Source organism: Enterococcus sp. DIV1639a, assembly GCF_050530445.1.
GTDB classification, from domain to species: domain Bacteria; phylum Bacillota; class Bacilli; order Lactobacillales; family Enterococcaceae; genus Enterococcus_B; species Enterococcus_B hirae.
On record NZ_CP172886.1, the window covers coordinates 1,817,573 to 1,875,088 of the forward strand.

A 57,516-nucleotide genomic window follows, 5' to 3' on the forward strand; every position below is an offset into this window, starting at 1 on the left:
ATCATTGATCGATTTAAATCCTAATACTGTGGTTGGATTTACTTTTCCGAGCCATTGACCGTTGAACATACACCAATCTAATAATTTTACTTGGGCTTCAATACTTCGATAATCTTCTTGAATCCCTGCGGTGTTCATCAAACGCTGAACATACTCTCGTCCGTTCCAAGTTGGTGATCCGACTAACGGATAAGCAGAACCATCCCATTGAACAATCCCATAAGCTGGACCACCAAGTTGTTCTGTATCAGGGTTCATACTTGCTCCAACCTCCCCCTGAATATTTCCTAGAATACCTGCAGCTGCATATTCAGAATAACCACGAGCTTTCAATATTGTCCAAATTTTCCATGCTCTTTTTTCAGCTTCCGTCGTCAATTGAGGAGGGATAGTTCCAGGATCACTTCCTCCACTGTTGTTCCCTGTGATTTCTTTTCCGTTGACTGTGAGTTTGCCTTGTACATCTAAGTCTCCAAAATAAATTGCTTTACCATTTCCTAATAAAACTAATCCTTTACCAACTTTAGGAGAAATCAAAATATATTTGCCGTCTCCATTTGTACGAATAACTAAAGAATTATCTTCAATAGGTGTGGGAGTAGAAGCTCCAGGAAAAGGATTACCAGCAGAATCAGTTGTTCCAATCGTTCCAATTGAACTATTAGAATTCCAAAACTCCATTCCTTTTTTGGTTAACTCCATTATTTTCTTTTTGTTATTCCAAATTTGAAGTAGTCCATTAACTAATTTCAATACATCTCCAGTTTTATTAAAAGAGTTTTGAAAGATATCTGCCTTTATTAATCCTGTTTGAATAAAATTAGCATTGAATATACTATCCAATGTCCAAGCGGAATTAAAAGGACCATTCCAACCATTTTTAGAAAAGGCAATTCCATTTTTGTTCATTCTTAATACTTCTTTTGCCTTGTTTAAATCAGGACTATCCATTATAAAAATATTTGAAGGTTTTTCTTTTGGCCATAAAACTACATAACCGCCTGCATTTCCTTGACCTGCAATCATAGAGGACACATAATCATTAAAACTACTCATATAATTATTCGTAGCATAATCTTTTAATTTATCTTGAATAGTTACAGCTTGTTGTTGATAAAAAGCAACTTGAGTATCCCCAGCTTCCAATTTCAAAACCTTTTCAGATAATGAATCATATTGAACACCACTAACTTTCGATTCAAAATATAGTTTATATTTTCGATGATATATTTTAAACGTATCAAATAACCCATAATTTCTTATCTTAGCGAATTCTTTTCCTTCTTCTGTGTCCGTTAATTTATCGAACTCAACGGTAATAGAAATCTTCGGTTTATCACAGCCTGGATTAATTGTTTTGAAATAATTCTTAGCTATTTTATTTAAACTATTAACATCTTTAACTCCCTGTTCTTCTGTGAATTGAACGTGTTCTGTATATACATCAGAATAATTATTAATATATTCGCTATCTACTGGCGATCCATAAATTCGGCTAGTTGTACCTGTATCACTTTGAGGATCAGCATAAGGAATAATTCTTGTTTTCACGCCTGTCCAATCTAACTTAACTTTTAATCCAGATAAATCTTTTCCATATCGGATTGTTCCAATATTGTCACGGCCTCTTCGTTTTAATAAGGATAGCTTAAATGGCTCACGTTTAATTTCTCCGCCCCAATACTGAAGTAAAGAACCTTGTTCGCCAGCAATACAATTTAAAACATTTCTTGCTTCAAAAGTTGTACTTGATACAGTTGTAATATCAGAATATAGGCGTATATCTGATTTTTTATCCATATTGTTTTCAATAATTGCCATTGCTTCTCGACCAGTTTTAGAGTCTACTTCAGCAAAAGTAACTGCTCGTCTTCCAAGCCGATTTGTACGACTCTGGGCATAAATAGTTACAGTATCTAAAAAAGTATCGATATCTTTATCATCAATAAAAAAGATATGATACTCTTCTTGGTCATTTGGTTTTGCTTTTATTTGATAGTCATTTTCAAAATATTCATCAAATCGAGTGCCTAATGGATACTCCAACTCTAATTCATATTTTCCATTTGCTACTTCATATATTTCACATTTTGTAGTGTCCTTCAAAATCCCTAAACCATTCGTAGAAAAATCTGTCTCGGTAGGACTATATATTCTTGGTATCATACTTTTCTCCACCACCTTGGTATTATCTCAAACGAATGTATGTTATTCGTCCATTTGATTTCATTTTTTCCAGGATATAGAAATGGAAAATCTAAAAATAAAGTGACATGATCTTGATGTTCTAAATTGCCATCTAGCTTTCGATAAGACTCTTCTAGTTTAGAATCTATATATAATTCTCTATCTAATAGTTTCAAATCATATTTGTCATTATTAATATAAAAAGAAGCATCTCCAGAACCACTCAATTTAATAAGCGGTTTTGAAGCATACTTCTCTGGATTAAATAACTCGAAAGCTTTTATCTGTTCAATAGCAAAACGACCACTATAATTTTCTTTGAATGGTCGAAGACTAACTGTAAATTCAAATGGAACTATATTCCCTGTTTTTCTTGTTCCTTTAAATTCTGGTGCCTCGGTTACTATAGCTTGATAGATATATTGTTGATCGTAATAAAGAATAAAATCACTGTAAGAGTTCATATCTAACCATTCAGTAATTCGATCTTCCCATTCCTGCACTAGATCAATCGATGGTGCTTTGTAATAACATTCAATTTTTCTAGTAACGTTTTTGTAATAGGCTTTATCGATAATAATTGAGTCATTGCCTTCACGTTCTCTCAATTCAATTACACGACTAGCTGAAACAGAGGCAGGCCTATTTTGAATATATACGTTAAACTCAGAAGAATAATGTTGATTGATAATGAATTGTCCTCTTTTAAGTTGCATATAATGTTCCTCCTACTGCACCAGCATCTCGTTTCATTTGTCTTGTCAATTCTGTTTTAATTTTTGTGGTAATCTTCCGAACCATTGAATCAGGTAAATCTCCATAAACATTTAAGTGTAAATGAATTTCTTTTGTTTCACTAGCAGATATATTTTGCTTTGTTTGTGTAACTGGTAGGTGCCTTATTCCATTTACTACAGGTTGAACAGACGGTGTTTTTACTAAATTTGTCATGGTTTGATCTAGCTTACTTTGCTCTTTGTCAATACCAACAATAATACCTTGAACAATATTTTTACCAACCATATCACGCATCCATCTTGATGGAGAATGAATATCTAAAGCTCCTTTAATCCAATTTTTGATATTACCTGCAATACCTTTAATAGTCTTTTTCAATGCATTCCATTTTTCTACTACACCATTGATAAGTCCATCAATGATATTCTTACCGATTTCGAATAAATTGATTTCCCTTAATGAATCAAAAATTTCTTTCACCCGATTAATTGCTTTTGAAACACCATTTTTTAGATTAGTCCATGCATTTTCAGCGGAGTTAACAATTCCAGTAACAATATTCCAGAAAGATTCCTTGATGTTATTCCAAGTATTGATCATGGAATTCTTTATAGAAATCCATGTATTGTATGCTATATCTTTAATGTTCTGCCAAGTATCTTTGAAGAACTGTTTAATATTGTTCCAAGTAGTAATAGCATTATATTTTAAATCAATCCAAGTTTGAATAATCCCGAATTTTAATTCAATCCATTTTTGAATAGCAAAATACTTAATGTCAATCCAAAGATTAATAAAAAAGTATTTTACATTAATCCAAATTGATTTAGCTTGACTTACTACTTCATTCCAAATATTTATCAAAGTAAGTTTGAAACCTGTCCAAATATTAAACGCAGCAAAATAAATATTTGTAATGTAACTAACAAAAATATTTTTTATAGACTCCCAAATATTTAGAGCACTTTCTTTAATATTATTCCATACACCAATCATGTTGTTTTTTGTTTCTTCCCATCCACCAGAAATCATGGAGGTAATAAACAAAACTGGCGTAAGTATAACATTTTTTAAAATCTCAAAAACATTTTTACCAATCTCAACTAGATTATTCCATAAGGTCTCTAAATAAAAAGTGACATGCAAGAATGCGTTCTTTAAACCTGTAATCAATGGACCAGCAACTTCCATGATAGAACCTTTAATTTCATTCCATTTTTCAGTTGCTGAATCTTTTATGCTCTGCCAAATATCAGAAAACCATTGCTTTGTATTTGACCATGCGTTTTTTACACTATCAACCGCATTCATAGATGTTTCTACTGTTTTATCAAATAAACCTGTTGCTCCATTTTTAATGCCTTGCCAAGTATTTGAAAACCATTCCTTTATTCCAGACCAAGCATCCTTGACACTCTCAACAGCATTTGATGCCATTTCTTTAGCAGAATTCCAAGTATCAATTCCCCAATCTTTTATATTCTTTAATACACCAAGTACGGAATCTTTTACATCATTCCAAACGGATATAACTTTGTTTCTAACCTCTTCGTTGGTTGCCATAAAATAGCCAAATACAGCAATCGCTCCAACAACGGCTCCAACAATCAAAACAAACGGATTTGCGGCGGCTATAGCCCCCATAATTTTTATTGAATTTCCAACACCGATTATGGCATTCTTAAAATTATTGAAGCTTTTTATAATTGCTGGTATTCCTTTAAGTTGAAACATAAATGCCCCAAAAGCGGTAGCTGCTGGAACAAGAAATGGCAGCATAAATTTCAAAGCAGAACCAAATTTTTGAACTGCATTAAATAAATCACCTAAAAATGATACTGCTGTAGGAATATTTGCAGCAATTACTTTCAAAAAAGATTCCATGGAACTTCCAACTTTATCAATAATCCCCTTAAATCCACCTAAATCAGCATCCACTAGGGCTTTATTTAATCCTTCTATTACTTCGCCAACACCACGAGTAACAGCTGTTTTGGCATTCTGGATAGAGGTTTTAATCCCTTTAGTTGAATCTTTTGCAATTTGATTTAATGATTTAAGTCCTCCGCCACCTTTAGTATCCATTTCTATTAATTGATTTTGGAACTCTTCAACAGAAATCTTACCTTGAGACAACCCTTCTTTAAGCTCTCCCATTGTAATTCCCATCTTTTTAGCGATAGCAGATAGAGTAGGACCAAGTTGAGCATTAATCATTGAATTCCAAGTTTGTGCGTCTACTTTTCCATTTGAGAAACTTTGAGATAGCTGAATAACAGCTTCATTTACTTGATCAGTTGAACCACCAAACCCGAGAATCCCATCATTTAATGCTTTAAATATTTGAGTCGAACGAGTCAAGTTCCCAGTAGAAGAAGCAAGAAGTTGTACATGACTTATCGCATCATTCAAAGCGGTAGGAAGTCCTTGAATACCTTGAGATAAAAGCCCATTTTTTCCGATATTCTTCATAATTTCAGAGTTGCTGAATCCCATATTTTGGAAATTTCGTAGAGCATTATTCATCGTATCTACTCGATCAATTGCTCCACTTACGGAACCTTTAATTAGATCAAAACCAGCTCCAACAATTCTAGTCACTCCACTGGCTAGAAAGCTACCAGCAAATATTTTCCAAATACTACCTAATGAACTGCCACTTTTTCTACTCGTTCTTTCGATAGTTCCATCAAAAGAACCTAGCTTTTTGATAGCATTATTCATACCAGCAGTAAAACCTGATTCATCTAATATCATCTTCAGAATTAGGTCATCGTTATTCAAAGTATCACCTCCTAAAATTGGGTGAAGTTATCGTAGTACTCAACATCTTCATGCTCTTTTACTGCATCTCGAAAAGCAAAAAGACGCATTAACTCATCAAAGTCAGTACGTTCAATTTCTGGTAACGTCCAACCTGCTTCGAGTAATTGCGTCTTTAAATCTAATTCTCGATAAGTAATCGAATGTTTAAAAGAAGGATATTTGAGAGCTTCGCTTACTTTTTTTTCGTCTCCGTATAAGTTTCATCAAATCCTGCGGTAACAGATTTTAATAACTTTCCTGTCAATGGAGCAATTTCTCGAGCATCAATCCCTTGACGATAATCTTCACCAGTAAATTGTCCTTCAAACAAAGTATCTGCAATAAATGAATAAGCTTGACTTAAAGCTTCTGACACTGATTTTTTGTCTACAGCATTTTGCATTACTTCCATCACTTCTGCCGCTTCTTCTACAACTGGACCTGGTAGAAATTCAGCAGATTTGAATTGCACTTGTTTATATTTCCCATCTTCATTTTTTTTCATTAATTTAATTGTCGTTTGATATTTAGACATTATTTTGTACCTCCTGCTAGTTCTTCTTGTTCAGCTTCTTCAACTGGTATTGCTACTTTTGTAAACCAGTTTTCAATCATTGTTTGATCAACGTCTTCATCATCTTCATCAACTGAGTACATATATCCAAGTCCTGGTACATCTACAAATGAACCCTTCCAAGTTGGATGAGTAAAACTTACTTTACTTCCTTCAATAGTTGAAGTTTCATCTGAATCTAAAGCAAACTGACCTTTATAAAAGACTGTATAACGATATTTTCCATTCGACTTTTTACGCCGATATGCAAAAGCCCCATCTTGGGCAATATCTTCTCCAGAGCGCAACGCACCACCTTTGACAAGTTTTCCTCCAGTGATTGCTGTTAAAACTTTATGACTATACCCATTTGCTTCTAATTCAACTTCTGCACCACCAAACGCAGTGAATTGATCTTGAACAACTGAATCACCATAGTCTTGTGTTGTTTCGTAATTAGCTGTAGGTTTGATACTAACTGCTGTTCCCATCGTCATTGCAGTATCATATACTGGAAGTTCTCCTGTCTCATCTTTCAAAGGAAACCAAGTAGGTTTTTCAACAGAAATAATTCCAGTTTTACTTCTTTTTTCTCCCATTTATTTTTCACTCCATTCAATATATTGTGGAAATCCTAATGTAAAGCGAATGTGTTGAACACCATCTGTTTCATCAGGTAAATAGTTTTCTGGAAATAGTGTTTGACTATCAATTGTAATCGTATTAAAAAAAGCCCCACAGCGTGAGACTAATTCATTCACTAATTTTTTATCGGATTTATTATCAATCAATGCAATATTAATTAAGAAAGAAACATTTTGAACATCAATCCCTACATTTTCAGTCCCAGATTCCATTACTGATAAAACAAAGTAAAAATCTTTAGTTGACTGCATAACTGAATCAAGATATATTGCCCCATCTGGATATATTTCTTTTAATTTACTACTGATTTCAGCAATGACTTTATCTTTCATGTTATTTTCCTTTCTTAATGATTTTTATTGCCATTTGTTTAAATCTTCTAGGAATATAAGACATATTTGCAAGATTCGTTGCACGGGTCAACATAAACCGTCCTTTGACAAAGCCACCATTTTTAGTCCTGTGTCCTTCTTCCACATACTTAAAGTAATGTTCATTATTTATAACTGCTCCAACAATACGACCAGTTGAAAGCTTCCTAGCTTTTACTACTCGATAACCACGTCTTAAATCACCTGATTTTACAGGAGTTAAAGGTTTAGCTAGGCTAACAACTTTATTCATCGAATCGTTTACAAAAGATATTCCTTCTTTTTGAGCAATTACAGTCATATTTTTAAAATTTTCAATGATCTTTTCTGCATTAGATTCATATTTGAGATCACCCATTTTTTTCACTTCCTATCAAATTTACTTCACAATGACTAGGATAGTAAAAAGGCTTAGTAGCAAATAAAGAAAAAATTAAGCCACTAGCCTTTTGAGTTATTGTTATTCGATCTCCTTTTTTTAGTTTAATCTTAGGATGAACAAATAATTTATATGTGTCAGTCGAAACATTTACCATCTCTCCATCTTCTATGACTGCTAGTCCATCGATTTGACCTTGTGAAAGAGCGCAAGGGATAGGATTATCATATACTTTTTTGTAATCTTGAATAGTAATATTTGTATTAGAATCTTCAATGTCCGTTAGTCTTTCGATAATACAACTATCTTCATAAGTAGTTTCTAAAATATCTGCTTCATTCATTAAAAAAACTCCAATCCTCCACAACCAATAACTCTTCGTATCAAATCACCATATCCTAGAAGCAACTCACTAACAGCATTTGTTGTTGAAGCATAACTAATCGTTGTATCACCACGTCTAACTGAAGATACTGTTTTTTCTGATTCATTTTTTATTATTTTATACAACACTTCACTAATCACGCTTTTTAACTTTTCCCATGAAATATCATTTTTACAAGTGTTGTATGATTCAATTTCTAGCAAAATTATTTCTAATAAATTAGTTATGCGTTCTTCACTCAAATCTGGAAAATCTTCTTTTGTAGACTCAATGATTTCCGTTTTTAGCGATTCATCCATCAGATCACTTCCTAAATTTCATTAACATCAATTGCATCTTCCAAAATTGCAATTGCTTCTTTATCATCTATAGAAATGATAAATTCGTTATTTGAATCTGCTGTGATAAATCTACGAGTTTTAGGATGAACAAACCCAACAAAATTTTTAGTTTTACCTACTCTATATTTCACGACTTCATCTTTTTTAGTTTCATCTTTTTTTACCACTGTAATTCCTCCTATCAAAAAAGGGAGTACTAACTCCCATTTATTCAGACTTTAAATTTAAAATTGCCCCAGAGTTTGAAGCGTTGTATTCAAGAGAGTATTCACCTACAAGACCGATACGTCTTGAATCAGTTGTTTTTGCAAGTTCTTCTGCTCTCCATTCACGTAATGGACGTAGTTTCACATAATTAGTATCGATTGCGGCAATTGTTCCTTTTGGCAATGATGGTTCTAGTAAAGCAATACCTGTACCGTAATTAGACACGATATTTCCAATTTGCAATCCAAAAGTTACTCTTTCCCCGAACTGAACAATTTTTGTTGATTTTCCATCTAACTCATCAGTCATTAACTCCTGCATATCTGGAGAAATCAAGCATAATTTTTCTCCCATATAACCTTTTTCATACATCAATTTAAATAAACCATCGATATCTTTTCTTGTTACTGCACCCGCAGTAGCTGTTTCTGCCTTATTTGCTGAATTGATCAAGTTCAAAATTCCATTCATTCGACGACCTTTAGAACCATTTTCATCAGCTTTTACACCAGTAATCAATTTTCTGTTCAAGTCAATTTTCATTTCCATACCACGTAGTGCTACTTGATTAGTTAACTCGTTTCCGACACCATTCACATTAATAGCATCTAATGTACCAGATACAGAGGTTGATTTTCTAAAAATTTCTGTATAGTTGTTAAACCAATTTCGACCCGATTCAGCATCTTGATAATCTCCGCCCTCAAGCTTTTCAGAAGAATCATCGTTGTTGATGTCATATTCACGCCATTTAATTTCTGTTGAATTTGCTTGCTCTGTCTTTCCAGCACCAAGTAAATAGCTTAAAAAAGGTGTATTTGGTACTTGCATAGCATTAATCGCTGGTGAAATATCCAAATACTCTAAATTATTTAAAGATGTTTTTTTCATAATTGTCACTCTCCTAATTAAATTGTTGTAGCATTTCGCCTAACTTACCCATTGGATCATCAATATTTTCTTGTTTATTATTAGTTGTTTGTTGCTGTTTTTTCGTACCAAACGCTGTCTGCATTTCTAGACTTTTAATTTCTTCGGAATGTTTCTCTTTAATAGATTCCAAAACGTTAGTAAAACCTTCCACAGCTTTTTTAGTGAATTCTGTATCAGAACTAACAAGATTATTTAACATAAATTGAGAAATAGAATCTTTTAACTCTCCATCTAGTTCTAGCCCAGCAATTTGTTCAGCAACAAATGCTTTGTTGTCACTTGTCACACGTAAAGCCTTCTCAGCTTCGAATTCAGCTTGTAATTTCTCTAGTTGTATTTGTTCAGGTGACTTGTTTTTCTTGGATTCCTCATATTCCTTGATAGTATCCTGTTTAATTTTATCTAGGTTATTTTGTTTCCAAGCTTCCAATTGCTTGTCAGCAACACTTTGAGATTGTGACTGAAGAAATTTTTGAGCTTCTTCATTAGATTCCGCAAAAGTTTTGAAATCCTCAAAAGAAAACTGTGGATCGTCACCTTCGGCAAAGTATTGCAAATTCATTGGTATTAATGATTTGTTTTTCACGCTTATTCTCCTTTCGCCCCACGATTCGTTTTCACGCCCCGCATTGCTTTGAGTTTTAATAGTTGCGCCCCACCATTCAACCAAGCCCAGTATTGCGCTAGTTTAAGGTGATTTCGCACCAAGAAAAAGATAACTTATTAATTAAGTTATCTCAGACTGTAGACAAAAAGGAGTGGCTTAATTGCCAACTCCTTTTTGTTAGTATTTGTAGAAATTTGAAATAAAAAGCCTATTTACTAGACTTTCCTTCTTTGTAGTCAGTTCTAACAACAATACATCCCGTCTTTTCATACCAATTAACTGTTTCTTTTAAATTTGGTAATGTATGAGATAATAATTGAATCGTTAAATTAACGGTATTCTTATTAACTGGAGTATTCTCTTGATAATTAACAGTTTGATCGCCAATAACCACGTAGGCATAATTACCATTCCACTGATCTCTCAAGCCATTAGGATGATTCTCAGACTCAATAGCTGTTTTGTAGGCTTCTGCAATATCAGCTTTTACATTAATTGTTAGTACTGCTTCATGAAAATCTTTCATTCTACTTCCTCCGTTTCAAATTAATTCCAAAAGAATCATGTGCAAACTCATCTAATAAATCGCCAAATAATCGGTCATATTCTTCATCAATATCCTTTCCTAATTTTGGTAAATTAGGAACATCCGTACATCTGCAACGACTGTGAAAAGGTGCTCGATTCTCACCTATGACAGTATCTTTCAGTTTATAGGGATTCTTACTTGCCTTTCCTCCACAAATTCGGCAAACTCTCTCATCCTTTGCAGTTAAAACGTTGTATTCCTCAATACCTGTTTCTAAATATGATTTTTCAATACCATCTTGAGCAAATTTTGCATACTCCGTTCGAACAAGATTTTCTATCGCTTTGTTATACTTTGATTCTTCTAACTTAAACATGTCACAAATTTCTGAGTCTGTTCGCATGGTATTTAGTGCGTGTATAACACCTTCTCCACTAGCAACACTTTTTACAATAGCATTGGAGAGTTTCTGTTCGAGCGATGAAATATTTCCCCAAAGCCTCCTAGAAAAGGTTTTACCCGACCAAGGATAGTTTAGATAACTCTCTAATTCCACTTGGGATAAATAATTCGGCAAATCAACATTCAGCAATTGCGATAACACATTTGCATTTGAAGCATATGAACGTTGCAATATCTCTTCCAATCGATCTGAAAAATACTTGTTCACGTCTACATCTATTGCATGGTATGCAAGGATTTTAAAGATATCAGAACGTATCTGTAGCAAACGATTAACCTTTGCATAATCAAAAGATGGAAAAAATTCATCGATAAACTCTTTGTATTTTGAATCGTACATTTTGAGAGATTTGTAATTTTTTTCCACATATTCACGATATTTTTTTTGATCACTTTTGCTGTAAAACTCCATCATTTCAGCATAAGTAATATCATGTAAGTCTGCTTGAGATAATAGTTCTGCTTGTATCTCTTTCAGCGCTTCAGGAAATACACTAGCTAATTTTTTAAGTGTCTGATTTTCTTGTTTGAGCCTTGCTTGATCCTCCAGTTCTCGACGTTTGGTCCAATACTTCGTTTCTATCGTCATTATTGCCACCTCCGCCAAAATTGTATTCACTATCTGGATAAGCATTTCCACTTTCCAACTCCATTATTTCATTTTCATAATCAACATCTGTCACAAAGGGAATTTGTCTTTGAATGGTTCGTTTGGATACATAAGGTGCAAGCTTAGGTAAAGCTTCAGCTAAATAACTTAGATCAGTTGGCAAAGATCTAGAGAAAGTAAAAATAATTTTTTCTGGCTCAATTTCTACTTTGTCATGAAACTTAAGAAAAGCAGCAATTGTTTCTGCGCATTCTTTCAGTCCTTCTCTAAAATATTGTTCTTTAGTATTTGTTTTTGCTTCTAGGCTAATGATTTGCCACTTACGAGCTTCTCCAGAACTGTTTGATTTAAACACCTCATCGTTAAAATCGATTGCTTTACAAATGGTGTAAAATTGTTTTTTCAATAGATCCATATGATATTCATTGAAATCTTTCGCTAAATCTTTGGTGACATATTCTGCTTTTGCTGTAGGGTCTTTTAAGTTAATAATCCCTAGCTGATTCATCATTTCTTTAGCAGTGTCTTTGCTCATTGTCGTACCAGTAACAAGCATGTACGCAAGCTTAAATTGTTCGATTTCGTTTTGTTGATCAGACAAAGCACGATCAATCGCATCTCCAATTTCCTCAGCTACTTCAAAATCACAATAACGATTTGTATTGTTTTTAAATTCGGACAAATTAATCACTTCTAAAGGATTTTTTGTTTCATCGATTTTTTTGAATGTTCCGTTAGTAATAAAATCTAAATCACCATAACAAGCATATGTCGTAATTTCATTTCTAGTTATAACTTTCATTTCTTGGAAAAACTTTTTCTGATAAGAGTCATACTTTTCTTTAATATAGATTCCAGCATTTCCATATCTTTCAGCTCTCCAAGGCTCAATATTGCTTGCTCTTAACTCCCAACCATCATCTCCTTCCACAGGCTCTAACAATCGGAAAGCTACTCCACATGCACCTTGGAAAGTGGCTGTCTCAGGGTCAAGCATTGCAAATCTCATGGAATCAAGATTGCTTGTTAATTTGTTAAAAGCTTCTGGAACTGTTGGAAGCTCTGTATCATTTTTTAAGAATTTATCTTTTAATCTTTGAATGAGTGTTCTTTTTTGTTCCGATACATCGTAATCCCATTTAATAGGTATACCAGTAAAATGATTGACTGCTTGATCTACGACAATCGAATACATACCAGCATGAAGTTTATTATTAACCTTTACAATATCAGTGTTAGGCTTTGGTCTATTGTCTATTTCATTCTTTTCGCTAGTATAAGCTAGATATTTTCTTTCGCGATCAGCAAAAAATGGTTTCATATCTTCTATAAAACCATTCGGATCAAACATTCCATCTTCAATTTGTGTTGCATATTTAACACGTAGCTTCTTATATCTCTCTAAAGATAATACTGTACTAATCAAAAACTCACCTCCTAAAATTGAATAAATTGATAGTGATTTGGTGACTCATAAAACGCTAAAGCCAGTGCGTCAGCAATATCGGGACTACCAATATTTCGCTTTTTCATATCATCTTTACTTTCTAAACGAATACGACTTCTACTCGTCATTTTGAATTTACGTGTACTCAGTTCTTTAATCAACGATCCATCATCAGGCAATTCAATAATCGGTTGTTCACCGTTAAGATTTGCTGTCATATTTTCTTCTAACATTTCCTTGATATTTCCCCATAGTTGAGTACCTAAATTATCGTAAAAATCGTCTTCTGATGTTGCACCATTATTCACTCCAAACACCTCAAAAGGATAATGATTATCTTCTATCAGTTCTTCTAGGCGATCGGTTACACCACCTCCGACACCCGTGTCATCGACTTTAATCATCACTTTATCAATACTTGGATACTGACTCATTAGATTCTTGGCCATATTGATGACATATCCTGTTGTTTCCATGGTGCTTCGTTTTGAATACTTCTCATACTCCAATGCCCTGGTAGCAATTCTAGGGAAAAGAATCGTAGAATCATCACCATATCGAGCTACATCGACACCAATATGTGCAACCGTTGTTTTATTGACTAAAGAATCACTAATTTGTTTTTCTGTAGCCAATTCAACCGTTTCAAGACTGATAAATGAATCCAACGCACCTTTGGGAAATTCTCCAAAAATACGGACACGAGCAACATCACTTTCTTTTCCATATTTTTTAAGAATCATTTCTATGTTGTCTTTGTTTGTGCGTTTACTATCGTAACTAGATACTTTATGGACTCTGTACTTATCACGGTCTGAATTGTGAGAATCGTAAAAGACACCTTCAATATTATTTGGGTTTCCACACATCAATAGCTTATTATCAAAACCTGATAGCGTACCAAGAATAGCTTCCATAATTGGATCAGACACACCAGAAGCTTCATCTACCACAATCAGCATATGGTCCTCATGAAAACCTTGCATATTTTCTGGTTTCGTTGCTGTTCTAGCTGTAGCAAACCAACGCTCTGAATCACCAACCATATAAATTTTGGTCTTTGTCCACTTCAGTAAGTTTTTGATCAAGCTATCATTTAGCCATTTAGCTACTTCTGCCCAAAGCACATCGTAAAGTTGTTTCATGGTTGGCGCTGTAGCAATCACTTTTGCGTATGGTCGACAAGTTAAAAACCAAAGTATTGCTCCTGCTTCCAATGCTGTTTTTCCAACACCTTGTCCAGAACGAACTGAAACCTTTGGAAATTCAGCCAAATCATTCAAAACACTTTCCTGCCATTCATCAGGATCCAAGCCCAATATATCTTGGCAAAAAGCTACTGGCTTATCATAGTAATAATCAATCGCAGCACCTATATCAGCAAAAGGAATAAAATCATTACTCATTCTCTCTCACCGCCCGTTTATTTGCTGCATTCAAAACTGCTTGCTTCCATTCTTCCACTTCTTCGCCAGAATTATTACCGCCAATATCTGCTATTTCAGCTTGAATTTTCTCGGTTTGTGCTTTCATTAAATCAGTCTTGTAATCTGTTATATATAGTTCATTCATTTGCTTAATGGCTTTAGATAACTGATTGCTAATCCGAGTTAATGAATCTTCAATTGAAAGAATGTCATCTATTTTTCGATAAGTCTTTCTTGAAATCTGTACGTCTTGCATAACCTCACGCTTGATTTCTAGCTTTTTACCATCCTTTTCGATTGGTGTTTTAATCTTTCGCAGTTGTTGCAGGCGATCAATCTCTTCATCGTTTAAACCTGACTCGGCTTCTTTTATCCGTTTCATCATTCGCAGCTGTCTTATCTTCAGCAATCGTATTTCCTCAGACAAAACAAAAGAAGGATCATTATTCAAATTAGAATAGATGTCCTTCTCTTCATCGCTTAATGTTTTGTAAAATATAGTTTCATACTCGCCAGTTTTCAAAGCGTTCTTGTTCCCTACTGGAGGTGATGCTCGGCTATTGCCTTTATTCCCTTTTGCATTCTGATTACCAAAAGGAGCGCCACCTTGATTGGTAACGTTACTTTTGCCATTGGTAACGTTACTTTTCAATTCATCGCTCCATTTGTCTTGCGATTTCCATTTTCTAATTTGAGAATCTGAAACATTTAATTCAGATGCAATTTCTTTTAACTGCTTTTCTCCGTTAGATTCTAACCAAATTTTCTTGGCTTCATCACGCCTTGGATCTCGTTTTCTTGCCATTCAATACACACCACCTCGCATTCTTTTTAGGTTGAGTTTTGTTTTCTATTTTCCTTGTTTAGCTTTATCCCATTCTAATTTTAGATATAAAGATATAACTGACGAAAAATCTTCTATAGCTTTTTGATAGTTTTTTAAACTGTTTTCACGTTCATTTATTATCTTTCTATATTTTATAATACTAGATTCTCTTGCTTTATAATCGAATTTTTCCCCTACTAAATTATCTATAGGTGTATTTATTATTGTTTCAATTTCTGAATCGCCTTTTGACAATGAATAAAAGAAATTTTTTTCAATATCATCGTTCAAAAATTTATTATAATTCTTTATCTCCATAATAATCTTTTTGTAATTGTCTTCTTTATATAATTCAACTAAACACTCAATGTATCTTTTTATATATGAATGTTTATCAATATTATTATTTTCTTTAAAAACTATTTCTGCAGCTGATTTAGAAATAATTATTTTGTTTTCCTCAACATATATTTCTGAACTCAATTTTTTATTCATTTTCGAATTAAAATATAACTTTAATAGCTCAGATACCTCTTCTATTTCCAACCATTGTTCATAAAAAACTGTTTCTTCTTTTTGTAATGAAAGTAATAAAGAAATAAGTTCTGATGTTTTATCTCTGACTCCACCTATCCATTTTATTCTTGCTGTTGCTTTTAAATTAGCATCTATTTGTTGTTTAGCTATTTTCCTTTGTGTCCGTACATTCATAATTACACCTATAAACACAAGAAAAGCAGATAAAGCTGAAACAATAGCTGAAACACCTGACCAAATAAGCTCTCCATTTGAATCAATGAGAATATTTGATAACATTTTATACCTCCGTTAGTTTTATTTTAATTATCTACTAACTATCGATATCTTTCAACATCAGATCAGCTTCAATTAATATCTTTAAATCAGAAAATTAATTAATTCAATTTGCATTCTAATCCCTCAAATTCTTGTTAATATTATTTTGAATGTTTGCTTCATCAAAGAAACCATGACCGCAATAAACAAGCTTGTATTTATCAACTTCTTTTGGTGTAGCTTCTCGTGCCATTTCAATGATTGAATACTTCTTTTTGATTTGTACCGATTGAACTACTCTAATTGGATCATTATCATTTGGTTGTGGATATCTATTCGATAATGATACGTACCAGTAGTTTCTCATTATGTAACCTCCTTATTGATTAGCAGCAAAAGTTCGCATTGTAAACTCCATTGCCTGTTCTTCATTAAATCCTTGCATAACAAGCTGGTCATAGAAATACTTGGCTTGCTTTGCGATTAATGTTAGCCCTTTTTGCATTTCATAAAATGTTGCCTCTGCAGTTTGATTTGATTCATTCAATTTAAATAACTCGCTTAATTGTTTTTCATTCATAAATAAAGCTCCTTTCAAAATAAAAAGACCACTCGTTGAGTGGTCTCAATGTAATCCATGTTAAAATTAGCAATTAAAAAACGTTTAATCTACAAAATAGGTATCCTTAAAATACGGCCGATGATAAACTTCAAATGAATAGCTTTTATAAACTTCTTGTTCACTTAGTTCTCTGGAATATTTCAACGCATTTTCTTCGCTTTCAAAAATCCCAATGTGCTCATTATGTTCACCAAATGCCATTAATTCGTAAGCTATTCTTTTTTCACTATCATCATCATATCTTTTTTCGTATTTACCTACACCCATCGAATTCACTCCTTCTTTCTTTTGAAATAATTATAACATATTACGTATAAAAAAAGAGAACTCTGCGAACATTGCTAACAACTATAGACGTTCTTTATTAATATATCTCTCTACTAAAGTCACTGGCAAAGAATCGAACCTTGTAGGTTGCATCTAAAAAATAGATGAGCTTTCACCATTCAGCCACAGCGACATAATAATAGACAGCAACCTTGCTGAAATAGATAACTAACGAAGAATTTCAGGAGTTTTTACACATCCTTTAGTTTATTTTTGGTTGCTGTCTATCTGTTAAAGAAGAGCTGTTTGTTGACTGAAACAAAATAAACGATGTTCTTTTTATTTTTGTTTTTGTGAGTAGTCTTCAAAAACTCTCTGTAAAACAATTCAATCAGTCGAAAATAATGACAGTTAAAGTAGTTTGACTTTTCACGCTGATTGATTGTTTTGTGTCGTTTTATTTAATCTTTCGACACTATCATAATATCACTGGTAAATGGATAAAAACCGCCATCATTCCGCCAAAAAAACGCCAAATTATTTATAAGCAATTTTTTCCCCATGCCTATATGCTTCTGCAAACTCTATTAGAGCTTCCGACTTCATCCGTTGTATGCTTCTTTCTGAATAACCTACTTCACGACTAATCCTGTAATTTGAGAAACTGTCTGGCACACAGAAACTGTAGTAGAGTATCTGGCGACTAATTAGACTAAGCGCCATCAAAGCCCTCAAAATCGCGTCTCTTTCTGCTTCAGCATCTGCTAATTGGATCATGGCATCTTCTGCTTTGTTTCCGTGACTAGGAAGCTTAGGCATATCTGTTATAACTGGTGACTTAATATCTATCAAAGAGCGACCTGCTATGCGCTCTAAACGTCTAAAATTCTTTAAAACATTTCTGGCATTATCTCTTGTTTGTTTGAAATCTACTTCTCGTAATAAATTCATCAAGCAAAATCGCTCCTTTTATGGTATAATGAGATAAACTTTCAAACAATTTCCATTTTATGTAGCGACAGCCATTTACTGGCTGTCCTTTTTTATGTTCTTCTTTTTCTTATTCATATATTTTTCATTAGCCGTTCCATTCTGAATTGCCTTTTTTTCCAAACAGCGTTTTTTCTTCTTGATTTTCGATTTCGTCTTTCCCATTATTTCTTATTCCCCTCTTGGATGATTACTAACATAGAAACGAAAAGCACAATAAAGATAAAAGGATAGATCATTCTTTTTCCTCCATGTTTCGTTGTAAATTTTTCCCAAAAGAAACGAATGCATTTCCAATATTTTCTGTTATTTGACCAAAAGCCTTCGTTAATTCTCTAGTAAGTCTTACTGCTTCTTCTGCAGAGATGCCATATTCATTCTTAAACTTTGCTCTTGCTACATTTAGTTCTTGTTTCTTGAGCTTTGCTACTCTACGATGCCGATCATTCATTTAACAATCACATCCTTTCTCAAATTTCCTCTTCATTTGAGCAATATTTTCTTTGGTTTCTTTAAGAACTGATTTTTCTTGATTGATGTCTTTCTCAGAAGCACCTTCACGTTGAATATACATTTCTATAGCATGCTTGATGATGTGCTGGCGTTTATATTCTTTCATTCCGCTTCCTCCTGTTCCAATCCCCATTGAGCGAATGCTGCTAGGACTTCGATTTCTTGTTTACTGTCAAGTTGATGGTAGGCTAAGTTTGTATTTTCATCTGCTAATTCTGCTAATTCATAAATTGCAAGCATTGGAATTTCTGTTACTTTTCAACCACTCCAGCACGATTTTCTGGTTGTCGTTGAGTTGTGGTTGCTGACTTGCTACCTCATATATTTTTTCAAAAAGGAAAAAAGAACTTAAAAATTCAATAATGTCTGAACCTAAAATTACAAACGGCTTAGTAAAAATGACTCCTTTTGGTAAAAACTTTTGTGCTACTTGTCTTTAGACAGGTAGTTTTTTATTTGTTTTGTTTCCTCCTCGAAAAAAATTTCTATCCATTTATTAAACATTCTCATGTGCCATTTCAACATGAGAAAAGAAACAATAAAAGAAGTTATTGAAGAGACTAAAACGACTATTATCAATCCACTCATCCTTCCGCCACCTCCTCATATAATTCGAATTTACTAGATGGCCAACTCAAACGCTGTTTATCGTCGTCAATCAAAACGATTCTGCCAGGCATCGAAGCATCTTGAACTATATAATATTCGTTGTCCAAGAAGTATAATGACACGCCTGATCCTATTTTAGTCACTACTTTGTCACTCTTTTTGAAACCCATCATTCTACCTCCTCCTTTTCATTTATTGACGATAATAACAAAATAGATAACATGAAAATATTTGACCACAACGCAAGATTGTGATATTTTTTACATAGTTTTATTTATATGGGAGTGACGAAATGCCATTTATAGTCTTTTTCTTTATATCATTATTAACAATATATATTCCTTTACCAACATTATTAATGTATTTCCATAGACTCTCAGAAAAACATGACACTATAGTCACTATAGATAAACATATATTGGTTATACTTGTCTTATTAGATTATTATATTAGCTACTATTTTCTTAAAAACTGTAAGATTAAAAAGAGATACTACTTTTATTTAATTGGATTAAATTTGATTGAATGGGGAATACATTTAAGCTTGTACTTAAAATTCAACGCTACAGCATTAACTATAGTTTTAATTTTCCAAACGATCCTTTTAATTTGCATGTTTACCTTCCCATTATCTGGTAAATTCAGAAATTACATATTTAATCAAAATTGATCCTACAATTTCACGAGGTAGCTAGATACTCTTCATAAATACTAACCAGTGTGTTTTAGCTCTCTTATTTCCATATAATGGCACATAATCAATTGCATTCAATATTTCTGATAGCTTGATTTGATCCTCGTTCCATTTAAATACAAGAGTTCCATTTGGCTTTAATACTCTGAAACATTCTTTGAATCCTAATGCTAAATCTTCTTTCCAAGTTTCGGGATTTAATTTTCCATACTTTTTGACCAACCAGCTATTCTCGCCTGCTTTAAGCAAGTGTGGCGGATCAAATACTACATGATAAAATGATTCATCTTCAAATGGCATATCTCTGAAATCTCCAATGACATTAGGATTGATATCAACGACATGTCCGCTATTTAGTTCTTCGTATTGTTTCCGAATGTCCATAAAAATTACGTTTGGATTCTGTTTATCAAACCAAAACATTCGACTACCACAACATGCATCTAATATTTTAGTCAATTACTCTACCTCTAATAACTCTTTATTCTCGTATATATTCCCGATAACTTCATAGTCAGTGTGAAATACTGGATCATAATAAATTCGATATTCTAAGTCCAAGTCTACTAGCTTACAAATTAAGCCAGAATGACACCCAGAGGCTTGAACAACAGCTTTTTCATGATCTAAGTGATTAAAACCATCACTTACACTGAAAAGTACTATATCCCCCTCAAAAATCTCTACACCGTTCTTATCTTTCAGTCCTGTGGATTGCATGAGGATATATTTATCTGGAGACATTTCAGCATGAGTGATCAACCTTCCTGCTTGTCCATATTTCATTTCTTGCCCAAATTTTTTACCTTTAAACGGTGGTACCACGCTCGAAACTTCGGTATCATTCGCTGTCCTCCTACTTCTTCTCAGTCACCGTAAACGGCACAATACTTTCTGGCATGTAATTTACTTCGTATTTGTATTCATTGACCTTCGCGCCTTCTAAATCTTCAACCACATACATGTTCCAACTAGTCATGTTCACAAGATGTCTTTTGTACTGTTTCTTTCCTGTTTCAACTAGAATAACGAGTTTATTTTTATCTTCCGTATCAACATCTGTCGTAGACTGTCTTTACATATCATACAAATAGATAAATCCATGGTGTCTCATGTTCTGAGTCACATCAAAAGCATTCAACCTCTTGGTTAACTTCTGGAATGAATTTCTTTTTTCTGCTCATTTTCAAACCTTCCTAACCTTTCTTTTAAAAACGCTCTTCCTTGAACGTCTTGCCATATTTTTTAGCTAATATCAACGGCACTTGATAACGATGGCAGAACAGTTTCGCTTTGATTTTAAAATCTTTTGTCTGCATTCCTTTGACATCTACAACTTTCACAAGCTTACCGTTTTTATAAAACGTGAAGTCAGGAATATACTCGATTTTACGGTACTTCTTGCCTTCCAATTCAAATTTTGGCAATAGTTCAAATTTTTCCTGAAGCTTTACTTTCCAGCCGTTTGCTTCCGCTTGCCATACTGCCAGATCATAGTACTCTGCTTCTGCTACAGAATCGAATTTGATCTCACGATGAACCGTTTTTCGATTGCGATATTTGTTCATGCTGTCGCTCCTTTTACTGGTTTTAATCGTTTATCGGTTGTTTGAGAAAAGACCATCGTAAATCCATCAGAATTGACAAATATTCTTGATGTTGTCCTCATACCGTAAGCCTTTTTCAACTCTTCCCCAAGCAAGTTCGTTGTGATAATCGTTGCTAAGTTCTGTCGTGCATCCAAGAACGAATTCAACGTGTTTATGCCAAATGCTCGACTATCTGAAGTATCTTTTCCTAGCTCTGAACCGATATCATCAATGACGACTAAATCCGCCGTTTTGATATCTGCAATCAACGATCCCTCAATCGTTTTTCTAAGTTCAGGATTGTTGTACGAAAACTTGATTTGATCCAGCATTTCCTGTAACCCGATAAACAAGATTTTCTTGTCGTAGTTTGATCGCCTCAAAACTTCCCAAGCCGCTGCCATCGCTAGGTGACTTTTACCTGTTCCCTGTTTGCCAGTTAAAACAAGATGACTTGGATTTCCTAACAAGACTGAATTAACAAAGCGTTTGGTTACTTCAACCGCTTGTCTTGTTTCTTGATCAACGATTTGATAATTCTGCAATGTACAATCAAACAACGCTTTATTAGGCACGACAGAACCACCTTTGAAAAAATTGATAGCTCTTGCTTTCAGACTTTCGTTGTACATTTGCTCTGTTTGTAAGTCTTCCTGAACTCGCAATGCTTTATACCCACATTGCATACAAGTTGGTTTACAACGATCTGAGCCATCAGGATTCTTCGTACGCCATCCATACAAGGGCTGTCCGCATTCAGGACATTCGCCACGTTGGACAAGCACTTTCTGTATTAGTTTTTCCATGATTTCTCCAACGGTTTCCATGCCTACGCCTCCTCTCAAATAGGCAACTCATCTGTGCTAAATTTCTCGTATTCAAGCGTTTTATTTGCATTTCTAGGTGATTTTGAATAATGACCTTGCAAATACTTTCTCACTTTCTCAACGGTGTCTAGTTGCTTGTTTTCCCAGTTTTTTAGCACTCTATCGAGATAGTTATAATTTTTAGCACCATTTTTTAGCATTTCTTCAATCGCCATGATGACAATTTCATCTTGTCCTTGAAAATCATTTACCCAAAAACGAATAGATTCTAAAACCATTGGTGCTTCTGCTGGATTCACTTGATTTAGCCAATAGCTCTCTGCGATATTTTCTGAATGAATATCTATACTAGATCTAGAAGAAGATACTCTTGTTTCATTTACTTTACTTTTATTTCCTTTACTTTGGGGATTAATGTCAGCATTATCTCTTTCATCTTGTGTATTAATGTTTGCGTTAATTACATACTTAGTTGGTTTTGGTGATTTTCGTCTTTTTGTCGCTTCAAAGTAGGTGGCTTGGATATTCTCACTCGTAAGCACCTCGACCGAGTCAAACAGTTGTTTATCAAAAAAACCCCATTTGACTAAGCGGTTCACTATTTGATTGAGCATTTCCTTACTTACTCCTGGCAGGCGTTTTAAAAGAGTAGCTTGCGTTAAATCATTCCACAAAATGAAATATCCTTTTTTATATATCGCACAAAGCAGTTTGATTACCGCAATTTCTCCTTTAAGTCCAAATTCCCCAGCAATAGCCTCTATTTTTTCATCTTCGAAAACATCAACATCAAGAGGAAAATAATCAAGACCTTCTTTTGTTGGTCTTGCCACACTATCACCTCCTTAGATAAGCGAGGGGAAACTCCCTCGCTATAGTGGTGGGTTCATATCATCGAACAATGAATCCTGTTGTTCATCTGTATTTGCTGTTTCTTCGTATTCATCAAACGCTGATGACACGTCTTCCACTTTTTCTGCTTCTTTACGTTCTGATTCAATTGGTTCTGCATCATTTAAAGTAACTTCTTCTACAAGATCATTATTTTCATCAAATCGAAAAACTCTTTCATCAGAAGTAACCGCATTTTGCATTTCTACAGATAAAATCCCCCATTTAGCTAACATGTTACGTAAGACGGTTTTTATCGCCATCGCATCATAATTCTCTTTCCACGCTCCAGTTAGCTTTGTTTTATCAAACCCTTTGGCATGTTTAATACGATGAGCTTCCACTTCTTGCTTTGTCCAATAAACAGTTTTTTTAAACCCATTTAGTAATTCAAAAAATCCAACATAACCGATGACTCGATCAGATTGTTTCGCATTGTAGTCAAACTGAAACTCTTCTGTCAGAGGATTCCATTCAATTAATTGCCCTTCATAAATTTCTATTGCATTAAGTGCTTTGTATTGTCCAGAACGTTGTGCTAACTGAATATAGCCTTTGTATCCTAGGATGAATTGGGCTTCGTTATGCGTAATCCAATCTTTTCCTACCTTTTCTTTCCGATTAAATGGAACAATATAGGCATATCCTAAATTTTTATCTATTGGTAAATCCATCGTTGCTGCTTTTAAAGCAGAAGCGATGATTGTCATCGGCTCTGCTTTAGATAAATAATCATCGCCACCAACTAACGTTAAAAGAGAACCCATAAAAGCATCTGATTTTTCGTGTAAAATATCATTGAATTTCTTTTTCATAGCTGGCTGACTCATCAATGTTTTAAAACCTAATTTTGAAACATCCACTGCTTGATTGTTTTTTTCTGTTAGTTGATTCTTTAAATCTTTACTTGTTGCCATATCACTGAATCTCCTTTATCACTAATCTATTTGAAGTTGATAAACTGTAAATTTCCTCATCTTTCATCACATATGGATATTTCTCTGCTATTTTCTTCAAGTTTTTTCGTTTAGAAACGACTGATTTTAAACAAATAATCCGATTAGGTGTGATACCTGTAGAGGCATTCTTTATTCCAAGTTCCTGGATAATTTGATTGTCGATTTGTCGAATACTCTTCTCTAGTTCCTTCTTATTTTTGAGTAACTCTTCTTTTTGATCGAGTAGAACATCATAATCAGCATGAAGCATAATTTCAGTTGAATCTAATTCCGAATAACGCTCTTTTAGAAAATCTGATGTTGCTTTACTTCCATCGATCAGTGGCTCTTTTCCGCCGATAATGTTCGTTTCCCAAAAATCAACTAACCGTTCTGTGATGATGTCAATCAGTTCTTGATCTCGTTCAACTCGTTTCCATATAAATCTTTGACCACCAATCAAAACAGCGATATAACAATAATCCTTGTTCAAAACATTCATGTAATGTTGCACTTGACACAAATAACTAAGTGGCACTTCTTCTCCTTCCCATTCTTTGCTAAAAAATTGATTCGCTGTTTTACATTCAAGAATGGCATTTTCTCCTACTACATCACGATCGATATTTGCTCTTAAGAAGGGATGTAACGGATGTTCAAACACTTGGTTTCTTCTACGGACCTTTTTGCCTGTTCGTTCTTGAAATTCTTTGGCAACAACTTCTTCTAAAACATTGCCCCAATAAGCTGGTTCGCTCTCTGAATCTTTTAATTCAATTTGACCCGTTTTCTCAAGCCATAATTGATAAGGGGATTTGTATTTATTCAATCCAAGTACTGTTGCGACATCAGAACCACCAATACCTCTTTTGCGGTCTTCGAGCCATTCTTGATGGCTCATGTCTAAAGTTGATTTACTCATCTTAATCCTCCTCAGTTTGTGGTCTTCCCCAATCTGGAGTATTTAGGTATTGATCTAACGATGAGGCAAAGTCATTCATTAAACATCATCTCCTTTGTAGCCTTACATGCAGGACAATCGCAATCATTAGTTCGTATACTTTCTTTAAACTTATCGTTCATTAGTGTTAGTACAATTGTTTGCAAAGCAAATGTTCCACCAAATACAACAGTTGCTTCATCTACACTTGGATCAATCGCCCCAAGAGTGATGGCTACATCACTTTCGTTACACTCATGTATTAGTTCTTCAATTAAATTTTTAATTTTTGGATTCATATGGTAAAATCTCCTTAGTTATGTTTTTTTATGTTACCGATTAGCGACGGCCATCGCTGGTCGGTCTTTTTTGTGTGGGCATTTTGAAACTTTCTCTTACAGCAGTAACAACTACTAAAGTTCCCCAATAAATCAGCGCATATGCCGGGTTGATACTTGTCAGTATGATTGCTACAAGACACATAAGCAAAGCGCTTTTGACAGTCATTTTAAAAACCGTTCTCATTGCTTCACATTCCTTTCTAATTAGTATTGCGTTCTTCCCATTCCTTCACTAACTCGAAGTCATACTGCAAAACACCTCGAACCCTTCGAGAAGGTAACGGATCATTTTTTGAATTCGTCCATTTAGAAATAGTAGCTAATGAGACACCGAAATATTCAGCAATATCTTTAGCTTTCTTCCAAACTCTTTCTTTTGGTTGCTTTTTTTGAACTAAAGGGACCACTCTTTCCATTTGTGAAATCTTCATTTTAATTCTCCTTTCATGTATCCTTGACTGATCCAATAAGTTAAACGCTGTTCGCTTAGTTGACGAATATCAATTCCAAGAATTTCGCATAGTACACAGATCAGAGTCACTTCAATCATGATCTCGTCTAAAAATTCATATGCATATGAAATGATTTGCTGACGATCCTCAGCGGTTAAATAATCCTCATTTTTGAGAAGAATTTTCTCAACTTCTTTTTTCTTTTGTTTTCGCTCATCGGATTCTATCATTTGAAGCTTATCTAGTGACGAGGGGTCTCTTCTATAAACATCTCCATCAATTGATTTAAATAATCCAAAAAATTTATGGATTACATGGAGAGTAAAATCTGAATCTCGAAAATGATCAGTTAAAGCTTGAGCATTTTCTAACGTCACAGGCTTAGTATTATGTGGCGTTGTCCAATCACTCAATGACTGTTGAGATACATTAACTTGCTTTGCTATTTCTTTCTTCGTTTTGCCACTCTTATTTATCACCTTGATTAATGATTCTCGAATGACAGCTGATTGTTTTAACAGTTTAAACACCTCAATTTCTTATTCGCCCATATATCAATACGAGTAATTTTTTTGTACTATTCATTTAAAGAATCAAACGAAAGCTGCTTCGTCTAATTCACGTTCAAGCTCTTTTTGAACTTCTTCAACTAAACGATTAAGTTGATCATCTGTAGCACACTTGATGACGTGAACTAGTCTAGCTTTTGCATCAAGTACGATGTTTATTTTTTCTCGGCGTGACATAAAAAGCACTCCTTTTTTAGTTAACTAATATTTGGTAAACAATTGAAACAATAATAGAAAGTAATATTGACAAAACTATCGTACAAAATTTACCTTCAAGAAAATCTTTATTGTTCTTTTTTATTTGATCGTCTCGTTATGTGTCATTTTGTTACTTTGATAGTTAAAAAAAATAGTCCAATCAAAGGATAAAACAGTAGCAATTTTCATAGCTACATATGGACTAGGACTTCTCTTGCCACTCTCAATCATACTATAATAAGAACGCTGAATTCCTGATCTTTTAGCTACTTTTTCTTGAGTTAGATTTTGTTGCTCTCTTTTTTCAATTAGCCATTTCCTCATCATATACCTCCTATTTATGTGTCATTTCGTTACAAACACATTATAAGTAACATATGGTTACTTGTCAACGGAATAAGTAACAAAAAGTTACTTGTTTTTCGATTCATTTATACGTAACAGCATGTTACCCTTTATATAGAAAGTGGGTGTCTAAATGTTTCCAGAAAAAATCAAAGAATTGAGGCTTTCAAAGAAAATGACACAACAAGAAGTTGCTGATAAGTTAGGAATTACTCGCCCTGCTTATACAGCCTATGAAAGTGGAAAGAGAGAGCCTGACTTTTCTATTCTTCAATCTTTAGCTAATATTTTTGATGTTACTACTGATTATTTATTAGGAAGAAATAAAACGCCAAAATGGGCCGATGAAAATGATTTAATTGAGTTAGATAAAATGCTCGATTCCAACGTTAACATGGCTTATGGTGGTGAAACATTAACAGATGAAGAGAAACAACGGGTAAAAGATGTTTTAACTGGTCTATTTTGGGAATTTAGAAAAGAAGACAAAAGTAAAGAGAAGTGATTTTCTATGGAGATGGACGTAATTAGTCTAGTCGGTAGACTAAAACAAAAATATAATTCTGCTAATCCCTTTACTATTTGTGAAAAAATGGATATTCAAATTAGATACGTTCCCTTTTTGAATAACCCAAAGGGGCAATTTCAAGAATTATTAGGACGCTCAATTATTCTTCTAAATCACGAACTGAAGTATTCTGAAGAACGGTTCTATATTTGCGCTCACGAACTTGGTCACGCTATATTTCATCGTGGGTTATCTAGCTATTACGTATCAACAAAAACATCCAGAAGTAAATCAGAGAGCGAAGCGAATTGCTTTGCCGCTAATCTCATTGTTTCTCTTTATAAAGAAGACAACGATAAATACCCTAGAAAAGTCGAGGAATTAACAAATTTGTATGGGCTTCCTGAAAGCGTGTATAGATTTTTAATTTAAATGGTAATAACCAAAGATTAGCCTTAGGGCTTTTCTTTTTAAACGCAAAAGAACATAAGTTCGTATAAAAACTCTATTGATACGAAGATTTTCTAAATTTTCGTTCAAATAACATCCCTCCCCTAAAATATTCTTATTATTAGGACTGAAATACGAAAGGAATGATGTCAGTGGCCTCCATTAAAAAATATTACTTAAAGAAATCAAAAGAATATCGTTATGAAGTATATATATCAAATGGAATTAATCCTGGTACTAAGCTACAGAAAAAGATTCATAAAAAAGGGTTTAAAAGTCACGAAGAAGCAGAAAAATTCGCAAAAATTGTTGAAGGACAAATAGCTTCTGAAGAATATATACAAAATAATCCTAAGAAATTAACTATAGAAAAATTCATGGACGATTGGATTAATAACTATAAAATGAATGTTAAAGAAGGAACAAGAATAGTTCATAGGGCAAATATAAAAATGTACATCAATCCATATATTGGAAAATATAAACTAGATAAATATACTAGAGCTGATCATCAAAGATTCATCAATCAGTTACTTACTAAAAAGGGCTTAGGTAGAACTAAGGAAGGTCTCTCAGTAACAACAGCCAAAAGTATCAATGCCACTCTTAGCAATGCTTTCAAAAAAGCTATTCAGTTAGGATATATAAAGAATAACCCTACTAGTTTTGTTGAGTTTCCAAGAAATCTATCTGATAAAAAGAAAGTTAAATATTATACTTTTGATCAATCTGAACTATTTCTCGAATTTGCCAAAAAAGAGAAATCATTTATATGGTATCCCTTTTTTCTTATTATATTTGATCAAGGATTGCGAAAATCAGAAGCTTTAGGGCTACAATGGGCTGATATTGATTTTTCTCAGAATACACTTAATATCAATCGTGAACGACTTGGGGCTGCTGAAAAAGGACCTAACAAAGGTTTAATTATTACAGATGACACAAAAACCCCATCTGGTACACGATCATTGCCTATGACAAAACGAGTAAAGAAAGCCTTATTGACTTTAAGAAATCAAGTAATAAAAGAATTTGGTTTTTTACCTGAAACAGATGACCACGAAGCATTTATTTTTATAAATACTTACGGTAAAAATAAAGGTATTCCAATAAGAGATCGAACCGTTAACGGTGCTTCTCATAGAATTGAAAAACATGCCAATCTCCCCCACATAACTGTGCATGATGGTAGACATACTTTTGCAGCTAGAACGAGACAAGCAGGAATACCTTTAGAAGATATCAAAGATTTTTTAGGTCATAAAGATGTTTCTACTACACAAGTCTATGCCCATATTTCTCCCGAAGTGAAAAAAAGATCAATGAATCAACTAGAAAACTATATAGAAGAGCAAATAAAAAAGCACTCAAATTGAGTGCTTTTTTTAAGTTCACTATCACTAAAACTATCACTAATTTTATTTAGAAGCGAACATGTTTCTATCACTGATTTTTTAAATCTAGCGAAAAACCCTTATCTTACAGGCGTTCGTTCAATTCTTTCGCAAGGTCTTCAAAGCCTGGTTTGCCTAGAAGTGCGAACATGTTTTTCTTATATGCTTCAACACCAGGTTGATCAAATGGGTTAATTCCATTTAAGTAGCCTGAAATACCTACAGCAATTTCAAAGAAGTACATTGTATAACCTAATGTGTAAGCATCCATTTCTGGAATTTTAACTAATAAGTTTGGTACGTCGCCATCTGTATGAGCCAATAAAGTTCCTTCAAAAGCTTTTGTATTGACGAAATCTACTTCTTTTCCTTCCAAGTAACCTAAACCATCTAGGTCTTCAGCTTGTTCTGGAATTGTAATTGATTTACGTGGTTTTTCAACTTTAACGATCGTTTCAAAGATGTTACGGCGTCCTTCTTGAATATATTGACCTAGTGAATGTAAGTCAGTTGAGAAGTTCGCACTTGAAGGGTAGATTCCTTTTTGGTCTTTACCTTCTGATTCACCGTATAATTGTTTCCACCATTCAGAGAAATATTGCATTCCTGGTTCATAGTTGATCAATAATTCAGTTACTTTCCCTTTACGGTAAAGGATGTTACGCATTGCTGCATATTGATAAGCTTCGTTTTCTTCTAGTTTATCACTTGAATAAGCTTTGCTTGCATCTGCAGCTCCTTGCATCAACGCATCGATATCTGCTCCACTAACAGCGATTGGTAGTAATCCTACTGCTGTTAAAACAGAGAAACGTCCACCGATGTCATCAGGAATCACGAATGTTTCCCAACCTTCTGCGTCGGCTTCTACTTTAACTGCACCTTTTGCTTTATCAGTTGTTGCATAAATACGTTTATTCGCTTCTTCTTGACCATATTTTTTAACAAGTAATTCTTTGAAGACACGGAATGCGATAGCTGGTTCAGTCGTTGTACCTGATTTTGAAATCACGTTTACTGAGAAGTCACGATCTCCGATTACTTCAATCAAATCAGCGATATAAGTTGAGCTGATTGAGTTTCCTGCAAAGAAAATTTGTGGTGCTTTACGTTGTTCACCATCTAATAAATTGAAGAAAGTGTGGTTTAAGAAATCGATTGCTGCACGAGCGCCTAGGTAAGAACCACCAATTCCGATAACTACTAAAACTTCAGAATCAGATTGGATTTTTTTCGCTGCTTCTTTGATACGAGCAAATTCTTTTTTGTCGTAATTAGTAGGTAGATCGATCCAACCACGGAAATCACTTCCTGCGCCTGTACCTTCACGTAATACTTTATCTGCCATTGATACTTGGCTTTGCATGTAACCTAACTCATGTTCATTAACAAATGGTGCTACTTTTGAATAATCAAAATGAATATGTGCCATTTTTTATTCCTCCTTTAAAAGATCAATATACAGCTTATACTTTACGTTTTTTTTTACAATTTTTCAAGCAAATAAATGAATTGAAGCTAATATTTACAAGAAAATTTCAAACACTAAACTAATCCTTGCGCATACATCACTTTCGCTACTTTTTCAAAACCTGCAACATTTGCTCCTAGCAATAGATTTTTTTCATTGCCATAAGCTGCTGCCGTTTGGCGACACGTTTGATAAATATTTTTCATGATTTCATCTAATTGGCGATCCACTTGTTCACTTTCCCAAGACAATCGTTGAGCATTTTGACTCATTTCTAATGCTGAGACAGCGACACCGCCGGCATTAGCTGCTTTCCCAGGACAATACCACACATTGGCTTTTTCAAAAACATTGACAGCTTCAAGAGTACATGGCATGTTTGCGCCTTCTGCGATGATTTTCACTCCACATTCAACCAAGTTGTTAGCAAGCGTTTCGTCTATCTCGTTTTGAGTAGCGCAAGGAAGCGCGATATCTGCAGTTTCTTTCAAAGTCCAGACAGATTGACCAGCATGATAGACAGCAGAATCACGTTTTTCTGCATAAGCGGTCAACCGTTCCCTTTTTTCTTCTTTGACTTCTTTTAATAGTGCCAGGTCGATTCCTTCTGGATCATAGATAAACCCACTGGAATCAGAACATGTGATGACTTTCCCACCTAATTCTTGAACTTTTTCAATGGCATAGATGGCAACGTTTCCGCTACCAGATACCAGAACTGTTTTTCCTTCAAAAGAGTCTTTTTCTGCTTGTAAAAGATGTTTGACATAATAAACCAATCCGTATCCAGTTGCTTCCGTACGAATCTTACTTCCCCAAAAATCTAATGGTTTTCCAGTAAGGACACCGGCATCATATTGTTTTAATCGTTTATATTCTCCAAACAAATAACCGATTTCTCTGGCACCGACTCCAATATCTCCAGCAGGTACATCGATGGATGGACCGATATGCTTGGATAGCTCCAGCATGAAACTTTGACAAAAACGCATGATTTCATCGTCTGATTTTCCTTTTGGATCAAAGTCACTTCCGCCTTTTCCTCCACCGATTGGTAGACCAGTTAGACTATTTTTGAAAATTTGTTCAAAAGCTAGAAATTTAAGAATACTTAAATTCACACTCGGATGGAATCTCAACCCACCTTTATAAGGGCCGATTGCTGAATTGTACTGAATGCGGTATCCACGATTGACTTGCCAGTTTCCTTCGTCATCTTGCCACGGCACGCGAAATTGAATGATTCTTTCTGGTTCTGACAACAATCCTAAAATATTTCGTTTGATGTATTCAGGATGTTTTTCTAAAAATTGAGTAGCTGAAGGCATAAATTCATCAATGGCTTGTAAAAATTCGACTTGTCCTGTGTCTTTTTGATGAATATTATTTTGAATTCGTTGGACGTATTCTGTTGCGTTTGTCATTGTTTCACACTCCTTTTATAATCTTCTTTTATTTTAGCCTATTTTTATTAGATGCTCAAAACATTTCCTGCTTTCTTTTCATAAATATGCTACACTTTCTCTGAGGTGAGGAAATGGAAACAACCTATGATGTGATTGTAGTCGGTGCTGGAACTAGTGGTATGATGGCTGCAATTAGTGCGGCTGAATATGGCGCAAAGGTTCTCTTAATTGAAAAAAATAAAAAAGCTGGAAAAAAATTATTAATGACAGGTGGCGGAAGATGTAATGTCACGAATAACCGTCCAGTTGATGATTTGATTGCTCATATTCCTGGAAATGGCAAATTTTTATACAGTACATTTTCCCAATGGAATAATTTTGATATCATGGAATTTTTCGAATCTCAAGGTGTTCATCTAAAAGAAGAAGATCATGGTCGGATGTTCCCTGTGACGAATAAGTCAAAAACGATTATCGAAGCCTTGATCCATCGTTTAAATGAATTAAATGTTACGATGCTCTTTGGCACCCGAGTCGAAAAATTAGTGCATAGCGACGGAAAAATCTATGGTGTACGAACGGAATTTGAAGAATTTCAATCCTCTTGTGTCGTATTAACTACTGGGGGGCGAACCTATCCGTCGACTGGTTCTACAGGTGATGGCTATAAAATCGTTAAAAAAGTCGGTCACACTGTCACACCCTTGTATGCAACAGAATCTCCACTGGTTTCTGAAGAAACTTTTATCAAGGATAAAACCTTGCAAGGATTATCTTTACAAGATATTTCTTTAAGCGTATTAAACAAGAAAGGTAAAGTCATCACCGAACATGTTATGGACTTGCTTTTCACTCATTTTGGGATTTCTGGACCTGCGGCATTGAGATGTTCAAGTTTCATCAATCAAGAGTTGCAAACGACTGGAGAACCTGTCACGGTCGTCTTAGACTGTTTTCCGAATCGTTCGCTTCAAGAATTGATCAACGAATTGACTGCTAAAAGCCACCAATCGAAGAAAACATTGAGTAATGCTTGGCATGGCTTTTTACCTGAACGCTTGCTTCTCTTTTTCCTTGAAAAAAGTGGATTAACGGAACAAACTGGTAGTCAAACGACAGAAAAAGAGATCCAACAATTTGCGGAGCTTTGCAAAAGTTTTTCTTTCAAAATAACCAAAACTTTTGCCATCGAAAAGTCTTTTGTGACTGGTGGTGGCGTTTCACTAAAAGAGATCAATCCAAAAACATTAGAAAGCAAATTGGTCAATGGATTATTTTTTGCTGGTGAATTGTTAGATGTTAATGGGTATACTGGTGGTTTCAATATTACTGCGGCTTTTGCGACTGGACATGTAGCAGGAATGAATGCCGCTTTTCTTAGCTGATTAAATGAAAACAGTAACGAAGGGAGTAGAAGATGTCTTACTCTTTTCGTTACTGTTTTTTCTTTTTTTGTTGATAAACTGATGAATTTCCGGCTGCATCACAGTACAAGATCAGCAAAAGTCCCTTTAGTTAAATCACAAATGGCTTGAGGTGCTAGCTCCATTTGGTGTCCTCTTTTTCCTGCTGATACAATGATCGTTTCTTGTGATTGTGCTGTTTGTTCTAAATAAGTAGGAAATAATTTCTTCATCCCAATTGGCGAGCAGCCGCCACGAATATAACCAGTGGTAGCTTCTAAGTCTTTCAGATGTAACATTTCTACTTTTTTGTTTCCAGATACTCTTGCTAATTTTTTTAGATCTAACTCTCGATTACCAGGAATGACCGCTACGATCGTTCCTGTTTTGTTTCCAACCGCTACGAGTGTTTTATAAATGCGGTGTTCACTTTCAGAAAGTTGCTCAGCGACAGAAGATGCACTTAAATGTGCTTCATCCCAAGCATACTCATGTTCAGTATACTTGATTTTCTTTTGTTCTACTAAGCGGATCGCATTTGTTTTCACTTGTTTTTTCTTTGCCAACATTTTCACCTTCAAATTAGATTGTTTCAATTTAATAATTTGATTATTGATTTTAGTTCCTTTACAGTGATTTGTCCAGGTGCTGATGCTTTTTCAGAGGTTAACGCACCAAAGGTCATGACCGAACCAGTCAAATTTCCCGATAAGCGCGAAATCATTCCGAGCTGTCCCATTGACATTGTAATCAGAGGCATGGACACAAACGCTCCTGCCCGTCTCGTTAGCTCCATCAAACGTAACACATCTCGTTCGTTATGGGGCATTACCGCTATTTTACCGATATCTGCACCAAGATGTTCCATCATATTCAATTGATACAATAAGACTGGATCAGCTGGGGTCTCTTTAAAATTATGACTGCTGATAATCATCGGGATGTTGCGCTGTTTGATTTCTGCTAACAACTCTTTTTCAAGGCTTTCAATTTTGTCTAATTCTAAATCAACCATATCGACTAAACCAGAGCGGATCATCTGTAGGTACAACTCGTGATATGCTCGGATCGTTATATCTCGTTTGCCACCTTCTGCTATTGTTCTAAAAGTGAAAAGCACCGGTAACCCGTCGAGCATCTCATGGATCAGTACCAACGTTTCTGTGACTTTTTCATATTGAAAGACATCTTCATAATAATCAATTCGCCACTCCACTAAATCAGCACCAGCTTCTTTGGCTAAAATCGCTTCTCGCAAAAGTTCTTCACGAGTGTCTCCGATCATTGGCGCACAAATTTTAGGATGTCCTTTTCCTAAGTTTAGTCCTTTCACTTGCACCATCTGTCCTCCCCCCTTATTTCCTAATTTGATAGATAAATACTTTTAAATAATCCCCTTCTGGAAAGGCTTCAATGGTTTGGAAATCTTGTGGTAATCGAAAACGAGTGGTTTCTTCATATTCAACATTGGCTAGCATTAGTTCATTTTCGATCATTTTTTTGAACTGATCGGTACTCACGTTAGCTGCGTTCGTTGAAGCGATAAGCGTTCCCTCGTCCGATAAAATAGCCAAGCTATCTTTAACCAATTCGCCATAATCTTTGGCTACTCGGAACACTTTCTTTTTGTTTCTCGCAAAACTTGGAGGGTCAAGCACAATGAGATCATAAGTCAGCTGCTTTCTTTTAGCATATTTAAAATAGGCAAAAACATCCATCACAATGATTTTTTGTGTCTGAAGATCCAAACCGTTGATTTCAAATTGTTCCTGTGTTTTTTTCAAACTTCGCTTTGCTAAGTCAACACTCGTGGTCTCCAAAGCACCACCCATTGCTGCCGCAACTGAAAAAGCCCCAGTATAGCTAAACATATTCAAAACAGACTTTCCTAGACCAAGTCCATCGATCAAAGCTCCTCGGACTTCTTTTTGATCTAAAAAGATGCCTGTCATCAGCCCTTCATTCAAATAAGTGGCGTAAGAGACGCCATTTTCTTTGATGATTAAAGGTTCAGGAGCTGTTTCTCCATAAACATACTGACTTTCAGGAAATTCATTTGTTTCAAAACGGATTTTTTCGTAAGCACCCTTTATCTCAGGATAAACTTGTTGAAACGCTGAGAAGAGCAAATGGCGGTAAGTATAAAGAGTTTCATTATACCAAGAAAATACTGCATAGTGTTCATAATAATCAATGATCAGACCACCGATGCCATCCCCTTCTCCGTTAAATAAACGAAATGCTGTTGTTTGTTCATCTATGAAAAAAGCTTGTCTTTTTGCTTTAGCTTCAGAAAACTTTTTCTCAAAAAATGCCTGGTCAAACGTTTCATTTTGTTGACTTAAAACCCAACCGATTCCTTTGTTTTGTTTACCTAAATAGCCCTTAGCTAAGAAATTATCTTGTTGATCAACCAATTCGATCCACTGCGTGGTTTCATTGTACGACTGGACCAAATCTTCCTTTTGAATCAATGGATAACCGTTCTTGATACGATTTCCTGCTTTTTTCTTAATTTGTACTTTCATTGACTCACCTACTTTACCTTTATCATTAATCAGTATACCAAATATTACGCAGGCTGTCTTAGTGCTAGCGTTCACAAAAGAATAAGAAATCCTTAATCACCGGTGTAAGCGTTTGGTTTCGATTGACACTGGATTTGCGTACTAGTAAAATAGGATGGAATATGTAGTTTGAGCAATCATAACTTCATAACACTCTGTAAATGAGAAGAGTGGGGAAAGGGAGATTACATTGAGACGAATAAAAACACCCGCCTTTTTGAATAAAAGGCTCGGATTTTTTTCTTTATTAGCTGTTTTACTTTGGCTAAAAACAATTTTTGCCTATTTGTTTGATTTCAATTTAGGCATCGAAAGTGGCATACAATACTTTATACTGTTTATCAATCCGATCGCTACCACGTTGTTGTTAATGGGGATTGCGTTATATGTGAGACGGACGAAGGCGTCTTATATTACAATGATGGTCATTTATTTCCTATTGACTTTACTAGTGTTCTCTAACGTAACTTATTATCGTGAGTTTACGGATTTTATTACGATCAATACCATCTTGGGAGCAGGAAAAGTAGCTAGCGGACTTGGAGAAAGTGCTATTCGCTTATTTAGACCATATGACGTCCTTTATTGGATCGACTTTATCATTGTCGCTGCATTATTGATAACCAAAAAAATCAAAATGGATCCACAACCGATTCGTGCACGAATGGCTTTTGCGATCTCGACTTTGTCAGTCATGATTTTTTCTGGAAATTTATTTTTAGCAGAAGCCGATCGCCCAGAGTTATTGACTCGTACTTTTTCTAGAGATTATTTAGTCAAATATTTAGGTATCAATGCGTTTACCGTCTATGATGGTATCCAGACTTACCAAACGAACCAAGTACGAGCAGAAGCAAGTCCTAATGATCTGAAAGAAGTAGAAAGTTATATCAAAGATCACTATGCTGAACCAAATGATGAAACATTTGGTATTGCTAAAGGAAAAAATGTGATTTATATCCATTTAGAAAGTTTCCAACAATTCTTGATCGACTATAAACTAAAAGATGCCAATGGTGTAGAACATGAAGTAACGCCATTTCTGAATAGTTTATATCATAGTAACAGTACATTTAGCTTTGACAATTTCTTCCATCAAGTTAAAGCAGGTAAAACCAGTGATGCTGAAACCTTATTTGAAAATTCACTATTTGGTTTAAATCAAGGATCGTTATTCACTCAATTAGGTGGAAAGAATACCTTCCAAGCTGCTCCTGATATTTTGAGTCAGACACAAGGTTATACGAGTGCCGCCTTCCATGGTAACGCTGGTACATTCTGGAATCGTAATGAGACCTATAAAAAATTAGGTTACAACTATTTCTTTGATGCTTCTTATTATGATGTCAATGACGACAATTCATTCCAATATGGATTGCATGATAAGCCGTTCTTCCAACAATCAGTACAATATTTAGAACATTTACAACAACCTTTTTATTCTAAATTTATTGCGGTATCTAATCATTATCCTTATTCTAAGTTTACAAACGAAGAAGCAGGCTTCCCGCTAGCTACGACAAATGATGAAACGATCAACGGATACTTTGCAACAGCGAATTATCTCGATACAGCAGTTGAAGAATTTTTCAACTATTTGAAAGCTAGTGGTCTTTATGATAATTCTGTCATCGTCCTTTATGGTGATCACTACGGAATTTCTAACTCTAGAAATAAATCGTTAGCGGAACTAGTGGGTAAAACAAGTGATACATGGACCAACTTTGACAATGCACAAATGCAACGAGTTCCCTACATGATCCATCTACCTGGACAAACAAACGGTGGAATCAATCATACCTATGGCGGACAAGTGGATGCATTACCTACTCTACTCCATCTGTTAGGAGTAGATACCAAAAATTACAATCAGCTAGGACAAGATCTCTTTTCTAAGCAACATGATCAACTTGTTACTTTCCGTGATGGTGATTTTATTACTCCTAAATACACTTATTATGGTGGAACGATTTACGATAACAAAACTGGACAAGCCATTACAGAACCGACTCAAGAAGTTCAAAATGAGATTGATGCATTGAAAGAAAAAGCGAATAAACAGCTAGCTGTTTCTGATCAAATCAACAATGGTGACTTACTCCGCTTTTCTACAGATACTGGGTTAGACCCAATTGAAGCAAGTCAATTTGATTACAAAAACGGCATGAAACAGTTGCTTGAAAAAGAAAAAGAACTAGGTGACAAATCAACAAGTGTCTTTAGTCAAAACAATAACCAATCAACAAAAGATCTATATGAAACCAAAACTTACCAACAAATAAATGGAACACAGACGAGTGATTCAGTTCCTTCTTCTGAATCTGATAAATAGCTAGCCTTTCTTTCAAAAGGATTACGTGCCCATAGAAGTAATGATTATAAAAGCTAAGAATGACGAAAACCAATTCTTGTTTTTCGTTAATTCTTAGCTTTTTTCATGCACTTTAATTTGAGTTACTCTGGCGTTTTTCTAGAAAATAGAGCTTAAATTCACGTATTAGAACCATCCATGAACATTGGATTTTATTCACAAAATATAGCGGAACAGTTGATTTATCGTCATTTTCGTTTATTAAAAAATAGGGATTTCCTGATTTTACTATATGAATTTCATACTTTATTCATATTCATTTTCTATAATTTAAAATGAGGTGAAAGTGATGAGAATACTCCGCTATTCAGTTGCAAGAATGCGTTATTATAAAAAACAGACACTTTTTAGTTGCTTATTTACAAGTGTCACTGCTTTTTTATTGATGCTTGTGTGTAACTTATATCATTTACAATCAACACTTTATGCACAAATTGAAGATCGTCTTAGTTTCTTGGACACGACGTCCTTAAAAGTACACTTTCCGTCTTTTCTATCAGTGAAACAATTTTATGTCGAGCTGATCTTGTTGTTACTGTTCTTGTTTGTTGGCGCATTTATCTTTTTCTTTCAGCGAACATTAAAACAAGACCAACGTGAATTGATCAACTGGCGTTTAGCTGGTTTATCGAAAACTAGAATTTTTCTTTTGATCATCTGGCAAATGCTCTTACCATTACTGATCTGTTGCACACTCTTATTTATTGGAATTGTGCTTTTTCAAAACATTTATCAAGCACTGTTACAACATCTTAATTTTTGGAGTCTAAGATTATTTGAATTACCTGACACCCATTCACTTATATCGACTACTCGACCATTAGCCATACCGATGGATCAACAAACTTTTTTTAAAATTGATTTTGTAAACGATGCTTTTTTCTTCGATACGTTTAAGAGTTTCCTACAAACGGTTGGCCTTCTTATCTCCATCAGTCTATGCATTAGTCTCTTACAATTTACGATTTTCTATCAACGTTTAAAAAAAGGTAAGGTGATCTTTCATGAATACATGTAAGCCAATAATGTCTTTAGGAGAATTAGCTGTTATTCTTTGCCCAAAAGCAAAACAAGAAGAACTATTAACAGCGCTAAAAGAGCAAGCGATTGTATCGAGTCCCAAACAATTACTTATCGTCCAAAAAGATTGGCCTCTCTTCCCTTATTTAAAAACCAAAGATCAAGTACTACTGAATTTATCTGAAAATAAAAAAGAACGTTTATCTTTTCAAGAAATGCTCAAGATTGATCCAGCACTTCTTAACAGAGAACCTGATCAACTTTCTCTTTTTGATAAAATCAAACTTCAATTGTTGCATGCGTTACTTGCTAAAAAAGACAAACTCATCATTGAAGAAGTGCTGGACGAACTTAAAGTAATTGAAGCACAAGAAATTCTTGATCTATTTGATTATCTAGTCAAAAACAAAAAAATCGCCATTCTATTACTGACTCATGATGAAACCATTGCTCATAGTCAGTATGTCGACCAAATCTATGATGAACGATAAAAAGAGGTCGTGGAAAGAGCAACTCGACCTATGTAATAAGGATGAAACTCACAGCTTCCTATGTTTTGAGAGTTTCATCCTTATTGCCGAAGATCAGCTCTTTGAACACTATTTAGCTCCTCTCTTAATTGTTGAGGAGTTGTTTCTTGAACGCCGTTTATTCGTTTTTAGAGATACTAAAAGAGACTGAACCAAGTTTTGGATCAGTCTCTTTGTTTATTTTATTTCTACATCTGGTAATTTAACTGTAAATGTTGTTCCTGTCCCCAATTCGCTTTCTACTTCCAGCTTTCCTTTATGAAGCCGAACTAACTGTTGAACGATTGGAAGTCCTAGACCTGATTCCCCGTATTTTGTATTTTTTCTTGAGGGATCAACTTTATAATAACGGTCCCAAATACTCTTCATTTGTTGTTCAGTCATTCCGATACCTGTATCCTTAATTCGGATAATCGTTTCTAGATAACCTTTTTCTAAAGAGATCGTGATCGTTCCATTTTCTGTAAATTGAATCGCATTTTGGATGATATTCACCATGATTTGCACAAATCGGTCATAGTCTGCATACACTTCCACATCGTCTTCTGCTTGTAAAACTAAAACATTCCCTGCAGCTTCTGCTTTTGTTTCAAGCTGTGCCACAATATTTTTCAATGTTTCTGTACCATTGAATCTTTTAATAACCATACTGATTTGATTGGTTCTGATTTTTTCATAGTCTAGATTTTCGTTAACTAAGCGTATCAGTCGTTCTGTTTCATTTTTCATCAAGTTGATCGCATTTTCTCTTTGGTCTTCAGGAATTGCATTATATTTTAGACCTTCAAGTAATCCGTTGATTGTGGTTAGCGGCGTACGCATTTCGTGAGAAGCATCTGCCATAAATTGTCTTCGGCGATTTTCTTGCTCTTCGATTTCAGCCTGAGATTCTTTTAAAGAATTCGTCATTTTGTTGAAGTCATCCGCTAATTCATCAAATTCATCTTTATCATGAACTGGCAATTGGACATCAAAATTTCCATTCGTGACTTCTTTCGTTGCATTACGTAAACGATTGATCCTTTTAACCTGAAAAGCAGCAAACGCATAACTCGCTAATATAGCAACAATACTTGAAAAAATAAAACCTTTAAACAGATTCAATGTGACCGATCGAACACTATTATCGATATTTTTAGCCGGTTGACTAACAACCAAGCCACCATAAAATTCATGATTTAAATTAAAAGGTACTAAGGCATAAGACGTCGCTTGATTTTGTCCTAGTATATTTTTGTTGGAGGTAAATTTTACTTGTCTTCCATGACGCAGATTATCCCATTGTTCCGCTTTAATCGTAAAGTTCAATACCACATTATCAGTAGGATAAATGACCCGTTCGTTCTTATCGATAAAAATAAAATTGACATTTTGTTCTGATAAGACTTGTTCCGTTAATAATAATGCATTTTGAAACGCTTGATCTTGGCTTAATTGAGGAAACGTGTCTGTGTATGTCTGTGTTGTCTTCTCGACAGATTCTGCATAGCCAAAAAGTTGTTGGTAATTATTTTCTTCAATGGTTTGCTTAGTCAGTTGCGTAAAAGAAACACCTACGATCAAAATGATCATCGCGATCATACCGCAAAAGGCTAATAACTGCTGGTAAAGATAGCGCATTAGGCCACACCAGAATCATCAAATTTATAACCTACGCCCCAAACCGTTTGAATGACTTGTGGTCCAACCTTTTCGATTTTTTGTCGAAGCTTTTTGATATGCGCATCAACCGTTCGTTCATCACCAAAGTATTGATAATCCCACACTAATTCCAGTAATTGTTCCCGAGAAAATACTTGACGTGGTTTTTTAGCTAGTGTAAATAATAGATCAAACTCTTTCGGTGTCAAACCTTCGATTGGTGCTTTATTTAAATAAGCTTCACGTGTTTTTGTATTCATCTTAAAGTGATCTGTTTCGATATCGAAGTGATCGTCCGAGTTGTTTGTTTCTTCTTTTACCTCTACCAATTCACTACGACGGTGTAAAGCTTTCATTCGGGCAATCAAAGTTAGTGGGCTAAAAGGTTTGGTCACATAGTCATCTGCGCCCATCTCTAATCCAATAACCTGGTCACTTTCAGAATCACGAGCTGTTAACATAATGATCGGAACTGTACTAGAGACTTTCCGAATTTCTCTACCAACAAGCATACCATCCATCGTTGGCAAGTTCAGGTCTAAAGTGATCATGTCCCAGTAATTCGGTCTTTCTAAAAAAGCATCTAGACCTTCTTTTCCGTCATATTTAAAAGTTGCTTCCCATCCTTCATTCAAAAAAAACATCTGCATCATTTCAGATACGGATTGATTATCTTCTATCATTAAAATATTCATTTTTTATTTCCTCCAATACTATCATCGAGTTCTTGTAATTTTTTTTCAGTTAAGATAAAAATCGGCATAATTGGAAAAACTAAAACCAACATCTCGATTATAAAATAGTTTGTCTGTCCAGTTAATTTTAGTAAATAGCCGATCAAGGCCATCAATAAACCGAAAATAAAAAAATATTTTCCACTTGTTTTTTGTGCTAACCGCCAGTGAACATCGGATTTTGTGGCTCGCGGTGAGTGGTAACCATAAAAAGGCAGATTCCCTTTAGAAGGGATAAAAAGAAACAAGCAACCTAGGATAGTCAAAAATACTCCGACAACTAAAAAAATCATATGATCCCTCCTAAATCTCTCTTTCTAGTATACTCTAAAAATTAACTTGAACCAATATATTCGGTAATTCTTCACGAAAGGTTTGTCTTTTGTTCATTCTTTGTTAAGATAGGGGTAATCGAATAAAAAAGGGGTTTTTTTTGTGTCAAATTATCGTGCAATTACTTTTTTTGATCTTGATGGAACACTGTTAGATGCTCAATCAAAAATCACACCAGAAGTGGCCGAAGCAATGCAAGCACTACAGGCAAATAACGTCCTGCCAGTCATAGCAACTGGACGAACTGAAGCTGAAATCAAACATATCATGTCAGATGCTGGTATTTCCTCTGCAGTTACGATGAATGGTTCTTACATCAGCGTGGATGGTCAAGAAGTTCATTCTGAAATAATCGCAACCGAAGACTGTCAAAAGATGCTCGAACATGTCCAAATACAAGGGCACCAGCTCTCATTTTATAACCATCAACATATTTGGTGTACCGCACACACACAAACGATGATTGATGCCTATAACTTTATCCATTCAAATGTACCAGAAATCAATCCGCAAGCTTATTTGGATCATCCAATCAATATGTTACTTATCCTCTCTCAATCTGGGGATGAATATTATCATGAACAATTTCCTGATCTGACTTTTTATCGAAATGGTCCTTACTCGATTGACACGGTCAAAAAAGGAATCTCGAAAGGTGCAGGAGTGAAACGTTTAAAACAAGAATTAAACCTTGTTGATGTGCCTACATTTGGATTTGGTGATGGACCAAATGACTTTGCACTGTTAGAGGCATGCGACAACAAGATCGCGATGGGCAATGCTTATAATGATCTCAAAGAACTATCCACTTTTATTACAAAGAAAAACACTGAGGGCGGAATCGTTCATGCGCTCAAACATTTTGACTTGATTTGATTTTTAATCGAAAAACGATGAAATTCTGCTGATAAGGATGCTAGCTAGTAGAAAGGTGATTCATCTAGCCAATATCAGGTGAATGTTGAAAGCTTTTTAACTAGATACGATGTATATTTCCGAGTAACTGAGAGATGATTTTTTACAGTATTAGCTATTGAGAATCATCTCTTGATACTTCGGACGATTTGCTTTTTCCGTGATCGTTCCTCATTGAAAAAATTCAATTTTGTGCTATAATATAAATTGTATGAAAAATACACGTAACCCTTGTTTATAACGGGGACGTTACGGATTCGACAGGCACAGTTTGAGCTTGAATTGCGTTTCGTAGGTTACGTCTACGTTAAAACGTTACAGTTAAATATAACTGCTAAAAACGAAAACAACTCTTACGCTTTAGCTGCCTAAAAACAGTTAGCGTAGATCCTCTCGGCATCGCCCATGTGCTCGAGTAAGGGTCTCAAATTTAGTGGGATACGTGACAACTTTCCGTCTGTAAGTTGTTAAAGAGATCATCAGACTAGCAATACAGAATGCCTGTCACTCGGCAAGCTGTAAAGCGAAACCACAAATGAGTTGACTATGAACGTAGATTTTTAAGTGGCGATGTGTTTGGACGCGGGTTCGACTCCCGCCGTCTCCATTGTGAGATTTCGGTAGATTTCACTAAATGCCTAAATCCTTATTTTAAAAGGATTTAGGCATTTTTTATTTTCGGTAGTTTTCGTTAAATGAAATTTATTCAAGCTTATTTTCAAGTCCGAAAGATTCATCTCTCACGCTGACTTTTCATTGGACCCCACTCAACTATTTTTTGATTCATACTAAATTATATGGAAACAAAAAGACACGACCTAAATCGTGTCCGAACATTCATATATGAAAAGAAAAATACTTAAATCTACTATTCTGTTTTTTCTTCTAGTCGAATACTGTTTACTCCCCAATATGCAGCAACGCTTCTATTTCTCTCGTTATTCTTATCCATAGTAATATCACCATCATTGTGAACTGGATAAATTGTTTGTGTCTTATAATTTAATGGTGGAACAACTATATCCATTTCACCACTCTTCATTTGCTTTTTAATGGATTCAGTTTGGCGACTATAACTTACATAATTTTTATAGATGTCTGCAGTTCCATTGAAAAACAATAATAAAAAACTAACTAGTAAATAACTGAAAATCATAGAAAAAACAACTTTATTGCTTCTATCAAAATTTGTTAATAATTCAAAAAGACTAATTACTATAGATATGAAAAGAAAAATAACTCCTCCAAAATAAGATCTAGACCAAGATAATGCAGTTGGAGAAATTGCAAGCACTCCTATTGTCAATATACCTCCCACGAAAAATAACGAACTTAGAATATTACTAAGTGTAAAACTACTATTTAAGTATGATAAAACAAGCAAAGCTAATCCTATCGTTAGAGGGAACATGGCATTATCCTGTAACGCATGACTGATTGCAGGGATTGCATCAAGAATTTTCCAAACAGTTGAAAGCGTACTTCTATGAAAATAAGTCGCTCTGATATCGTTCCCAGGTGCCATAACCATAAAAAGAAAACCTATAATATTTCCAACAATACCTGCGATCATCCATTTTTCAATTTTTTTCTTCTTATAAAAATAGGAAAGAACAGTATATGCTATAACAATGAACAACGTTCCTCCGGAGGTATTTTCGTTACACCAACCAGCTACTATACCTAAAAGAAGCATGCCTATTGTTTTAAAAAGACTATTATTTTGTTCTTCAGATTCTGCTATATATCGATGATAAACCAGAATAAAAGATAACATAATCACCATTGCAGTGAGATAATTTACAGAACCAGCCAACCATAAGTAAACATTATTGAAAGCTGGGGTAAATGTCCACATTAATGCAAAGATGATAAACGCTTTTAGATAAACATTCTTAGTAGTTCGCTCTTTTACTATGGAAGAAAACATAATAATTTGATAAACCAATAGGGAAAATATGCAAGAATTATACACATTAAAATATATTTTTGGAAGTTTAGTAAAAAAACGAAAAATAATATGGACTACCGATCTCCCAGTCCAAGTCATATATTGTTGATACTCATCAAACAAAATTGTTTTTATGCTTGAGGTCTTTACAAAATAGTAATAATCGTCGTGTACCAAAGGAGACATACTATTTAAAAGAAGCATAAAACCAAAAATACAAAATAAAACAATAAATAAATGTCTGTTGCTCTTAATTTTTTTAATCATACCACCCAATTAACTCCTCTTTATCTCAAAATATAACTTAGTATAACACAGATTTAATAGTGGTTGTGCCAAATTAAGAGATACAGAATTAATATCCTAACCAATCATTTATCCTACTGCTCAAATCAAGTAGCGCTATCCTTCAAATGACTTTCAACAGCTAAATGTTCTGTTTCCCCGACTCTCTTCTCATTTTTACTACAGTGCATTTGATTGTCTCTACGTCGCTCATAACATTTATTGATTTGTCGATAATACCTTGATGCTTCTCCTGTACATTATTCTGACTCATTACAAATCATCAGTACGATGAACAGAACTACAAAATGCTTTGTTTAGAATTTGAAAATACAACATCCAATATATTTTCATTGCATACAATCCTTCATCGTTTTAAATAACACAATTCCTTAAATGGATATAGTAAAAACTATATCTGCTACAAAAATTTTACTAGTCGTTTGATAAAGTAATAAACGACATGCTGGGAATGTCAATGCACTATCTCTTGTACCCTCTCAATAAAAAAACTTACTTCATCGATTAATGATTTAGCAAGTTTTTTTATTGTTCTAGAAAGTTGACCAGAATTCGAACTGTTGATAAAAGTTGACTCTATACTTTTGATGTTAGTAAGATTCACCGCTATCAAAACATATACACAACAATTTTTTATTCAATTACTTGGAAAATCTAGTCCTATTTTTTCCATAGCACAGAAAAAGATTACGTTACTGCTAGTCGTATAAAGATTGCTCTGGTGATTCACCTACACTTTTGAGGAATAGCTACTAATAGTATATCGTTGGTAATGCTAAAAATTTCACTGCATTTTATGATTATCTCATCAATCGTCAATTTCAAAAATATCATCATCTAATTGATTGAAAGACGTTTTGCTTCCCAAATCCAGTTCGTCTAGTACATCTTTAGCCACATTGAAGAAACAATAAGTTCCCAAAAAAAGTAGCAGAAAAAATGGAACAGTGACTTTGCGACTTTTAATTACGCCATACATCAAGAGTAAGAATGCGGAAATAAAAAAGATAAACATAAATATTAGAAACATACATACCCCTCCTCATTTAATAATTGATTATAAAAGATAGGAACTGGCCTACTACCAAAGAAAATCAACGATGTGTAAAACCAACTCCTCAACGATAGACCTCGACTTTCTAACTAAAAGATATTTTGAAACTTGTTTACGTCATTTCAGCGCTCACTACATCATTTAATACCTTTTTATTTTCCAATAGTTTAACCAAAAATATACAAATTTTTTTCCTTTTTTTATAATTATTTCTTTGAATGAATCATTTTTTTGTTTTCAGAAATTGAAATACGCTGTACATTATCTTCTCAAGTTTGGTTTGGATTGGTCACTGAGCAAGATCAATTCTCTCTCTTCAATTTCTGATTGTCATGAAATCAGATAAGCTTTAAACTTAACTTAGAGATATTCACAACGAGAAACATGTTTCATCTTTGAATGGTTGCGTTATTTCTGATAAGAGAAGAATAATTTGATCCTGAACGAAAGGAGCCCACGTTTTCAATCTTTATAAATTATCTAAAAAGCGGGAGATTATTTATCTAATTTAAGCACTCGCAACTCTTTATTTGCTTATAGGGCAAGTCTTCTTCTCTTGAACACTAAAGAAAATAGAAAGGAGGAAAGCAAGTGAAAAAAAAGAGCGTTCGTTTATTGGTTTTATTCACATTGTTGTTACTTAGCGCATGTGGATGTCAAAGGAAAAAAGACGAGCAAGCAAATCGTTTAGTTAAGGATCTAAAAGCAAATACATGGGTAATTGAAGGGACGGACTCTACTGATGATCCCAAAATGACCCTTACCTTTTCTAACCGTAAAGCTAGTTTTAACTTAGATTTTTCAAGTATCGATTACTCTGTAGACGATGAATCCAATAGTGTACATATGAAGAAATTTATCAAACAATTCAGTAAGCATATAAAAGAAGAGTTTCGTTATACGATTAAAGGAGATATAATGACTTGGAAGGAACTTTGGTCTAAAAGTGACATCATGTCTTACAAAGTCAGTAAGAAGAATGAAACGATTATTCTCACTCCTTTAAGCGAGGAAGAAACTACGGAGACAAAAAATCTCGTGCTTATCCCTTACAAAAAAATACCAAGTAATGAAAGATAAAATTTTATTATCTAGTCTCATTATAAAATTGAATGATTCTGAACATTTTCCTATACTAACGATTGAATCTAAGCATTCCCTGCTGACTGATACATATAAAGCGCATAATTTGAACAATAAGCAACCTTGAATTAGTTAGATTTTGGTTATTTCTCAGTCATTATGACAAAGTTTACTCACATAGATCAATAAATAATTGACGGTTTTATCCGATCCCGAAAACATGAGTATCCTGTCGGCTATCACTGCCAGTAAATAGGAAGCGAGAACAAAAACACAGGCCCCCGGAAGTATCTAGATACTTCTGGAGGTCTGTGTTTTTTTAGTTATTTTTCATTGAATGATTTTTAATCTTGTTTTATTCTATTTTTTCTCTTTAATATGTAACTGATCCCCATTACCGTTACTAAAAGTGCCATTCCTAAACTGCGCAATAAGCGATTTTGTTGCTCTCCTGTTTTTGGTAAAGTAGCTTTTCCAGATACGGTGGTTTTGGTCGTACCTGTAGAATTATTTTTTGTGGTGCTACCATTTTTTGAAGTTGACGTTTGATTTGATTCTTTCTTTTCGGTACTTTCTTTATTTTTATTCGTTTCAGTTGTGGTATCCACTTTACTTTGATCTTGTTTGTTGTCGTCATTCTCAGTTGGTTTATTTGGTTTATTTGTTTGATCCGTCTTTTCTTGGCGTGTAATTTCTGAGATGACTGATTTTTCTCCGGCTTCATTTTCTGTATAGTATTGAACTGTTTCCCCATTTGCTACAGCTTTAGATAAATAAATCGTCGTCGGTTCTTCTACTTTTACATCTACTAAACGAGAAGAATTGACCTTTTCTTGTTTGGCTTTTCCGATGATTTCCCCGTTCAAAACAACGTACATCGTTGTTCCTCCTGGAATAACCGCCGTCATTTGTTTTCCTTCTGTACCATAAATGAAAGCAACGTTTTCTGCTAACGCTACTGTTGTTTTGATTTTCTTATAGATAAACGTGATCGTGTTTGTTCCCTTTTCAATCATGATTTCTTGTATCGCTAACTTTGGATTAACTAGTTCATATCCTTTGATTAGCAACGCTTCTTCTTTGTGAAGCTTCCCAATCTCTAAATCAGTTATTACTTTTTTCTCCGCAATTGATTGACCTTGCTCATCGATATATCGGACAGTCAGATCGGCTTTTTCATTTTCTGACGGTGATGTTTCTTTGGCTTTATATATAAATGTAATGGTGTTGCCATCACTTTGTACTTCTATCGTTTGGACTTTGGCACTCAGCAATTCGTATCCTTCGATAAGTAACGCTTCTTCCGTATATGTAGAGCCGACTTCTAAGTCTTGGATTATTTTATCATTAGCAATCGATTGACCATGCTCATCAATATATTTCACAGTCAAATCGGCTTTTTCATTTTCTGGCGGCGTTGTTTCCTTAGTTTCATATATAAATGTAATGATATTGCCTTCGCTTTGTATTTCTATCGTTTGGACTTTGGTACTCAGCAATTCGTATCCTTCGATAAGTAACGCTTCTTCTGTATGTGTAGAGCCGACTTCCAGGTCACTTATTATTTTATCTTCAGCAATCGATTCCCCCTTCTCATTAATATACTTAACAGTTACAGCTGCTTTTTCTTTAGTCACTGGATTTTCATCATAACGGAAAGTAATGATATTGCTATTTGGATCCTCGGAAACATTGATTGTATAAGTTTCAGGCCCTACGATCGTGTAGCCATCAATCACCAGTGCATTTCCTATGTATTCTGTTCCAATCTCTAAATCATTAATTACCGTAGGTTCGGCAATCGGTTGACCAGTTTCATTATGTAAATACTGCACAGTGACTGATGAGAAGCTTTCTTCAGGACTATCTTCAATTTTTTTATAATAAAAATTGTGATACATCTCTGGCGTTTCCATATAAATAATCACTCTATCTGGAGAGATCAATTCATACCCTTCTACAATTTCAGCGAATAAGGTTACATTGTTTCCGACAAAACCGAATTCCTCTGAAAACCAAAGTGCTTTTTGTGTATCTACATCTACCCCAATGACAGATACCCGTCCTATTTCCGGTTCAGGCATGGATAGGTCCAATGTTCCTGAATCATGTGGTGGTTGCACCTCATCAATTATTTCGATTTCACTTACTGCGTTGGATGCTGCCAATACGTTAGGTGCTAGCAACCCCACTACAGTGGTCATCAGCAATGCTGAGTTCATAATTGTTTTCATTTTTTTTATTTTTTTATTTTGCTTTCTTTTCGTCATTTAATTTATCTGCTCCCCCAGTTATATTTGAAATTTCGCTAACCTAGCTTTTTCTTACTTTATTCTAAGGTTGGTTACTTTTATTTATGTACTTGAATCCGATTATCCTCCTCCTTAAAAAACGTTATTTAAAATAAACAATAGTAGTTTAACCTACATATTAATGTTACCTGTAACATATAAGATTCGCAAGATTATTTTATTATTAAAACAAGGTTTTCTGTGTGTTAAAATAAAAAAATATCTAGTTAAGAAATTAAAATTATGATTTTTACATTCTTAAAAAAATTCACAAACGTTATTTAAAATCCTATTCTGTTTATTTAGTAAAAATGATTGATTAACAAAAAAAGCCCGTCACGGTAAATGATTAATCATTTTACCATGACGAACTGGAAATTATTTAGTTACATTTTATAAAATAGATTTAACACATAACTTCTTTAATCAAAAAATTAGTTTACTGTTTGAGAAACATTTATTTCTGTCTTCTTACTACTATACTGACTCATATTTTTAAATAATTGTTGAAGTAACGGACTTTGATTGTGTCCTTCAATCGCTGCTTGATCACGCCAATTTTCAACCATGACAAATTCATTTTCAATATCGATTGATTCGTACAATTGATAGCTTAAGCACCCGTCTTCTTTTCTTGTACTTGCAACAAGTTCATTGACTTCCGCAAGAAATTCATTTCTTTTTTCTGGTTTGATTGAAAATTTTGCATTGATAACGATCATTTTTCCACACTCGCTTTATTTAAAAGTTGTAATTTTTTCTGGAGCCAATCGAACAGATTCATACCCTTCTTCTACTGCTTTCCCAACAGATAAGATCATCACTGGAACATAACGTTCTTTGTCGAGATCAAAAGCTTCAGCCAATTGGTCTGCTTCAAATCCCCCGATTGGATTTGTTTCATAGCCGTGACTACGAGCAACTAGCATGAATTGCATTGCAGCTAAACTAGCATCAATTTTCACAACGTCATTCATTTGTTCACGTGTAAAGTTTTGGTAATAAGGAAGGATCGCAGCAAGTTGTTGGTCTCGGACTTCTGCCGGCATCTTACCTTCTGCTACTGCTTGATCATAGATTTCTTCCCCATATTCGTAGCAGTTCATGTCCCCAAAGATCATAACCATTGCAGATGAAGTATCATTTTGTCTCGTATTAAAACGGATCAATGGTTTCAATTTTGCTTTTGCTTCTTCACTTTCTGCCACCACAAAACGCCATGGTTGCATATTAACTGAAGATGGTGCTGTTGTTGTTTCTTGTATCATTTCTAACATTTCTTCATGAGAAATCTTAACCGTTTCATCATATACACGAACGGATTTTCTTCCAAATACAACACTTGAAAAATCATTGTTTACTAATTCTTTGCTCATTTCTCTCTCTTCTTTCTCCTAATGTAGTTAATAAAGTTTATTCAATAATTTTGTTAGTTCGGTGATTTCTTCATCGGTCAACGAAATGCACAAAGAGTCAGCGGACTGTTGATGATTATTTTCACACTTAGCCAGTTCTCGTTTGGCTGTATCCGTCAGTAGAACAAATACTTCACGATTATTCGCTGGATTGCGTTTTCGTGAAACATAGCCTTTTTCTTCCAATATCTTCAAATGTCTAGAGATAGCTGCATTGTCTATTTTCAGATCTGTTTGAATTTGATTTTGTAAGCATTTGCCTTTTTCCCATAAAAACATCAGCATTTCATATCTCGTCAAACTGAATCCAGTTTCTTTCTCGAACAAAGCTGATCCTTCTTGACTGATAATTTTGATTTTATAGAGTAACTGACTGAGTTTTCTTAAATCCATCTCCATCCTCCTTCCGTTGACTTGTCAATTATTGACTTATCAATAATATAAATGTTTTAGTGAGACTTGTAAAGCATAAAAGTTTGAATAACAAAAAAAAGAGAAAGCTATTCCTCTTTCTCTTTTAAACTATTTTTTATTTATGAGACAAGCGCTGGTTCATAAATTTTTGAAGAAGTTTCAAAAATGGCTTCTATAGTAGTTAAATCATATACATCCGTATATTTCGCAACCACTTTCCCACATTTTTCTAATATTTCTTCATGATCACTTTCTTGGTATTTTTCCACACATAACACGATACAATTTTCTAATTTATTAATGACTTCACCTACTACTACATGCTTTAAACCGATTGGCTTACACGCATATTTTTGTCCCAAAATGATTTCTACGTTATTCATATCTCATCCACCTTTAATCGTTCTAACATTTTATAAAATGATAATAACATTAAAATTAGATTATGAAAACCAAAAACCATTATAATTTTAGAAAAAAATCAAAAGAACGACTATTTCGAGCGTTCTTTTGATTTCACTTGTTAAAGTTATTGAATTTTTTAAGAAATAACATCTAAAGGCACGATATCAATAAGCATTTCTACGTATTTCTCAAGATATTCTTGATCAATATGATCGTATCCGCCTGTTACACCACAATCAATATCTAGAACGCCAATCAGATGTCCTTCTTTGATCATGGGCACAACGATTTCAGATTGAGCTGCAGAATCACAAGAAATATAGTTTTCATGTTTCTTAACGTCATCAACGATCAATGTAGTTTTTGTTTGTGCTGACTCACCACAAACCCCTTTTCCCATTGTGATCCTAGTACAAGAAACACGACCTTGAAATGGACCCAAAATCAATTCTTCGCCATTATATAGGTAATAACCTGCAAAAACTGTTTCTGGTAATGTCTCGTTCAACAGAGCAGAAGAATTCGCTAAATTTGCTAGCCAATGATCTTCTGCCTCTAATAATCCTTTTTGCTGTAATAATAAAATTTGATAGGCATCTTCTTTTTGCTTTTCTGTCCACAACATCTCAACCACTCCTTCTATGAAAAAATTATAGCTTAGAAATGATTTGCTGACTAGTCATTGAGAAAAAACTGACCTTACTAGACAGAAAGACGGGAAAAGAACATCCTTCAAATATAAAATACTTTCATTATTAATTTTTAGCACGGACTCATTAGAAAATTATTCTGCTTGCTGGATCTCTTGTTCCAAGTTTGCATAATCTATTGTCGTTCCAATAAACGTTGGATCATCGCTGGGAAAATGTTGAACAAGTGTTTCGATTTTACTGATTTCGACAGTGCCTTTTGTTAGCTCAAAATCAATGACATGCCCTCCGAATTGTTTAGCTTCATCGATATAGTGCAAATGAAATCCAGCAGCTGCTACTCCTTGAAACAGTTCTGGCGTATAAAATCCAACTAACGTTCCTTGACTATTTGTTTCATGAAATTCAGGTTGAGACTCTGATATTTTTGCTAATCTTCGGTAAGGCTTTTCTTGTTTTGGCATAATACGTGTGTGGACTGTTTTAAAAAGCCCAGTAATTTTTATCGCTAAGAATAAGTTGTTTCCTGCTTGACTGGCTAAAATTGATTGTTTTAATTCTTCGCCTTTTGTTTGATTTTTGACTTCAAAACGTTCATCTGTAATGAATGGGGTGATTGCTGCATAAGGAGTGGTTTCTTTTCCTGTCAGCTTAACAACTACTCCATCGGAACGTCCTTGATAAGCTTCACCATCTAGGAAGATGACTTCCCCATCTAATCCATGTAGCGTTCCCAAACCTAAAGTCCCGTGTTTGAGTATCTGTTCAATCGTCTCAGTACCATCCATTAGTCCTGCCATCAATGCTCCTAGTGTTCCATGTTGAAAAAGTATTCTTTCACTCATCTTAGCATCTCCTTAATAGAATTGATCTGGTAAAATCGTTTCACCAAGTTTTTCATTGTCACGGTAATCGATTGGAATATCGATGATAACTGGACCTTGCGTTTTAAATCCTTCTTCTATTGCTTGTTCCAACTCAGCGACAGAGGTCACACGAAGCCCCTTAGCACCAAAAGCTTCCGCATATTTTACAAAATCAACCGGGCCAAAATCCACACCGGAAGCTCGTTGATATTTCATGATTTCTTGAAATTCTACCATATTGTAACGACCATCGTTCCAAATCAAATGAATGATCTTCAAATTTTTACGAACAGCTGTTTCTAGATCTTGAGCAGAAAATAAGAAACCACCATCACCAGATACCGAAATGATTTGTGTCTTAGGACGTACTAATGCAGCGGAGATTGCCCATGGCAAAGCAACGCCTAGTGTCTGCATCCCATTGCTAAATAATAGATGTCTTGCTTCATAACTTCTAAAATGACGTGCCATCCAAATGTAGTGACTACCTACATCTACAGTAACAGTCATCTCATCTGTCACTTTATTTTGGAGTGTATTAATGACTTCTAGAGGATGTAAAATTCCTTCGCGGTCTTTTGTTGGCACAATATCACGCTCAGTTAATTTATTTTGCAAAAAGGCTAAGTATTCTTTCGCATCACGTGACACTTGATGCGGTGTTAAAGAATCCGTCAACAGATCCAATGTTTCAGAGATATCCCCGATTAATTCTCTTTCTGGCTGCATGTAAGAATCAATCTCAGCTGGTGTTTCATCAATAACGATTACTCGAGCATCTTTTTCAGCATTCCAGTTTCTTGCTTCATATTCGATTGGATCATACCCAATCGCAATCACTAGATCACTTCGTTTCAATAACATATCTCCTGGTTGATTTCTAAACAAACCGACTCTGCCAAAAAAATAGTTTTCTAATTTTCTAGAAATCACACCAGCAGCTTGGAAAGTTTCTACCACCGGCAAGCCTGTTTTTGCTACTAATCTACGGATCGCTGCTGTTTCTTTTTTACTTGAACCTCGCATCCCGATTAATAAAACAGGTAATTTCGCTTCTTGAATACGTTCCGCTAAATAATCGATATCGCCAGCAGAAGCAGAACCTAATTGTGGATCTTTTAGAGGTTTGATGACTTCATTTTTTACAGTCGCATCTACCACATCTTGTGGGATACTAATAAAGCTTGCTCCTTTTTTCGAACTTTTAGCCATTCGATAAGCATTGGCAATCACTTCTGAAATTGTTTCTGGATCTTGAATTTCTGCACTATATTTAGTGATTGGCTGAAATAAAGCAGCATTGTCCATGCTTTGATGAGTTAATTTAAGTAGATCGCTTCGTTTGACTTGTCCTGCAATTGCAAGAACCGGATCACCTTCAGCCGTAGCGGTCACTAGCCCAGTTGCTAAATTACTAGCTCCAGGACCACTAGTAGCAATGACGACGCCTGGCTCGCCTGTGATCCGTCCAATTGCTTGAGCCATAAAAGCGGCATTTTGTTCATGTCTCGTAACGATTAATTCTGGTCCTTGATCTTCTAACTCATTAAACACCCCATCGATTTTTGCTCCTGGAATCCCAAAAACATATTCGACTTGGTGATTCGCTAAACTTTCTACTACAGCTCTAGAACCTTGTTTCATTTCATCATCCATTACAATATTACTCCCTTTTCATTAAACATTCTCTCGAAAAACGCTTTTTTATTAGTACAGTTTTACAAACTGTTTCACAAAAAGAGTGTAACACAAATTTTTTCATTTGTGTAGTAATATGAAAAATAAGCTGTAGTTTCAGAAAAATTCATGAAACTACAGCTTATTTGATTAGCGATACGATTTTCCCCAAATAGCTAACCCAAGCAATCTCTCATCGATTTGCGCAACTTCAGGCAGTAGCCCCCATAAACAATAACCATTTTTTTCAAATAAACGTTGACTCGCTTGATTACTATCGAAGATAAAGGCTAGCACGGTCTCAATACCTAAGCCAGGGAGCTGTTTTTCTACAAAGTCCATAGCATACTGCCCAATGCCTCTATGTTGATAGGTCTCATCAATATAAATACTGATTTCTACCGTTTGATCATATGCTGGTCGTCCATAAAAATCACTCAAACTGATCCAGCCAATGATTTCCCCTGCTTCTTGCATGATCCATAGCGGACGTTTCTTAGGATCATGGACTTCAAACCAAGCCACTTTATCTTCCATCGTTATGGGCGCTACATCGGCAGTTGATTGTTTCGTTAAAATCGATTGATTGTAAATCTCCACGATGCGAGGTAAATCTTCTTTAGCTGCTATAGAATAACGGATCATATAGTACACACCTTTTTTTGTTTAAAAACTATTATACCAGTTCAAATTTTTAAGACAAGAATCTACTGATAGGATCACTAATCAAAACAAACACGTTTTTAGCAAATGGCAGTTTTTACTTATTTTTATTACGTTTGTATTGATGAATGATTTTTAACGCTCTTTTTTTCGTTTTGATATTGGGGCTCTTTAGCCGACGATAAGCACTCGCTAAGTCTTGTTTTTCCATTGCTTTCTCCCTTTTTCAAGTCTATTTTTATCAAATAAACCGTTCACGAACTCAAATAGTAATGATTACGATTTATACAAACAATATAACTTCACCCAAAAAATTTGTCAATAAAAAATAAAATGAAATAACGATTATTTTATAATGTAAACAGCAAACAAAGATGGTATTATAAAGTAACAAAAAATTATCAAGGTGAGAAAATGAATAACACTCAATTAACGCTATATATATCCCTGGTCAAATTCCTCGGACAAGCTTTAGGGGAAAACTATGAAGTGGTTCTTCATCATCTGGAAGAAGGTCATTTTCATATCGCTGCCATTGAAAACAATCATATAAGTGGACGAGATATCCATTCTCCTGTTACTGGTTTCGCTTTAGAAATGGTGCGCTCAAAGAAATATCTTAAACAAGATTATTTAGTCAACTATGATGCACAAACAATCAACGGGAAAAAATTAAGAGGTGCCACTTTTTTTATACGCAATGATCAGCAGAAGATAGTCGGATTACTTTGCATTAATCAAGATATCAGCAAATATCAGTCACTCTCAAAGGAGATACTCGCATTAGCTGGCTTATCAACAGAAAAACAACCACTTGCAGTGTTTGATACAAATCACCTCCCCGAATCCGTTGAGATCTTGGAAGAAACCATTGAAGGGATTATCTACTCTATCGTCCCCTCCGATCTCTTGGACAAACAGACTCCTTTAAATAAAGAGTTGAAAATTAAAATCATTCGCCAATTA

At 34.6% G+C, this 57,516-nt stretch carries 68 protein-coding genes, 1 other RNA gene and 3 pseudogenes (2 of these 72 only partly in view); 12 read left to right on the forward strand and 60 right to left on the reverse strand.

The features are described from left to right. The 26 genes from IGJ32_RS08190 to IGJ32_RS08315 all read right to left on the reverse strand — a co-directional run. A protein-coding gene (locus IGJ32_RS08190; protein WP_430610381.1) for a phage tail spike protein crosses the window boundary here: on the reverse strand, nt 1–2,166 show its 5' portion. It extends 546 nt beyond the left edge of the window; only the first 2,166 of its 2,712 coding nucleotides appear in the window; it begins with the start codon at nt 2,164–2,166; the stop codon falls past the left edge of the window. Then, entirely contained in the window at nt 2,163–2,903 is a 741-nt protein-coding gene (locus tag IGJ32_RS08195; RefSeq protein WP_161440394.1) for a phage tail protein, read from the reverse strand. Before IGJ32_RS08195 ends, IGJ32_RS08190 begins: the two co-directional genes overlap by 4 nt. After that, entirely contained in the window at nt 2,893–5,682 is a 2,790-nt protein-coding gene (locus tag IGJ32_RS08200) for a phage tail protein (RefSeq protein WP_430610977.1), read from the reverse strand. Before IGJ32_RS08200 ends, IGJ32_RS08195 begins: the two co-directional genes overlap by 11 nt. A 241-nt stretch (nt 5,683–5,923) precedes the next feature. Then, complete coding sequence (gene gpG / locus IGJ32_RS08205) at nt 5,924–6,265, reverse strand: phage tail assembly chaperone G (RefSeq protein WP_252702744.1); 342 nt, start codon at nt 6,263–6,265, stop codon at nt 5,924–5,926. Beyond that, nucleotides 6,265–6,882 (reverse strand): major tail protein, encoded by a 618-nt coding sequence (locus IGJ32_RS08210; RefSeq protein ID WP_081140290.1) that lies wholly within the window; start codon nt 6,880–6,882, stop codon nt 6,265–6,267. Before IGJ32_RS08210 ends, gpG begins: the two co-directional genes overlap by 1 nt. Next, entirely contained in the window at nt 6,883–7,260 is a 378-nt protein-coding gene (locus IGJ32_RS08215) for a phage tail terminator family protein (protein ID WP_081140288.1), read from the reverse strand. Between the two features lies 1 nt (nt 7,261). Then, nucleotides 7,262–7,657 carry an HK97 gp10 family phage protein gene (locus IGJ32_RS08220; protein ID WP_081140286.1) on the reverse strand — a complete coding sequence of 132 codons (396 nt, stop codon included), beginning with the start codon at nt 7,655–7,657 and terminating at the stop codon, nt 7,262–7,264. Further along, a complete protein-coding gene (locus tag IGJ32_RS08225; RefSeq protein WP_081140284.1) occupies nt 7,650–8,021 on the reverse strand; it encodes a hypothetical protein in 372 nt (123 codons plus the stop codon). Before IGJ32_RS08225 ends, IGJ32_RS08220 begins: the two co-directional genes overlap by 8 nt. After that, entirely contained in the window at nt 8,021–8,362 is a 342-nt protein-coding gene (locus IGJ32_RS08230; protein WP_005874762.1) for a hypothetical protein, read from the reverse strand. The genes IGJ32_RS08225 and IGJ32_RS08230 overlap by 1 nt, the downstream gene beginning before the upstream one ends. An 11-nt stretch (nt 8,363–8,373) precedes the next feature. Further along, complete coding sequence (locus tag IGJ32_RS08235; protein ID WP_002311614.1) at nt 8,374–8,589, reverse strand: hypothetical protein; 216 nt, start codon at nt 8,587–8,589, stop codon at nt 8,374–8,376. A 22-nt stretch (nt 8,590–8,611) separates the two neighbouring features. Further along, complete coding sequence (locus IGJ32_RS08240) at nt 8,612–9,502, reverse strand: SU10 major capsid protein (protein WP_086312484.1); 891 nt, start codon at nt 9,500–9,502, stop codon at nt 8,612–8,614. Nucleotides 9,503–9,515: 13 nt separating this feature from the next. Continuing rightward, entirely contained in the window at nt 9,516–10,130 is a 615-nt protein-coding gene (locus tag IGJ32_RS08245) for a capsid assembly scaffolding protein Gp46 family protein (RefSeq protein ID WP_232622376.1), read from the reverse strand. A gap of 229 nt (nt 10,131–10,359) precedes the next feature. Next, nucleotides 10,360–10,677, reverse strand: coding sequence for a hypothetical protein (locus IGJ32_RS08250; protein WP_034698454.1), 318 nt, complete (start codon nt 10,675–10,677; stop codon nt 10,360–10,362). Between the two features lies 1 nt (nt 10,678). After that, the gene (locus IGJ32_RS08255; protein ID WP_430610387.1) at nt 10,679–11,731 is read right to left on the reverse strand and encodes a minor capsid protein; all 1,053 of its coding nucleotides are present in this window, start codon (nt 11,729–11,731) and stop codon (nt 10,679–10,681) included. Next, nucleotides 11,649–13,178 (reverse strand): phage portal protein, encoded by a 1,530-nt coding sequence (locus IGJ32_RS08260; protein WP_430610389.1) that lies wholly within the window; start codon nt 13,176–13,178, stop codon nt 11,649–11,651. The genes IGJ32_RS08255 and IGJ32_RS08260 overlap by 83 nt, the downstream gene beginning before the upstream one ends. Before the next feature lie 11 nt (nt 13,179–13,189). After that, a complete protein-coding gene (locus tag IGJ32_RS08265; protein WP_430610391.1) occupies nt 13,190–14,605 on the reverse strand; it encodes a DEAD/DEAH box helicase family protein in 1,416 nt (471 codons plus the stop codon). Then, a complete protein-coding gene (gene terS, locus IGJ32_RS08270) occupies nt 14,598–15,431 on the reverse strand; it encodes a phage terminase small subunit (protein ID WP_430610393.1) in 834 nt (277 codons plus the stop codon). The genes IGJ32_RS08265 and terS overlap by 8 nt, the downstream gene beginning before the upstream one ends. Nucleotides 15,432–15,476: 45 nt before the next feature. Then, nucleotides 15,477–16,268 carry a hypothetical protein gene (locus tag IGJ32_RS08275; protein WP_081123710.1) on the reverse strand — a complete coding sequence of 264 codons (792 nt, stop codon included), beginning with the start codon at nt 16,266–16,268 and terminating at the stop codon, nt 15,477–15,479. A gap of 115 nt (nt 16,269–16,383) precedes the next feature. Beyond that, a complete protein-coding gene (locus IGJ32_RS08280; RefSeq protein WP_081123711.1) occupies nt 16,384–16,614 on the reverse strand; it encodes a hypothetical protein in 231 nt (76 codons plus the stop codon). Between the two features lie 12 nt (nt 16,615–16,626). Further along, a complete protein-coding gene (locus tag IGJ32_RS08285) occupies nt 16,627–16,827 on the reverse strand; it encodes a hypothetical protein (protein WP_081123712.1) in 201 nt (66 codons plus the stop codon). An 84-nt stretch (nt 16,828–16,911) separates the two neighbouring features. Beyond that, a complete protein-coding gene (locus IGJ32_RS08290) occupies nt 16,912–17,136 on the reverse strand; it encodes a hypothetical protein (RefSeq protein ID WP_376005219.1) in 225 nt (74 codons plus the stop codon). A gap of 537 nt (nt 17,137–17,673) precedes the next feature. Next, nucleotides 17,674–18,087, reverse strand: coding sequence for an ArpU family phage packaging/lysis transcriptional regulator (locus tag IGJ32_RS08295; RefSeq protein WP_240273671.1), 414 nt, complete (start codon nt 18,085–18,087; stop codon nt 17,674–17,676). A gap of 274 nt (nt 18,088–18,361) precedes the next feature. After that, nucleotides 18,362–18,577, reverse strand: a complete 216-nt coding sequence (locus IGJ32_RS08300; RefSeq protein ID WP_239652815.1) for a toxin PIN — start codon at nt 18,575–18,577, stop codon at nt 18,362–18,364. After that, nucleotides 18,578–18,745 (reverse strand): hypothetical protein, encoded by a 168-nt coding sequence (locus IGJ32_RS08305; protein WP_165380864.1) that lies wholly within the window; start codon nt 18,743–18,745, stop codon nt 18,578–18,580. Beyond that, complete coding sequence (locus IGJ32_RS08310; protein ID WP_165380865.1) at nt 18,742–18,879, reverse strand: hypothetical protein; 138 nt, start codon at nt 18,877–18,879, stop codon at nt 18,742–18,744. The genes IGJ32_RS08305 and IGJ32_RS08310 overlap by 4 nt, the downstream gene beginning before the upstream one ends. A 344-nt stretch (nt 18,880–19,223) precedes the next feature. Then, the gene (locus IGJ32_RS08315) at nt 19,224–19,421 is read right to left on the reverse strand and encodes a hypothetical protein (RefSeq protein ID WP_010718393.1); all 198 of its coding nucleotides are present in this window, start codon (nt 19,419–19,421) and stop codon (nt 19,224–19,226) included. 119 nt (nt 19,422–19,540) lie between these two features. On the opposite strand from IGJ32_RS08315, the gene IGJ32_RS08320 reads away from it, so the two are divergent. Next, nucleotides 19,541–19,918, forward strand: coding sequence for a hypothetical protein (locus IGJ32_RS08320; protein ID WP_010718394.1), 378 nt, complete (start codon nt 19,541–19,543; stop codon nt 19,916–19,918). A 21-nt stretch (nt 19,919–19,939) separates the two neighbouring features. Here IGJ32_RS08320 and IGJ32_RS08325 read toward each other — a convergent pair whose 3' ends face one another. The 14 genes and pseudogenes from IGJ32_RS08325 to IGJ32_RS08390 all read right to left on the reverse strand — a co-directional run bounded on the left by IGJ32_RS08325 (nt 19,940) and on the right by IGJ32_RS08390 (nt 27,011). Beyond that, on the reverse strand, nt 19,940–20,401 hold the full coding sequence (locus IGJ32_RS08325; protein ID WP_002325355.1) for a class I SAM-dependent methyltransferase: 462 nt from the start codon (nt 20,399–20,401) through the stop codon (nt 19,940–19,942). Next, a pseudogene (locus IGJ32_RS08330) lies at nt 20,402–20,787 on the reverse strand (YopX family protein). Nucleotides 20,788–20,798: 11 nt separating this feature from the next. Beyond that, nucleotides 20,799–20,999 (reverse strand): annotated as a pseudogene (locus IGJ32_RS08335) (hypothetical protein); the annotation flags it as partial. Between the two features lie 151 nt (nt 21,000–21,150). Next, nucleotides 21,151–21,510 (reverse strand): DUF1064 domain-containing protein, encoded by a 360-nt coding sequence (locus tag IGJ32_RS08340; RefSeq protein ID WP_034698477.1) that lies wholly within the window; start codon nt 21,508–21,510, stop codon nt 21,151–21,153. Beyond that, nucleotides 21,507–22,358: an ATP-binding protein gene (locus IGJ32_RS08345; RefSeq protein ID WP_010719519.1), complete on the reverse strand. Its 852-nt coding sequence runs from the start codon at nt 22,356–22,358 to the stop codon at nt 21,507–21,509. Before IGJ32_RS08345 ends, IGJ32_RS08340 begins: the two co-directional genes overlap by 4 nt. A gap of 14 nt (nt 22,359–22,372) precedes the next feature. Beyond that, the gene (locus IGJ32_RS08350; RefSeq protein WP_010720131.1) at nt 22,373–23,191 is read right to left on the reverse strand and encodes a Lin1244/Lin1753 domain-containing protein; all 819 of its coding nucleotides are present in this window, start codon (nt 23,189–23,191) and stop codon (nt 22,373–22,375) included. A gap of 39 nt (nt 23,192–23,230) precedes the next feature. Continuing rightward, a complete protein-coding gene (locus tag IGJ32_RS08355) occupies nt 23,231–24,166 on the reverse strand; it encodes a recombinase RecT (RefSeq protein ID WP_081123841.1) in 936 nt (311 codons plus the stop codon). Between the two features lies 1 nt (nt 24,167). Beyond that, nucleotides 24,168–25,109, reverse strand: a complete 942-nt coding sequence (locus IGJ32_RS08360) for a YqaJ viral recombinase family protein (RefSeq protein ID WP_131773439.1) — start codon at nt 25,107–25,109, stop codon at nt 24,168–24,170. 71 nt (nt 25,110–25,180) lie between these two features. Continuing rightward, complete coding sequence (locus IGJ32_RS08365) at nt 25,181–25,426, reverse strand: hypothetical protein (protein ID WP_010718397.1); 246 nt, start codon at nt 25,424–25,426, stop codon at nt 25,181–25,183. 40 nt (nt 25,427–25,466) lie between these two features. Next, nucleotides 25,467–25,652, reverse strand: coding sequence for a hypothetical protein (locus tag IGJ32_RS08370; RefSeq protein ID WP_010718398.1), 186 nt, complete (start codon nt 25,650–25,652; stop codon nt 25,467–25,469). Nucleotides 25,653–25,668: 16 nt separating this feature from the next. Continuing rightward, the gene (locus IGJ32_RS08375; RefSeq protein WP_010718399.1) at nt 25,669–25,899 is read right to left on the reverse strand and encodes a DNA-binding protein; all 231 of its coding nucleotides are present in this window, start codon (nt 25,897–25,899) and stop codon (nt 25,669–25,671) included. Beyond that, nucleotides 25,896–26,450 carry a hypothetical protein gene (locus IGJ32_RS08380; RefSeq protein WP_086272870.1) on the reverse strand — a complete coding sequence of 185 codons (555 nt, stop codon included), beginning with the start codon at nt 26,448–26,450 and terminating at the stop codon, nt 25,896–25,898. The genes IGJ32_RS08375 and IGJ32_RS08380 overlap by 4 nt, the downstream gene beginning before the upstream one ends. A gap of 63 nt (nt 26,451–26,513) precedes the next feature. After that, nucleotides 26,514–26,666 carry a hypothetical protein gene (locus IGJ32_RS08385; RefSeq protein ID WP_165482095.1) on the reverse strand — a complete coding sequence of 51 codons (153 nt, stop codon included), beginning with the start codon at nt 26,664–26,666 and terminating at the stop codon, nt 26,514–26,516. Between the two features lie 120 nt (nt 26,667–26,786). Then, the gene (locus IGJ32_RS08390; RefSeq protein ID WP_165482094.1) at nt 26,787–27,011 is read right to left on the reverse strand and encodes a helix-turn-helix transcriptional regulator; all 225 of its coding nucleotides are present in this window, start codon (nt 27,009–27,011) and stop codon (nt 26,787–26,789) included. A 154-nt stretch (nt 27,012–27,165) separates the two neighbouring features. Here IGJ32_RS08390 and IGJ32_RS08395 point away from each other — a divergent pair, with 154 nt between their 5' ends. From IGJ32_RS08395 to IGJ32_RS08405, 3 genes are all read left to right on the forward strand, one after another. Next, complete coding sequence (locus IGJ32_RS08395; RefSeq protein WP_002320147.1) at nt 27,166–27,537, forward strand: helix-turn-helix domain-containing protein; 372 nt, start codon at nt 27,166–27,168, stop codon at nt 27,535–27,537. Nucleotides 27,538–27,543: 6 nt separating this feature from the next. Beyond that, nucleotides 27,544–27,972 (forward strand): ImmA/IrrE family metallo-endopeptidase, encoded by a 429-nt coding sequence (locus IGJ32_RS08400; protein ID WP_010718404.1) that lies wholly within the window; start codon nt 27,544–27,546, stop codon nt 27,970–27,972. A 170-nt stretch (nt 27,973–28,142) separates the two neighbouring features. Next, nucleotides 28,143–29,366 carry a tyrosine-type recombinase/integrase gene (locus IGJ32_RS08405; RefSeq protein WP_034698498.1) on the forward strand — a complete coding sequence of 408 codons (1,224 nt, stop codon included), beginning with the start codon at nt 28,143–28,145 and terminating at the stop codon, nt 29,364–29,366. Nucleotides 29,367–29,469: 103 nt separating this feature from the next. On the opposite strand, the gene IGJ32_RS08410 is transcribed toward IGJ32_RS08405, so the two are convergent. Both IGJ32_RS08410 and gdhA read right to left on the reverse strand, forming a co-directional pair. Then, entirely contained in the window at nt 29,470–30,816 is a 1,347-nt protein-coding gene (locus IGJ32_RS08410) for a glucose-6-phosphate isomerase (protein WP_081127931.1), read from the reverse strand. 113 nt (nt 30,817–30,929) lie between these two features. Beyond that, a complete protein-coding gene (gdhA, locus tag IGJ32_RS08415; RefSeq protein ID WP_010718408.1) occupies nt 30,930–32,279 on the reverse strand; it encodes an NADP-specific glutamate dehydrogenase in 1,350 nt (449 codons plus the stop codon). A 113-nt stretch (nt 32,280–32,392) separates the two neighbouring features. Here gdhA and IGJ32_RS08420 point away from each other — a divergent pair, with 113 nt between their 5' ends. Beyond that, the gene (locus IGJ32_RS08420) at nt 32,393–33,646 is read left to right on the forward strand and encodes an NAD(P)/FAD-dependent oxidoreductase (protein ID WP_053766635.1); all 1,254 of its coding nucleotides are present in this window, start codon (nt 32,393–32,395) and stop codon (nt 33,644–33,646) included. Nucleotides 33,647–33,744: 98 nt separating this feature from the next. Here the strand turns inward: IGJ32_RS08420 and ybaK are convergent, their stop codons facing one another. The 3 genes from ybaK to IGJ32_RS08435 are packed head-to-tail and all read right to left on the reverse strand — an operon-like array spanning nt 33,745 to nt 36,192. Beyond that, the gene (gene ybaK, locus IGJ32_RS08425; RefSeq protein ID WP_025480513.1) at nt 33,745–34,230 is read right to left on the reverse strand and encodes a Cys-tRNA(Pro) deacylase; all 486 of its coding nucleotides are present in this window, start codon (nt 34,228–34,230) and stop codon (nt 33,745–33,747) included. A 26-nt stretch (nt 34,231–34,256) separates the two neighbouring features. Next, a complete protein-coding gene (gene aroD / locus IGJ32_RS08430) occupies nt 34,257–35,006 on the reverse strand; it encodes a type I 3-dehydroquinate dehydratase (protein ID WP_010737845.1) in 750 nt (249 codons plus the stop codon). Between the two features lie 13 nt (nt 35,007–35,019). After that, nucleotides 35,020–36,192 (reverse strand): class I SAM-dependent rRNA methyltransferase, encoded by a 1,173-nt coding sequence (locus IGJ32_RS08435; protein ID WP_342081793.1) that lies wholly within the window; start codon nt 36,190–36,192, stop codon nt 35,020–35,022. A gap of 229 nt (nt 36,193–36,421) precedes the next feature. Between IGJ32_RS08435 and IGJ32_RS08440 the strand changes: the two genes are divergently transcribed. The 3 genes from IGJ32_RS08440 (at nt 36,422) to IGJ32_RS08450 (ending at nt 40,113) form a co-directional block, all read left to right on the forward strand. Next, complete coding sequence (locus IGJ32_RS08440; protein WP_010718413.1) at nt 36,422–38,563, forward strand: LTA synthase family protein; 2,142 nt, start codon at nt 36,422–36,424, stop codon at nt 38,561–38,563. 328 nt (nt 38,564–38,891) lie between these two features. Further along, a complete protein-coding gene (locus IGJ32_RS08445; RefSeq protein WP_342081794.1) occupies nt 38,892–39,620 on the forward strand; it encodes a hypothetical protein in 729 nt (242 codons plus the stop codon). Further along, nucleotides 39,607–40,113, forward strand: a complete 507-nt coding sequence (locus IGJ32_RS08450) for a hypothetical protein (protein WP_010718415.1) — start codon at nt 39,607–39,609, stop codon at nt 40,111–40,113. The genes IGJ32_RS08445 and IGJ32_RS08450 overlap by 14 nt, the downstream gene beginning before the upstream one ends. A 216-nt stretch (nt 40,114–40,329) precedes the next feature. On the opposite strand, the gene IGJ32_RS08455 is transcribed toward IGJ32_RS08450, so the two are convergent. The 3 genes and pseudogenes from IGJ32_RS08455 to IGJ32_RS08465 form a co-directional block, all read right to left on the reverse strand. Beyond that, nucleotides 40,330–41,772, reverse strand: coding sequence for a sensor histidine kinase (locus tag IGJ32_RS08455; RefSeq protein WP_010718416.1), 1,443 nt, complete (start codon nt 41,770–41,772; stop codon nt 40,330–40,332). Next, entirely contained in the window at nt 41,772–42,488 is a 717-nt protein-coding gene (locus IGJ32_RS08460; RefSeq protein WP_010718417.1) for a response regulator transcription factor, read from the reverse strand. The genes IGJ32_RS08455 and IGJ32_RS08460 overlap by 1 nt, the downstream gene beginning before the upstream one ends. Beyond that, nucleotides 42,463–42,820 (reverse strand): annotated as a pseudogene (locus IGJ32_RS08465) (SdpI family protein). Before IGJ32_RS08465 ends, IGJ32_RS08460 begins: the two are co-directional and overlap by 26 nt. Nucleotides 42,821–42,962: 142 nt before the next feature. Between IGJ32_RS08465 and IGJ32_RS08470 the strand changes: the two are divergent. Continuing rightward, complete coding sequence (locus IGJ32_RS08470) at nt 42,963–43,736, forward strand: Cof-type HAD-IIB family hydrolase (protein WP_010737850.1); 774 nt, start codon at nt 42,963–42,965, stop codon at nt 43,734–43,736. A 281-nt stretch (nt 43,737–44,017) separates the two neighbouring features. Beyond that, nucleotides 44,018–44,385: a transfer-messenger RNA gene (gene ssrA / locus IGJ32_RS08475) on the forward strand. A gap of 258 nt (nt 44,386–44,643) precedes the next feature. On the opposite strand, the gene IGJ32_RS08480 is transcribed toward ssrA, so the two are convergent. Further along, nucleotides 44,644–45,993, reverse strand: coding sequence for a DUF3329 domain-containing protein (locus IGJ32_RS08480; protein WP_342081847.1), 1,350 nt, complete (start codon nt 45,991–45,993; stop codon nt 44,644–44,646). An 847-nt stretch (nt 45,994–46,840) separates the two neighbouring features. Further along, nucleotides 46,841–47,062, reverse strand: a complete 222-nt coding sequence (locus IGJ32_RS08485; protein ID WP_053766632.1) for a hypothetical protein — start codon at nt 47,060–47,062, stop codon at nt 46,841–46,843. 615 nt (nt 47,063–47,677) lie between these two features. On the opposite strand from IGJ32_RS08485, the gene IGJ32_RS08490 reads away from it, so the two are divergent. Beyond that, complete coding sequence (locus IGJ32_RS08490; RefSeq protein ID WP_342081807.1) at nt 47,678–48,166, forward strand: hypothetical protein; 489 nt, start codon at nt 47,678–47,680, stop codon at nt 48,164–48,166. A gap of 347 nt (nt 48,167–48,513) precedes the next feature. On the opposite strand, the gene IGJ32_RS08495 is transcribed toward IGJ32_RS08490, so the two are convergent. The 10 genes from IGJ32_RS08495 to IGJ32_RS08540 form a co-directional block, all read right to left on the reverse strand. After that, a complete protein-coding gene (locus IGJ32_RS08495; protein ID WP_342081808.1) occupies nt 48,514–50,439 on the reverse strand; it encodes a MucBP domain-containing protein in 1,926 nt (641 codons plus the stop codon). Between the two features lie 455 nt (nt 50,440–50,894). After that, nucleotides 50,895–51,182: a putative quinol monooxygenase gene (locus IGJ32_RS08500; RefSeq protein ID WP_010718425.1), complete on the reverse strand. Its 288-nt coding sequence runs from the start codon at nt 51,180–51,182 to the stop codon at nt 50,895–50,897. Between the two features lie 15 nt (nt 51,183–51,197). Further along, a complete protein-coding gene (locus IGJ32_RS08505; RefSeq protein ID WP_010718426.1) occupies nt 51,198–51,836 on the reverse strand; it encodes a nitroreductase family protein in 639 nt (212 codons plus the stop codon). Between the two features lie 27 nt (nt 51,837–51,863). Continuing rightward, complete coding sequence (locus IGJ32_RS08510; RefSeq protein ID WP_010737892.1) at nt 51,864–52,268, reverse strand: MarR family winged helix-turn-helix transcriptional regulator; 405 nt, start codon at nt 52,266–52,268, stop codon at nt 51,864–51,866. A gap of 140 nt (nt 52,269–52,408) precedes the next feature. Then, entirely contained in the window at nt 52,409–52,672 is a 264-nt protein-coding gene (locus tag IGJ32_RS08515) for a hypothetical protein (RefSeq protein WP_342081809.1), read from the reverse strand. Nucleotides 52,673–52,830: 158 nt separating this feature from the next. Continuing rightward, a complete protein-coding gene (locus IGJ32_RS08520; RefSeq protein ID WP_025480112.1) occupies nt 52,831–53,316 on the reverse strand; it encodes a GAF domain-containing protein in 486 nt (161 codons plus the stop codon). Between the two features lie 162 nt (nt 53,317–53,478). Then, nucleotides 53,479–54,189, reverse strand: coding sequence for an acetolactate decarboxylase (budA, locus tag IGJ32_RS08525; protein WP_178305827.1), 711 nt, complete (start codon nt 54,187–54,189; stop codon nt 53,479–53,481). A 12-nt stretch (nt 54,190–54,201) separates the two neighbouring features. Next, complete coding sequence (gene alsS, locus IGJ32_RS08530; RefSeq protein WP_034866860.1) at nt 54,202–55,866, reverse strand: acetolactate synthase AlsS; 1,665 nt, start codon at nt 55,864–55,866, stop codon at nt 54,202–54,204. A 171-nt stretch (nt 55,867–56,037) separates the two neighbouring features. Then, the gene (locus IGJ32_RS08535; protein WP_342081810.1) at nt 56,038–56,532 is read right to left on the reverse strand and encodes a GNAT family N-acetyltransferase; all 495 of its coding nucleotides are present in this window, start codon (nt 56,530–56,532) and stop codon (nt 56,038–56,040) included. Between the two features lie 115 nt (nt 56,533–56,647). Continuing rightward, complete coding sequence (locus IGJ32_RS08540) at nt 56,648–56,761, reverse strand: putative metal homeostasis protein (RefSeq protein ID WP_010718433.1); 114 nt, start codon at nt 56,759–56,761, stop codon at nt 56,648–56,650. A 203-nt stretch (nt 56,762–56,964) separates the two neighbouring features. Here IGJ32_RS08540 and IGJ32_RS08545 point away from each other — a divergent pair, with 203 nt between their 5' ends. Next, nucleotides 56,965–57,516 carry the 5' portion of a helix-turn-helix transcriptional regulator gene (locus IGJ32_RS08545; RefSeq protein WP_010737898.1) on the forward strand. 114 nt of this gene lie beyond the right edge of the window, so the window shows 552 of its 666 coding nt (coding positions 1–552); the start codon lies at nt 56,965–56,967; its stop codon lies beyond the right edge, outside the window.

Coding starts and splice junctions, on each gene's coding strand:
- IGJ32_RS08300 (WP_239652815.1), bottom strand. CDS start 18,577: ATGAATGATCGGCATCGTAGAGTAGCAAAGCTCAAGAAACAAGAACTA.
- IGJ32_RS08210 (WP_081140290.1), bottom strand. CDS start 6,882: ATGGGAGAAAAAAGAAGTAAAACTGGAATTATTTCTGTTGAAAAACCT.
- budA (WP_178305827.1), bottom strand. CDS start 54,189: ATGAGTGAAAGAATACTTTTTCAACATGGAACACTAGGAGCATTGATG.
- IGJ32_RS08200 (WP_430610977.1), bottom strand. CDS start 5,682: ATGATATTAGATGAATCAGGTTTTACTGCTGGTATGAATAATGCTATC.
- IGJ32_RS08320 (WP_010718394.1), top strand. CDS start 19,541: ATGCCATTTATAGTCTTTTTCTTTATATCATTATTAACAATATATATT.
- IGJ32_RS08435 (WP_342081793.1), bottom strand. CDS start 36,192: ATGAAAGTACAAATTAAGAAAAAAGCAGGAAATCGTATCAAGAACGGT.
- IGJ32_RS08225 (WP_081140284.1), bottom strand. CDS start 8,021: ATGAATGAAGCAGATATTTTAGAAACTACTTATGAAGATAGTTGTATT.
- alsS (WP_034866860.1), bottom strand. CDS start 55,866: ATGGATGATGAAATGAAACAAGGTTCTAGAGCTGTAGTAGAAAGTTTA.
- IGJ32_RS08250 (WP_034698454.1), bottom strand. CDS start 10,677: ATGAAAGATTTTCATGAAGCAGTACTAACAATTAATGTAAAAGCTGAT.
- IGJ32_RS08450 (WP_010718415.1), top strand. CDS start 39,607: ATGAATACATGTAAGCCAATAATGTCTTTAGGAGAATTAGCTGTTATT.
- IGJ32_RS08280 (WP_081123711.1), bottom strand. CDS start 16,614: ATGAGAAACTACTGGTACGTATCATTATCGAATAGATATCCACAACCA.
- IGJ32_RS08285 (WP_081123712.1), bottom strand. CDS start 16,827: ATGAATGAAAAACAATTAAGCGAGTTATTTAAATTGAATGAATCAAAT.
- IGJ32_RS08460 (WP_010718417.1), bottom strand. CDS start 42,488: ATGAATATTTTAATGATAGAAGATAATCAATCCGTATCTGAAATGATG.
- IGJ32_RS08295 (WP_240273671.1), bottom strand. CDS start 18,087: ATGAATTTATTACGAGAAGTAGATTTCAAACAAACAAGAGATAATGCC.
- IGJ32_RS08410 (WP_081127931.1), bottom strand. CDS start 30,816: ATGGCACATATTCATTTTGATTATTCAAAAGTAGCACCATTTGTTAAT.
- IGJ32_RS08305 (WP_165380864.1), bottom strand. CDS start 18,745: ATGAAAGAATATAAACGCCAGCACATCATCAAGCATGCTATAGAAATG.
- IGJ32_RS08485 (WP_053766632.1), bottom strand. CDS start 47,062: ATGTTTCTAATATTTATGTTTATCTTTTTTATTTCCGCATTCTTACTC.
- gdhA (WP_010718408.1), bottom strand. CDS start 32,279: ATGACAAACGCAACAGAATACGTCCAACGAATTCAAAATAATATTCAT.
- IGJ32_RS08500 (WP_010718425.1), bottom strand. CDS start 51,182: ATGATCGTTATCAATGCAAAATTTTCAATCAAACCAGAAAAAAGAAAT.
- IGJ32_RS08345 (WP_010719519.1), bottom strand. CDS start 22,358: ATGGAAACCGTTGGAGAAATCATGGAAAAACTAATACAGAAAGTGCTT.
- IGJ32_RS08310 (WP_165380865.1), bottom strand. CDS start 18,879: ATGCTTGCAATTTATGAATTAGCAGAATTAGCAGATGAAAATACAAAC.
- IGJ32_RS08535 (WP_342081810.1), bottom strand. CDS start 56,532: ATGATCCGTTATTCTATAGCAGCTAAAGAAGATTTACCTCGCATCGTG.
- terS (WP_430610393.1), bottom strand. CDS start 15,431: ATGGCAAGAAAACGAGATCCAAGGCGTGATGAAGCCAAGAAAATTTGG.
- IGJ32_RS08265 (WP_430610391.1), bottom strand. CDS start 14,605: ATGAGTAATGATTTTATTCCTTTTGCTGATATAGGTGCTGCGATTGAT.
- IGJ32_RS08505 (WP_010718426.1), bottom strand. CDS start 51,836: ATGAGCAAAGAATTAGTAAACAATGATTTTTCAAGTGTTGTATTTGGA.
- IGJ32_RS08480 (WP_342081847.1), bottom strand. CDS start 45,993: ATGATTAAAAAAATTAAGAGCAACAGACATTTATTTATTGTTTTATTT.
- IGJ32_RS08455 (WP_010718416.1), bottom strand. CDS start 41,772: ATGCGCTATCTTTACCAGCAGTTATTAGCCTTTTGCGGTATGATCGCG.
- IGJ32_RS08290 (WP_376005219.1), bottom strand. CDS start 17,136: ATGGGTGTAGGTAAATACGAAAAAAGATATGATGATGATAGTGAAAAA.
- IGJ32_RS08360 (WP_131773439.1), bottom strand. CDS start 25,109: ATGAGTAAATCAACTTTAGACATGAGCCATCAAGAATGGCTCGAAGAC.
- IGJ32_RS08340 (WP_034698477.1), bottom strand. CDS start 21,510: ATGAACAAATATCGCAATCGAAAAACGGTTCATCGTGAGATCAAATTC.
- IGJ32_RS08510 (WP_010737892.1), bottom strand. CDS start 52,268: ATGGATTTAAGAAAACTCAGTCAGTTACTCTATAAAATCAAAATTATC.
- gpG (WP_252702744.1), bottom strand. CDS start 6,265: ATGTCTAAATATCAAACGACAATTAAATTAATGAAAAAAAATGAAGAT.
- IGJ32_RS08255 (WP_430610387.1), bottom strand. CDS start 11,731: ATGACGATAGAAACGAAGTATTGGACCAAACGTCGAGAACTGGAGGAT.
- IGJ32_RS08370 (WP_010718398.1), bottom strand. CDS start 25,652: ATGAGAACGGTTTTTAAAATGACTGTCAAAAGCGCTTTGCTTATGTGT.
- aroD (WP_010737845.1), bottom strand. CDS start 35,006: ATGGTGCAAGTGAAAGGACTAAACTTAGGAAAAGGACATCCTAAAATT.
- IGJ32_RS08395 (WP_002320147.1), top strand. CDS start 27,166: ATGTTTCCAGAAAAAATCAAAGAATTGAGGCTTTCAAAGAAAATGACA.
- IGJ32_RS08230 (WP_005874762.1), bottom strand. CDS start 8,362: ATGGATGAATCGCTAAAAACGGAAATCATTGAGTCTACAAAAGAAGAT.
- IGJ32_RS08385 (WP_165482095.1), bottom strand. CDS start 26,666: ATGTCACGCCGAGAAAAAATAAACATCGTACTTGATGCAAAAGCTAGA.
- IGJ32_RS08275 (WP_081123710.1), bottom strand. CDS start 16,268: ATGTTATCAAATATTCTCATTGATTCAAATGGAGAGCTTATTTGGTCA.
- IGJ32_RS08215 (WP_081140288.1), bottom strand. CDS start 7,260: ATGAAAGATAAAGTCATTGCTGAAATCAGTAGTAAATTAAAAGAAATA.
- IGJ32_RS08400 (WP_010718404.1), top strand. CDS start 27,544: ATGGAGATGGACGTAATTAGTCTAGTCGGTAGACTAAAACAAAAATAT.
- IGJ32_RS08390 (WP_165482094.1), bottom strand. CDS start 27,011: ATGAGGAAATGGCTAATTGAAAAAAGAGAGCAACAAAATCTAACTCAA.
- IGJ32_RS08375 (WP_010718399.1), bottom strand. CDS start 25,899: ATGAAGATTTCACAAATGGAAAGAGTGGTCCCTTTAGTTCAAAAAAAG.
- IGJ32_RS08355 (WP_081123841.1), bottom strand. CDS start 24,166: ATGGCAACAAGTAAAGATTTAAAGAATCAACTAACAGAAAAAAACAAT.
- IGJ32_RS08195 (WP_161440394.1), bottom strand. CDS start 2,903: ATGCAACTTAAAAGAGGACAATTCATTATCAATCAACATTATTCTTCT.
- IGJ32_RS08540 (WP_010718433.1), bottom strand. CDS start 56,761: ATGGAAAAACAAGACTTAGCGAGTGCTTATCGTCGGCTAAAGAGCCCC.
- IGJ32_RS08365 (WP_010718397.1), bottom strand. CDS start 25,426: ATGAATCCAAAAATTAAAAATTTAATTGAAGAACTAATACATGAGTGT.
- IGJ32_RS08495 (WP_342081808.1), bottom strand. CDS start 50,439: ATGACGAAAAGAAAGCAAAATAAAAAAATAAAAAAAATGAAAACAATT.
- IGJ32_RS08220 (WP_081140286.1), bottom strand. CDS start 7,657: ATGGGTGATCTCAAATATGAATCTAATGCAGAAAAGATCATTGAAAAT.
- IGJ32_RS08515 (WP_342081809.1), bottom strand. CDS start 52,672: ATGAATAACGTAGAAATCATTTTGGGACAAAAATATGCGTGTAAGCCA.
- IGJ32_RS08420 (WP_053766635.1), top strand. CDS start 32,393: ATGGAAACAACCTATGATGTGATTGTAGTCGGTGCTGGAACTAGTGGT.
- IGJ32_RS08315 (WP_010718393.1), bottom strand. CDS start 19,421: ATGATGGGTTTCAAAAAGAGTGACAAAGTAGTGACTAAAATAGGATCA.
- IGJ32_RS08445 (WP_342081794.1), top strand. CDS start 38,892: ATGAGAATACTCCGCTATTCAGTTGCAAGAATGCGTTATTATAAAAAA.
- IGJ32_RS08240 (WP_086312484.1), bottom strand. CDS start 9,502: ATGAAAAAAACATCTTTAAATAATTTAGAGTATTTGGATATTTCACCA.